The organism is Endozoicomonas numazuensis (genome assembly GCF_000722635.1).
Taxonomy (GTDB): domain Bacteria; phylum Pseudomonadota; class Gammaproteobacteria; order Pseudomonadales; family Endozoicomonadaceae; genus Endozoicomonas_A; species Endozoicomonas_A numazuensis.
This window is the reverse complement of sequence record NZ_JOKH01000003.1, coordinates 793,835-851,032: the sequence shown is the minus strand read 5'-3', so window position 1 is coordinate 851,032 and position 57,198 is coordinate 793,835. Positions and strand designations below refer to the sequence as shown.

The window sequence follows — 57,198 nt, the reverse complement described above, 5'->3', positions numbered from 1 at the left end:
GCAGTCACCCATATACACTTTCGCCAGTGGATTCTTGATATCCATTCTTGCTGCGTACTCGAAAGTTTTAATAGCCTGTCCGTAAGCTCTCAGCATCATCTGACAGGAACCCAGGCAAATAAAGTTTCGGGCGTTCCAGTGATCATAGAAACAAAGGTATTGAAAGATTCTTGCAGCTTCCTCAAAGTGACCATTCTGATACTGACTGTATCCATGGGCATAGATAGCTTCGAGGGCTTTCTCATTCATCTGGTTGGCTTCTGCCAGGGTTCCACCCGTGAGCAGGTATTCGGTCATGGTGGCCAGCTCCTGACTGTCAGGAGCCTGGAAGGGCTGGTTTGACATCGACGGCTTCCTTGCTGATCTTTCAGAATTCTGTTTCTAAAGGTATAGCACTCGTTTTTTGGGGGCTCCTGCCTGTTGGGACGAAAGTCGTAGGGAGAGGCTGAAGGGTTGAAATACCGAATAATCTCCAGATTTTTGACACTGAAGCCCCGATGCAGAACCTTCCTTCAGAAACAACTCAACCCTGAGAGGTGCCTAATGACTAGCTCCTGGTCCCTTTTTTGACTTTGCTGTTGTGGCTTTAGGGTCTTTGGATTTTCTGGCTTCTTTGACAGGCTTCTCCGGAAACAGCTCTGTATCTTCGTCGTCGCAACAATGGAAGTAATGAGTCAGAGACGCAAACCATTGGTTTTCCTTGGCGTAAGAAGGATGCATAAGATTCAGGTGGGGCTCGCCCGGCTCTGTCCAGAGGTTCAGACTCTCGGGTTTGATCAGATCTGGCCTGCAGTAGATACTGTGTCCCATTGAGAGGTTTGCCCGAATCGGAATCTTCAGAGCATCAGCCAGAATAGTCAGGTCATGGTGTAAATAATCAGGGTTTTTCAGAAAAGTCTCCTGTCTGACTCTTGTCAGAAGAGCGTTTAAACCCAGTTGCTCGGGCACAGACTTACCCGCTGGAGTTTTCCCTGTGTCATGGAGTACTTCAAGATAGTCACGAAGCCTTGTCTGGAGCTTCAGACCCAGTGCAGCTGGATTCGGCTCTTTTACTGTTTCAACAGCAGGAACGTTCTCTTCTCTGACTGGGGCAGCTTGGGGTTCAGGTGTCACTGACCCTTTTCCTTTACGTCCCTGTGGCTTCCCTTTTTTACCTTTTTTAGATTTGCGGCTGGCCGTTTTCCATTCCTGTTGGGAGTCTTCTTTTACAGTACTTGCTGCTGGAGGCTTTCTCTCCTGAACGGTTTCCGGATCGATGAGTTCCATCAGATTGCGTTCTATGATCGAAACTCCCAGAGCTGTATTCATGTTGTGCGGAATGAACAGTCTCAGAGGCAGTTCGACTTCTAGAGGCTCTTCGATTTCCACTGTTTCCAGTTTCTCCAGACCCACTTCCGTTGATCCATCTGTAGGCGTAACGGTATGGACTGGAGATGTTTCCCTTGAGGAGGTAATCAGATCGGGTAATGAGCCATGTGTTATATCAGTACTGTGGCTGGACATCTCTGTCATAGAGGAAAAACAGAACTCGAGCTTAAGCGCATTTTTGGGAATGGCAACATCGGAATCCCGTTGAGGTGGGTATCCAGGAGAAACGACCCATCGATCACCACCTGCCTGCACAACCAGTGTTCTGCCAATAGTGAATGCCAGGGTAGTCAGGGGGTGTGGTGTTGCGCCATGTTCCGGGTGAATTTCAAACCTGGAAGGTCGGGGACTTTCGGGGTCTGGCTTGGGCAGGTTTCCAACTTTTTCTTGAAGTTCGAGTCTCATGGCATCTGGCAACGCAAATACGATGGCTCCGGGGGGGTAAGGTATGCTCACTTCTTGAGTCGTAGCAGCTCCAGTTTCGGCTCTTAAAAAATCTGAACTTGAGCGAGAGCTAGAATGTGCATTGCCCGGTTGCGAGAGGGAGGATTGAGGCCTGAGTTCTGGAAGAATAGGACTCAGAGTCTGCATTCTTTCGTCAGGCTCTGAGACTTTTGTTCTTGCAACAGGGGGTACCTGTCGGAATTGTGCCACCTGTTTACGATCCAGAGAGTTTTCCAGCATTTCCATAGAAGTGTCGAGCTTTTTTCCTAGTTCTTCCAGGTCCTTGACTCGAACGACTAGCTGACTGCGTTGTTGAGAGCCTCCACTTCCTGAGAGTTTATGACGATGAATCATTTGACCGCGCAGTGCATAGATATTCGGAATATCCTTGCAACACTGGATGACCATTTTTCCTTGTGCAATCAAGTATTCCATCTCATTGTGCAGGTCCACCAGAGCATCAATAAATTCTGGCTGATCCTCGGAAAGGCCAAAGAAGATCTCCTGTGCATCTTTCACTGCTTTACTCATGACCAGGGTATTGATACTGATATTTTGCATATTCAGTTTAAAGAGCTTCAGGGCTTCCCTGAATTTGATATCTTTATCAAGTTCAGGGAGATCCTGACTTTCCAAGGCTTCTCTATAGGCATAAACAGGTTCAATCATCTTGTGAACTGATTCCAGCTGTCGTCGAAGTCTGGCGGTGACCATGTCGGCATAACCATAATGGGCTTGTGCCTTATCAAAACCACTGACTTGCGGATGCTGAATGACTTTCTTGAAAATGCCATTAAGAACACCAACGGCCTCTTTTCGACCAAAGGCTTTTGAGGCTTCGCTAAGAGTGCCCGCCAGATCATAGGGCTTTGGCGGAGGGGTTCCCGGCTTTTTTTCTGAGGCAATGGTTACGGCCATTTTAGCCTGCTTTTTCTTCCATTCAGCTTCCAGTTTTGCTTCTTCTCTTTCCCGACGCTTCTTCTCTCTGGTTTCTAATTTGCCGTTGATCCGTTTCTGATCCTCTTCTTCTTCTGTGATGAGGTCAGAAGCCATTTGTGCCACCCCTGCTTCCTGATTGCGAAGGTCTCTTACTACCGCTTGGCAGTGCTGATTGATCTGCTCATAAAAGAACATTAGGGAAGCCCGGCTATCTTCCGGTAGCATTTTGTTTTTATTGATGGATCTGATCAGGACTTCTAACTCAGAGACCAACGTTTCTGCTCCTTCTACTCTGGCCTTAAAGTGGGCTAATGGCTCAGGGCGATCATAAAGATAGGTCAGAGAGGCCAGCAGAGAATGGCAGAGTGAAAATATATCTTTTGGGGCAAAGAGCGGGTTGTCTGCTTCCATCTGCTTTCGGTAGAACTGCAGCAGGCGTTGTGCCTGTTTGGGGTTGTCCACTAGAATGGCTGCAGTGATCAGCTGCTTGACTCTCCAGCTTTCCAGCTCCAATACTTGCGGTTGTTCAGGGTCAAAGTCAGCCAACCATTGACTGAAATAGCAAGAGTGTGCAGACAGCATTGCACGCAGTGCTTCCTGATTATGGGTGAGCATATAATGAGCCACAGCCAGATCTGCCAGCATAGCCACCCCAAAGGCGACCTTATCATGGGTTTTGAGGCTTTCTTCCAGTTCTGAATAATGTTCAAGCCCCAGCTGATACTGAACCACTTCCTGGTACATTTTCATACACTCGATCGTTTGGGGTAGAAAGGTCTCTATCCTGTGACCGAAAGTTTCGCTCAGTTGAATGGAATCCAGGATACTCATCACTTTAAGGGCTTCACTGAAACGTATGCGACAAAAGCTGGCATAGAGGTGAATCAGTTTCCTCTCTCCCCAATAATCCTTATGGCGCTTGTCTGAGTTTCCGAGGCTCACCGCATCCCTGAGGAAGGCTTGATCATCTTCGCTGACCTGCTGTGATCTGGCGGCTCTTCTTGCAGTGGTTTCAAGCTTTTTATAAACACTGTAATCAGACGTGAGCACCTGATACATCTTGTTTGCTTTGGCAAAGTGTTCATCCAGCAACTGTTTCAGCTGTTCCATCTGGACAAATAGAAGCTGGGAGGCTCCGACATAACCGTGATCACGGGTGCATTGAATTTGTGGCAGTCCTTTATCAATGCCATTTTGCTTCATAAACGCTTTAATGGCTTCGCGTGATTTATCCACTTCATGACCCATTTTGGCCATTTCATCCCGGGTGTGTTTCTTTTTTCTGACAGCCCGCTTGGATAGCTGTTCATCTGTTCCAGCCACGGCAGAGGCTTTGGCTACCAGATTATCGCCACTGGTGTGGGTGATATCACGTTGATCGTGCTGACCCGTGGTTTCACTTTTTTGTTCAGGGCCCATTGACGAGTGAGTAGGGGAAATATTCCCTGATAGGGGAGAGGGCTTATCCCGGCCAGTTCTGTCCACTGTAACCTGCCATTTTGAGTGATCTTCTCTTTAGCTTAGAAAAGTATGTTGATTTGTCAGAAGTGGTTGGGAATATTCGTAATCAGTGGGAATAAGTTTGAAGGGAGCTGGTTCACCGGAACCAGCTGTCGGTGAGCAGCAGATCAGATATCCCAGAGCAGACCCAGGTTAAAGCCCTTGATACGCTCATCGTTGTAGATGCCCTTGGTGCCATCCATATCGATTTCGTAGGTTCGGTATCCGCCTTGCAGTTTCAGACCTGCAAACAAGTGAAAGCGAGCACCCACTTCGAAATCATTAAAGCGGGTATCACTGGAGCGACCCGCATACAGTTTGCTGTAAAAACTCAGGGCACTGGCCTGAAAGAGTTCTACATCAGCTGTGATCATGGGCACCGTGTCGCTGAATGAGGCATCCCGGTATTTACCACTGTCGAAACGTCGGGCACCCAGGCCAAGATCAAGGGCAATGTTGCCGTTGTCCAGTATTTCGTAGTAGCCGGTAGCGTCGTAACTGTCGAACTTCAGCTTGTCATGATTGAGCTTGCTATAGCCTACCGCCAGATTGGGCAGCAGGGGAACAGGGTGCTCTATCTGACCGTAAACGGTTTGAAAATCACCGTGGTTGGCGGTATTCCAATAGTTATAACCTAGCTTTGCACCAATAATATCTGCTTGGGCAACAGAGGCACTGACTGCCAATATGGCAGCCGTTAGAATCGTTTTTTTCATCTGTCGTTTTTTTGTGTAGGTAAAAATAACAAACTTATCGTTTGTGAGCTTCAGCTCCCATGCTTACTTTTACCTATTACGTGCACAATTAACAGGTTGTTAATTTTTTGTGACTTCAAAAACGTAGCGGTTGAGGCTAAAAAAATAATCATTCTGATCATTTTTTGTCACCAGATCCTGAAACCAGGCATTAATTTGCTCAATTGTTAAGGTGTCCGACAGGTGATTGCAGATGGATCTGGCCAAAAAATAGGAGTAATCCTGATCGCTAAAGGAAGTATTGATAATAGGGTAAATGTTGATGTGATTGACGCTCAGTTTAGCTCTGTGAAATTTAGTGGGTAGTTTGCGAGGTAAATACGAGTCTTCACAATGGGATTCCCAGAGCTCTATAGCTCTCAGCATGCTTTCCCTGTCAGAATGATTCCAGACCAGTGAATCCCAGTCGGTATCAATAATCAGAGCCCGACCACCGGGCTTGAGCACCCGATGTATTTCCAGAAGCGCCTGATCAACATTGCTGACGTATTCCAACACCTGAATGGAAACCGCCACGTCAAAGGAGGCGTTCTCAAAGGGCAGGGTTTCCGCGTCGGCTTGCTGAAAATGAGTATTGTTCTGATCCCGGCAGAGTTTTTCAGCCATCGTCAACATGGGTTTGCTCGGATCAACTCCTGTAATCAGCCCACCTGAACCGGTTTGTTTGGCCATCTCACTGACCAGCAGACCTGGACCGCAGCCAATATCCAGAACACTTTCACCTCTTTTCAAATCAAGGCGGTTCAGGGTGTATTGCCGCTGCTGAACGATATCAGGTTTGAGGTAGGAGTTTCGGGTTTGTTCAGAGCTGTCCTGATCAAAGGAAAACCGGGCATGCATAGTTGACTCCTGAAGCGGGAAGGTTCTGCCACTATAGCCAATGCATATCAGTATTTCTTGTGTCGCATGGGAAAGGGGTGGCGGAAAATCAGGGCTTCGTCTATATAAATTTGTCCAGTAAAGCATAACTCCAAAACAACAGGTTCAGTCGGGATAGCGGAACTTGCGTAAATATACCCATTGGATTTCAAGATGCTACCAGCGACAAGTGAGCGAAGCCCTGTGAGCCTACAAGTAGTAGGTGATCAGGGTGAGCGAACGCTGGCAACAACGTAGCATCTTGAAAGGCGATGGGTATACACCGAGTCAAAAGTCTCAAATGGCCAGCTTATGGAAAGACAGTTGCATTTGAATTATCAATTTTTGTAATGGGTGAAATCTGATGCGCTCAGTTCGAATGGCTTTGTACAGTGCGATAGGAGCTTTCCTTGTACTGTCGATGACTCATGCTGTAGCCAAAAATGCATGCTGGGTTACAACCTATGCCAACAGCTCATATAACGTGGATGCTCTCACTGAAGTCATGGAAGGCAGCGACGATGTGCCGCTGTGTGTGACTGATTCGCCAGTGGGTTCTGGTATTGAGGTTGGACATGTTGGATATCAGGGAGAGGTAGGCAATGAGGTTCTGGCTTGTTTGTATAAGGATTCCAGCGGAAGTAATACTTACAGTTATGAGTTTCAATGGTTGTCGACAAATCATATTCAGTTGCAGCAAGCTAAAACTTATAAACCCTCTTTGAAAGATCCTGCGGGTATTACCACCACAATATTCATTTCAAAACTGGTTTTTGAATTCTGTGACGAACAGACAGGAGAACCTGAGATTTCTGCTCAGGGTGGAATGTCTCAAGAAGCCTCTAGCTCCAATGGTGAAAAAACTTTAGGGGGAGCCACGGTTGCTATGCAGAGACCCAATCGCTGTATGGAAAGCAGGGTCGAAAAAGTTCGTGGAGAAAAGCGGCGTTACTTCTCTTTTGGTACCAAATCGTCTGATGGTAAACGCTGTGAGCTGGATGAGTCTCGTTACTACGAGGCTGTTGGCACCGATAGTAACCATACTCAACAGAGTACAATACAAGCTCAGGCAGTCCCCGCACCTCAAACCAAAGAGTGTCAATTTCCTGAGTATGTCAAAGGTCACACCTTTGTCTGTAAGTTTGATAAAGGAACTGACAATGGGCACTACTGGATTAAAGATGGCAAGGAGAAGAAACACAAAGCCGAGGATCTTGGAGAGTGTGCGCGCTACAACAATAAAGTAAGGTTCTGCATGGATACAAAACGCCATTGCATAATGGGTCGAAAAGTCAAACATGACAACAGTCACAACCGAAATTTCTGTTACATCTGCAATTCAGATACAAATGCCGAAGCGGCTAGCCTGGACTGGAATAATATTCCATGTATGGACGGTAAGTAATTTGAGTTTAAGACCTGAAGGCGCTTGTTTCTTCAGGTCTTATTTATTCTCTCCAAAAAGGTTTGCTGATTTCATCCATACGGTCAGCTTCTGTTACCCCAATATCCTTGAGCATTCTGCTATCCATTCTGGCCAGATACTCGTGAGTTCTTGAACGATGATGCCATTTATCCCATTGGTTAATCAGTTTCATAGGTAAACGGGCCATTTTACGAAGTGCATTCTGTTTCATTCTGCTGCCTCCTTTCCTGCTTGAGAACAGCTACAGAGTAGATTTGATTCGTATAGACGACAAACGAGATATTCTTTCGGGTATGATAAGAAAAACTTATAAATGGGATGGGCGAAATAGAACGTTTTCCCTCACTGAGAGGACTGCAGTATTTTGTAAGTCTGGCAACCCTGATAGATATGCGTCATATTCTTGAGCGGTGAGTTCAGACATATTGGCCTGATGCAGCAGTTTTACAAAAAACTCAGGCTGATATTTGGCCAGCCTTTTCACAAGTGCAGGAGTGAAAGGGTTAGTTGTCAAAGCATCAAATATCGTCTCTAGGAGGCTGACCGAGAATAGCGTCCGAGAATAGACAGCCCTACTGCGGCGACAGCAAATGGGTCTAAAAATTCTGCCGTCCTCACTGCGGGCGCTATTATCGGTCAGCCTCCTGGTTTCTCCGTCGTCATTTTTGTCGACCTGGACTTGTCTGGCAGTGATTCGCTTTGGAGATAAATACAAACAGTAGAATGCTGCCTTTGATGCAGGCCTTTGATGCAGGCCTTTGATGCAGGCTTTTGTGCGGCCTTATCCAAGCCTTTATAACACTTCATGACGAATCGATTGTTCACCCGCTGAAGGAAGTGGATGCAGCAGCGCAAGCTTGGGCAACTACTCCCGCTCAAGTGGTAGAGATATTGAATTACCTCATTAAGGGCTGAGGAATAGTCCGGAAAAAAAATTCGTTGATTCATCAAGCCCCGTTCGTGCTGAGCCTGTCGAAGCTTAGAGCCAGAGCTTTCCACAGGCTTGGGGTGAGCGGAGCTTATGTTTTAATCGGGAATGTATTTCGAGCTAAATCCTATGGGCTTTCTACTTCCTTGATCGAGAACGCCTGCAGTGAAAGAGTCAAGTCCTTCAGGTTCAGGCCAGGCATAATGATAGCCGGCTCCTCTCCGGGAAAAACGGCTTGTGAAGCGCTAATGGCAAAGGAGCTTGTGGGTAATTGTTTGACGCTGCTCCATCCTTCATGTCCGTCAAAAATATCTGGATACAGTGAAAACAAAAGGTTCTCTCCCTGACTGTCTGTCATCAGCAGAGTGATCAGGTATGCCTCTCCCATGTTTATTTGATTGAAGTGGTAGAGCCAGGATGCCTGAATAGTGGGCTCAGGTATCAAGGTGTTGTTAAATTGCATCTGGGGCTTCGTCTGCAGTGCAATCTTCATCTTCTGACTACTGATGTCAGCGTAAGCTGCATAGTTGAAACTGTTTTCCGGAATATTCAGTAATTGAGGTGTGGGCGCTGTGTGAATAGCAGTCGATACACTCAAGCCAGAGATATGCTGGTGGGTACCTATTTGAGCAGCGTCGCTTATTTCAACGATTTTACTTACTGGTTGCCCGTTGTCGAGTGAAAATATGCTGTATGACAGGTTGACCCTGTCACCGATGACAGAAACTGATGGAGTGCCAGCAATAATACCTCCGGAAGTATCAGCATCTACTTCACTGGATCGGCTTATAGACCATTCATAGAGTTTACCACTCTGCCTTAAAGTCGCCAGGGCAAGATAGAGATGACTGTCAGCAACCGATTTTTTTAAATCTTCAACCCTTTGAGGGGCAGAGTGACTGATGTCTGGCAGACTGCCTGTTTTATCTTTTCTTGTCAGGTAAGCCAGAATAAAACCATCTTTATAGGGTGTTGCGGTAACCCCCAGCAAGGTCTCCGGTATTTTATCGTGCTCCTTGAAGGCCGGAGCTATTGTGGTAAATTCACTTGTGAGTGCTTCTGGTTTTCTGACAGGAGATTCACTGTAGGCCATTTCAATTTGCTGATTCTGGTTTAACCATATCAGACATAGATGGTCGTTTATTTCAGTGTTTTTAGGGCAGAAAGACAGGGCAACGGAAGGAGTCAGAGTTTTTGCCAGAGTGACGGATGAGCTCTGTTGTTGATCCGGTCCAATGGTTACTTTCTGGAGGGGACCCAGAACGGCTTTTGGATGAATAGCTTCAGAGCGCGTGGTTGTCGAAAGAACCAACAAGATAAGAAAGAGAGTCGCTGGAATACTGAGCAAGGGTGAGGTAAACCATTTCATGAGCTGACCTGCTTGGAGAAATAACAGAAAACATGAAGAATAAAGTTTAGGAGAGCTTTCAGAGTCTGCAGTCTAACTACTAAAAAAAAGTAAATTTAAGTTTTTATTCTACTCGCGCTATTTCTGCCCAGCAAAAAATTGCCCGGTTATTTCCGGGCAATTAACACACATAGAAAGAACAAGAATACAGAGGAGAGTTATTGCTTCTCCTTCTTTTCCATTCGTTTCTGAATTCTTTCAAACCGGTCCAGTGGCATGCCATTTTTCGCCAGAGCCCATTCTTTCACCAATGAGTCATCCTTGGTCACGATAGAAACGGTATAGCCTTGATCATTGGCTTTGACTTCGCCCACTTTGACGTTAGAGTTGCCTTTCATAAGCAAGCGGGCAGAAGCCAGAGTCCGGATCTCATCGGCAGTGAATTCACGTGCCATATACTCTTTCAGATTCTTCTTTCCGAACCTGCCTTTGAAGCCCTGTTCCCTTTTCTTGCCACAGTCACGGTGTTCATACTTGTATTCATTGTTCTTAGGGTCTTCGTTATCCCCCTCCCCCCACCAGGCAAGGGCTGAAGTGGCTGTGAATACAGTAACAAAGGCGGCGACTACGGGTAATTTGCGATTCATCAGGTGTCTCTCCAATAAGGTTTCTACGATTCTTATTAAAGCCTGAGGATGTCTCAGAAATATATCGTGACACGTTTAATTTGTCGCAAATTGTATCAGTTGGGTCGTTTGACAAGATTTGATACATATTTCTTTTACCAAGTACATATAATCGAGATCAATACAGTTCTGGCGTCAGCATTATGGAGCAGAAAAAACACATACTGGTGGTCGATGACCACAGTGAAATTCGCGACCTTTTAGGCAAGTATCTTGGGCAACACGGTTATGAGGTTAGCCTGGCGGATGGCGGGCGAAAAATGCACAAGGTACTGGAGAATCAGTCCGTGGATCTGGTGGTTCTGGATGTGATGATGCCAGAGGAAGATGGCCTTAGCCTGTGTCGTTCACTGAAAGAGCAAGGGGGCCCACCCGTTATTATGCTGACAGCCCTGGGAGAAGAAGCAGATACCATTGTGGGCTTGGAAATGGGCGCGGATGATTATGTCTCCAAGCCGTTCAGCCCAAGAGAATTACTGGCCAGAATCAAAGCAGTACTCAGGCGTCTGGAGCATTTGCCAAGTCCGCTCAGAAAGCAAACTGAAGTTAGCAAGAAAGCTTTTTCAGGTTGGATGCTGGATCTTCACCAGCAACAATTGGAGCGGGAAGATGGCTTATTGGTGCCATTGAGTACGGCAGAGTTCAGGCTACTGGAAGTTTTTCTGGGGCATCCTCGTAAGGTGCTGAGCAGAGACCAGTTGTTAGATATGACCAAGGGAAGAGAAGCTTTGCCTTTTGATCGCAGTATTGATAACCAGGTCAGCCGTTTGCGGAAAAAAATCGAGCCAGACCCCAAAAATCCCTCTCTGGTCAAAACGGTTTGGGGTGGAGGCTACAGTTTTACAGCTGAGGTGTCAGAGCCTTGATTCGGTGGGTAAAACGATTATGGCCTTCCAGTTTGACCGGGCAGATGGTTTCTCTGGTCCTGGTAGCCCTGACGTTATCTGTTGTGATAAGCACATTTATTTTAAATGCCGCCTACAACCGTGCTGTCGATGATATTAATCAGGGGGCTCTGCTCAGAAGAGTGGTAACGCTGGTGGAGTTGTTGGAGTCGAGCCCTGAAAGTCTGCACCAGTCCATTCTCAGAGCATCGGGTAATCGCAATGAGAAAGTGCTTCTCAGCAGTCTTAGTATGGTGCACGAGGAATCAAAACGCGGGGTCAGAAAAGGCGCTGTAAACTATTTATTGAAAGAGTTGGGTTCTGATTATGAGGGGCGTATCCGGGTAGATCTGGAACGCAATCAGAATGACTGGTTCGACTATGATCGGGGCAAGCAGAGGGAGAGGTCAGAAACATTCAGAAATGAGCGGGATGATCGCTGGAAGAAGTCAGAGAAGTACCGTGAGTGGCGCAAGCACAAGGGAAAAAAACTGGTATTTCTGGAAGTGTCCATCAAATTGAATAATGGCCAGTGGCTGAACTTGTTGACTCGATCACCACCTATTCCAAGAGTGTTACTCAAACAAACCCTGTTGTTTATGAGTATTTCTGTTTTATGTGTTCTGCTGGCGGTTATCTTCATGGTCAGAAGGGTGACAAGGCCCATGAAGCAGCTGGCGGCAGCTTCCCATCGACTCGGAGTGGGAGAAAGCATTGATCCGATAGATGAAGAAGGGCCTGAAGACATTCGTGAAACGATCAGGGCTTTTAATTTGATGAATGAAAGGATGCAGCGATTTGTGTCCGATCGTACCCGTATGCTGGCTGCTCTGTCCCACGACCTTCGCACTCCGATCACGACGATGCGTTTAAGAGTAGAGATGATGGATGAGTCGGAAGATCGCAGGCAGATGCTGGCAACGTTGGATGAGATGCAGCAAATGTCGGAAGCAACACTGGCATTTATGCGACAAGCTTCTGATAAGGAGAAAACCAGAAAAGTCGATCTTAACGCCCTGTTGGATAGCCTTTGTGAGGATATGGTGGCTATGGGGCATGAAGTCGGCTTTATTGAAGGTCCGGAAGTGATCATTTCCTGTCGTTTGGTGAGCTTGAAAAGGGCTTTGAGAAATCTGATCGAAAACGGTGTGAAGTATGGAGCTTCGGTTACTGTTTCTTTGGCTCAACAGGAAGGGGCTGCTCAAATAATGATTCAGGATTACGGGCCAGGAATACCAGAAGAAACGATGGAAAAAGTATTTGAGCCTTTTGTCAGACTGGAGGAGTCACGAAATCGTGATACAGGAGGGATGGGGCTCGGGTTGTCGATAGCCCGAAACATTATTCACAGCCACGGTGGTGAAATCAGACTGGAGAATAATGAGAAGGGATTGTTGGTCACGGTTCTGTGTCCCCTGAAGTAGATGATATGGGCTCTTGTTAAACAGAGCCCATATCCGCTTTTCTGGTCAGGAACCTGATGCAGCTAAGCATTAATAAGCATACATACTTCGTTCATCCTGAGCTTGTCGAAGGATGCTGGGAGCGCACTTCAACAAGCTAGATGTGAACGTTATAAGGAATAGTGCTTGGTTGCCTAAAGTCTTCTGACTTTAAACTTACGGCCCTTTATTCGACCTTGCTCAAGACGTTCAAGCGCTTTTCGAGCACTTTCTCTTTTTATGGCCACATAAGCTACAAAATCAAAAATATTGATTTTACCGACCTGATCTCCGGAGATACCGGCATCACCCGTAAGGGCACCCAGAACATCACCCGCTCGAACTTTGTTTTTCTTACCACCATCAATGGCCAGGGTTACCATTGGCGCTTTGGAAGGTGGCTGTGTTGCTGGTTTCAAAGCTCTGTGGTCACCAAAAGTGAGTTCTGTACGCAGGATGTCAGCAATTTCATCAAGCTTGTACTGTTCACGAGAGGTATGCAGATTCAGAGCCAGCCCTTCTTTTCCGGCGCGGCCTGTACGGCCGACTCTATGAACATGGACTTCCGGATCGCGACTCAGGTCATAGTTTATGACAGCAGCCAGATCATCAATATCCAGACCTCGGGCGGCAACATCGGTGGCAATCAGAATATCGGCACTCTGATTTGAAAAGCGCACCAGCATCTGATCCCGTTCACGCTGTTCCATATCGCCATGAAGCACCAGGGGCTTATAACCCTGTTCATACAGTTCAGTGCCTACTTCCTTACAGGTCTGCTTGGTATTACAGAAAATGACAGCAGAAGCAGGTTGATAGTGATTCAGCAGCTTGCAGAGCGTGTCTGGTTTATCAGTGTTCTCAGCCTGGTAGAAAAACTGCTGGATATGCTGGTGAGAATGTACTGACTCAACCGTTACTTCTTCAGGCTCCGACTGGAACTTCTGGCTCAGAGCTCTGATCTGTTTTGGGTAGGTGGCTGAATAAAGAAGCGTCTGCCTGTCTGATGGCGTGTGACCCAGAATATGTTCAATAGGATCAATGAAACCCATGTCCAGCATACGATCCGCTTCGTCCAGCACAACGGTCTTAACTTGATCGATAGTGAGCGTTTGCTTACGCAGGTGGTCTTGAATCCTGCCTGGTGTGCCCACCACGATGTGGGCACCATGAGCCAGGGATCCTATTTGGGGGCCTATTGGCTGACCACCGCACAGGGTAACAACCTTGATGTTTTGCTGGTAACGGGCCAGTTTTCGGATTTCATTCGCTACCTGAGTCGCCAATTCGCGGGTTGGGCAAAGCACCAGACCCTGGCAGCCAAAAAAGCGTTGTTCAATACCCAGAAGCATACTAATAGCAAAGGCTGCGGTTTTACCGCTGCCGGTTTTGGCCTTGGCGATCAAATCTTTGCCGGCCATGGCCAGAGGTAAACTCTTTTGCTGGATAGGCGTCATTTCCCGGTAGCCAATCTGCTCCAGGTTTTTAAGCAACGCTTCGGGCAGCGGCAGTTCGGAAAAAGGGTGTGTACTCAAGGTATTCTCGTTGATATGGAAATTCGGGGCTCGGAGTATAACAGAGCTGATGAAAAAGCGTGGATGTGGAGTATACCCATGAGAGGAGTCTCTTCTTATAAAAAGAGAGCCATCAGAATGAAAATCTTAATCACCGGTTTGAACTGGTTGATGATCCAGTCAAACAATTCACCCACATTTCTCCGGTCTATGACGAAGTGCTGTCCTGAAACAGTCAGTGTGACATCACCCGCTGAGTCAGGTTGAAGACTTATAACTGTGGCCGGCTGGTTTGGAACAATCAGTTGAGCCATAAAAGGGGTTTGCGTGGTACTGAACTCCTCAATGTTTTGCAGGGCTGTATCTTCTGTTGGAATAGATTGTAAGCCATAGGTGGTCATTAAGATATCAAGACTAGCCTGGTCATGGGTGTCCTGAAGTTCCTGAACAGCTCCATAGTTTATGTCAGGTGGGATTACTGGTGAAGAGTGCTGCAGCCGTTGAATGTAATCAATAATCGCTGTCGCCAGAGAGGCTGGTGCAGTGACACTGGCTGTAGCTGTTACGCCCTGTGTCTGGGGAAAAAGGGCGGTCGGCAAGTCATTGGTCACTTCTGTGTGAGTAAACAGAGTTAACAATGTTACTTCTTCATTGGTAAGAAAGGTATTGAGAAGAGTGATGATGCTATCAATAGGAATGGATGCGCTTTGCATGCCTATTTCGGTAATGATCAGAGCCTGAGCGTTGTCTGCCGGATGTATATGGATAACGGTGATCGTCCCATTCTTTTGTATCATCCGGATAATGACTTTTTTTCCTGAGAGCAGGAGTGCTTTCAGGTCTGACAGAGAGTGGGCTGCCAGTTCAATGTTAAAGGTAGGTAATATGGAGATCAGGGCAGACAGTTCCGCCTCGCCTCTCAATAGTAACATTCCTTCTCCACCGGGCAGTGTTGAGCTTCCACCGCTTGATGTTTGGTAACCTTCTTGCTGAAGCAGTTTAATAAGGTTGTGGGCAACAGAAGAACCCTCTGACGCCTGTACAGGGGCGAACATAAACTGAGGCTCAGTCAGCGTATCGTAATTTGCCATGGGGGGCTGATACACCATGAGATTGTCAGGTTCCACTAGAGGAGGGTCATTCTCAACAGGGGGATGAGTTACGGTAGTTGTATCTAATGTTTCAACTCCCAGATTACTATGAGAGTCGTCGTGAGAAGGAACAATGGCTTTGTTAATGACCGTCAGATCAAAGCTATATTTGGCGCCTGCTGGAAGAGTTAAACCAGAGCTCGTCCCTACCATGGTTGAAGAGGCTACATAACCACCCGATGCCTGTCCCGGATCTCGAAATAATAGGGAGCGACCCATCTGGTCTGCTAATTTATCGGCGTCGTCTTTATCTTTATCCTTGTCATCCGTAGTTGGCCCAGTATCCATTGGTACCATCACACCAGCATGTTGGTGTATTAGTTGAGACTCCTTCTCATCTTCCATCTCATTTATCGTGTCCTGCATGCACTGCAAACAGAAATGACCACCGCTGCCATCGGGCTCCATGGCTATGTGGTGCTTTGTGCACATATGTTTTTCACAGGGAGGTTTGTCTGCCGCTGTTGCTTGAGAAACAGATACGGACATAGTTGCAATCAGCGCCCATAAGAGGCTGATACAAAAAGCTGTCTTGATAGAAAATAACTTCACAGAGAAACAGGAGTCCATTGCTGCACTTTTTCATGGTTTTATTTCATTGTAAGGATAAGAGGGTAGAAGATAGATCGTCATATTGCTCAGAAAACAACTGGTTAGAATGACCGTTTACCCATCATGAAATGGGCTGTATTTTCGCTTTTTAAAAGCGGACATGTGAATAATTCAGGGAAGTGACCGACTTATAAACAGAATACTTCTCAGGAACAGACCATGAGTAAATCATCCACCTCGCCAGAGCTGGAAGCAGGGGCTAACCCTTATATCTGGCTGCTTGGGCTGACCGCAGGTGTCAGTCTGTTTGTGTTGACGCTTCTACTGCCAGCTCCTGAGAGCATGCCCGTTGCCGCTTGGCAATGTGCAGGTCTGGCTCTGATGATGGCGGTATTCTGGTCTCTGGAAATTCTTCCTATTCCCATTACGGCATTAATGCCTCTGCTTGTAGCTCCACTGGTGGGGCTGGTTTCTCTGGATAAAGCCGCTTCAGCCTATGCTCATCCGGTCATCTATCTGTTCATGGGCGGGTTCATGTTGGGGCTGGCTATGGAGCGGTGGAACCTTCATCGCCGAATTGCGCTGTTAACCATGCTGGCTTCCGGAACCGGAGAACGCCGGCAGGTGATTGGGTTCATGCTGGCTACTGCTTTTATCAGTATGTGGGTATCGAATACCGCAACGGCCATTATGATGTTGCCTATTGGCATGTCTGTGATCGCCATGATGAAAGAAGAGCGAGGTTCTCATGGAAACTTTCCTTCAGCTTTACTTCTGGCCATAGCTTATGGTGCCTCTATTGGCGGTTTTGGCACTTTGATCGGTACTCCACCCAATGCGCTGCTGGCGGCATTTCTCAGTGAGCAGTATGGCATTGAGATCGGGTTTGCCCAATGGATGATGATTGGCCTGCCCGCGACTGTGCTGATGCTACTGGTGACAGGCTGGTGGCTCAGTCTGGGTGGCTATAAGCTCCGTCCGGGAGAAAGTGAATCCGTTCGCCAATCATTAAAAGAACAGCTGACTTCTATGGGCTCGCTGAGTCGAGCTGAGAAGTGGGTGGCAGTGATCTTTACCTCGACGGCTTTATGCTGGGTGTTCAGACCCTGGCTATCGAGCTTTATGCCAGGCATTCAACTAACCGATACAGCCATAGCCCTGACAGGTGGGCTGCTGATGTTTATTATCCCTGTTCGGTGGGGAGAGAAACTCGACTTTCTTCTCAACTGGAAAGATATTCGCAGACTGCCGTGGGATGTTTTGCTGCTTTTTGGTGGTGGTCTGAGCCTGGCTGCCATTATTCGTAAAACCGGACTGGCTGAATGGATTGCGGGTAACTTTCAGGTATTGGATGGGCTGCCCACCATTGCGGCTATCGCACTGGTTGTTGCCGTCATAATTTTCCTGACTGAAATTACCAGTAATACGGCTACAACCGCTGCATTTCTGCCTCCTCTGGGTGCACTGGCCGTTTCGCTGGGGCTGGACCCTGAAGTGTTGGCTATTCCCGCCGCGATAGCAGCCAGCTGTGCTTTTATGTTGCCAGTGGCGACACCGCCCAATGCGATTGTTTTTGGTTCAGGACTGTTGTCTATCCGCCAAATGGTTCGAAGTGGTCTTATTCTGAACCTGGCGGGCATAGTGATTATTACTGTGCTGTGCTCCCTGCTGGTGGACAAGGTATTTTGACATTTGTCTGGCGGCTTCAGGTTCCAGACGTCATTAGATACAGCACGAACGCACCCCAGCTGAGTCCCAGCAAAAGCCAGGGGAGCCAGTGCTGTTTGTAGTGAATCACCTCCTCGGTGACAGCCTCAGCCTCTTGAACAGGTGACTCCGTTTGCTTCCTGACCTTCTTCAGGTTCTTGTCGAGCTCTCTGGCTTTGGCTTTCTGTTGCTTCTTGTAGTGCTCAATGCCTTTCTGGATGCCCTGGGCAATAAGCCGTGTCTGTTCTTTGCTTTGTCCGGGGCGTTGAGTCGCTTTGGCTGTGGCCATCGCTTCTTCACGGGTTTTGGAGGAATCAGTCTTCTTCTGTGGCCTGGCCATATTGCGTTGCAGTCTCTGAAGCATGGAGAAGAGATCGGGATAATAAAGCAAGATCATAGCGAAATCAGCTTAGCCCTCTAAGATTAATCTTCAATCAAAATAATATTTCATACAGTTATGAAGACGGTACTTCAGATATTACTGCTGGCTATGCTTTGTAATGGCGCTGTTCTGGCAGGTGGGAAGGATAGGGGAAAAAGAAGGAACCCACGAATGAAACCCAGGAGGAGAATGACGGGCAGGATGATCAGAATGAGAATAGTGATGATGATTCAGTGATTCCAATGGATGGCCTGCTTTCCCAGGATACGGTGGGTTGCCCTTACGGTTGTGGTGGAGCCTGCAATCATTTTCTACCGGCTCCCCGAAACAGACGTTTCTATCCTGTTGGAGAGAGCCCGGCAGACGGGTATATATTGCCTGATAAAGACGCTTGTAAAAGCTATAAATGTTGTAATCCATCAAAGGTGGGTTTGGATGCTATGGATCAGCTGTTTTCTGGCGAGGCGGAATTGTTTGGTTATGTTTCTCTGGTTAACCAGAGGGCGTTGGATAAAGTCATGCATTGCTTGAATCGTGCCGTTGAGTGGTGTCAGCAAGTTGAGCCAAGGCCGTCCTTTGATACAAATCAGGTCATTGAGATTCAAGGCGGTTATCAAGTACTGGATCAATTTGTTGCCAGTGCTATTTCAATACAGGCCCATACAGCTGACCTTGCCGTCATGATTAACTGGATTTTTAACCCATTCTCACATCAATATCTTTCAATGCCTTACTGGTACAGAGTCAGGTCGTTAAATTACTACGGCGATTCAATAATGACTATTCTCCAAAATTGGAGTGCAGACTATCGTTACCGTTTAAATACCTATGGATACAGCGAGTTCGAGCTGACTGAGGCATTACCTCAGCTTCAAACGAATCGATGGCTGATATCCAATCACGATGGCTCCTTCGTTATGGCGGTCGTAAATGTGGGAGAAAGCCTTTTCGCCATCATGGTTCACTGTGTACTTTGTACGAGGTAAACGAGCGCTGGATGGCTTGATGTACTCATTGGGTGAACAAGTTTATCCGCAACCAATATCAGGGAAGGCATGGTATTTCTTTGATTTGGGGACTGTAGAATACTATATACCTCCAACGCCATCTTCGGAGGAAGATGGCTAAGGAAGGCTCGAAAAGTACACATTGTTGAGCTGTTTCAGTTAAGCAGTATCCAACTTTTTAAATGGATGACAGGTGTCTTGTTTTAGGCGCATTCTTCAGTTCGCTCAATTTGAAAGCCCCTGGCCTGATAGTTCGCCAGAGCACCGGGGTGGTCCAGTGAACAGGTATTGACCTGAACTTTTGACGCGCCCCAGCTCCAGGCTTCTTCTATAGCATTGCTCAAAAATCCACCTCCTAGCCCCTGACCAATAAACGGTTTGGCCAGGCCAAAGTAGGCCAGTTCAATGACACCGTCTGATTTTTTCTGTAGTTCAAAATATCCTGCAGGACTTCCTGATTTATACAGTACCCAGGTTCTCAGATTTTCTGATTCAGAATAATCTTGCCATTGTTGTTCTGACCAGCTCAGCTTATCGGTCCATTCCCAGTGACGGCCTACAAACTCGTAAAGAAAGCGGTTGTACTCGAATAACTTCTCAGAGCACTCACGAACTTCAAATCCCTTGTCAGGTAATGGCTTTTTGATCAGCTCAGAAGGTGATGTCATCACCAGGTACCAGATGGTGGTTATTTGTGTTTTCTTCTCAGTCATTGGAACACTAACTTCTACTGCTCAGCAGGCAATGGGTAATTGCAGATTGATGGTAAAGCTCTTTATCAGGAAAACAACCCTATTTTTTCGGGATGATTTATGAAGGTAGTGTGAATCAGTCCTGATGTGTTTATGAATATTAATTAAACAGAAGGTTGATTGGAGTTTTCAATAAAGGCATGGAAAAAGTCGATAGGAAAAACATGATTTGAATCAATAGATGTTTTTTTTCGATATTGGCTATTCCCTACCTTAATCATAATATTCAAGAAAAATGGGTTGATGATTCAATAATGACCGACAGGTTTCGGGGATTTAATTCGCCTGTCCTTAAATTGAAATATGCAATCAGAGCACACATTAGTTTGTAGTTGTTAACGCCTTAAAAGAGATTTCTAATGAAAAAGACGCTTCTGGCCACTGCAGTATTAATGGCTTCTACGTCTGCTATGGCAGCCTGGACTTCTTCCGATGGTAATTTGACCATTGGTGGTGATGCTGAAATTAACTTTGATGTTATCAATAACGATGAAGGTATTGGCAGAGACGATAAAACCAACACTCAATTAGGTGACGATTCTCGTTTCTTATTGGATGTCGCCTGGATGAATACCAAAGATAATGGTGCTTTTGTTACGGGCAGAGCCCAGCCTTTAATTCGTACTGATGGTAAAGTGGAAGTGGACGATGTTTACTTTGGCTTTGGTATGAAAGATGCCTGGATGTTCCAGATTGGTCGCTATGAAGCAATGGATCTGTTCCCGTTAGGTAAGGATGTAGCCGTATTTTATGCTGCAGGTTCTGATGGTATTGGTGACGGCATTTACTATTACATGGCAAAAGAAGGCCGTGGTCGCAGTGATGATGCAGGTCAGGTTCGATGGGTGGGTGAGTTTGGTAACTGGACGGCAGAGGTCTCTACTGTCTATGGTGATACCAGCGGCATTCTGAGCGGGTCAATCGATTACCTGGATAATGGTAACAAAATCATTGAGTCGGATAATAACAGCTTTATGGTTCGACCCGCTGTTAATTACCTGAGTGATGATGGTTTTGTCAGCATCAGTTTTGGTGGTGAGTACGAAGCGAATAAAGATTCTGTCAGTGTTACTAATAAGACAACAGGTGAGGTGTATGATCTTTCTCATCGTTACGGTTTATCAGCAACGACCACTCTGAATTTCGGCGATCTGCAATGGCATACCAGTGCTGCTTATCAGGATGCTAAAGAAGCCTGGAAGGCCCAAACCTTTAACACCAATTTTGAGTATCTGAATGCTTTTGGTCTGGGCACGTCTTTTGCCAGAAATGATTTTAAGGCCAAAGCGCATGATGCCCGGTCTTATATTGTTTATACCACTTACACTATGCCGGTGCTTGGTTTCGACAACGCAGAAGTTTCTTTTGCTCTTTCCTACTCTGAAACCAAAAATGCTTTTGGTATGAAAGGTAACGACGAAGAAACCGTTGCCTTCCGTACACGATTTAATTACTACTTTTAACGCGAAAAAACAGCAGGGCGAGAAGCTCGATACTGTCTGAAATTTCCAGATTTACTCAATTGAACCCCTCCTCGGGCTGGTTACTGAAAACCTGTCCGAGGGCTTTTACCAGCATACGGTTATGTTCTGGATAGACAACAATGTCACTTTGGCTGTTCTGACTCATAACCAGAAAGCGACATACAGTTTCACTGTGGTTAAGCAAGGCGTGACCTATGCCTTCACCAGGCAGAAAACAGACATAGTCTCCTGCGATCAAATGCGATTGCTCATCGCCTTCCAGCAACGTAACTTCACCTTCGACCAGAAATATATGCTCTTCGTCTTCTGTATGAAACAACAGGGGTGAGGACTGCTTTCCGGGCGAAAGTTCAATCATGCGCATACCCAGACTTCTTGAGCCTGCTGCTTTGCCAAGATTTTTTGAACGATTGCCGTACTGCTCACCGTGCTGCCACTCATCCCATTCTATTTCTTCTATATTGGCTATCATGCTCGTCGGATCACGTAGAGTTTCATATCAAAGCTGCATTTGAGGGTGTTCAGACTGGCCAGCTTTTCTTTTTGGGAAGGTTTAACATGCCAGTAATGAGGTGTCATTGCCAGCAGGTCCATAATATCTTCGTTGGATTTGAGTTGCATCTCACCCTGAACAGACCGGGTTTCATTCAGTGAAAAGTTTTCAGGGAGCTGCTCCAGCAGTTTATCAACAGGATAAGGTCTGACTGTTTCGTAGATGACCTGGCGAAGTCCCAATAAATGCTGTTCTCCGGGAGCCAGAACCAACACGTGACCGCTTGGCTTTAACAGCCGGTTAAATTCAGGCCAGTCGCAGCGTGAAAATACACTGATGATGACATCCAGCTCCTGATCCTTTACGGGCACATCATTAACACTGGCGACCAACCACTGGATAGTTTTACTTCTCTTACAGCAGGCCAGGATTGCAGGTTTGGAGATATCCATGCCGGCCACTGCCGCTTCAGGAAAAGCCTGTTGCAACCTTTCTGTGTAGTACCCCTCTCCACATCCGGCATCCAGAATAGATAATGGATGTTTTAAAGATTCTGAGAGTTTGTTCAGGGTATCGGCCAGAGAATCAGCCACTGGCTGGTAGTAGGCTTTGTCCAGAAATCGGGTTCTGGCTTGAACCATCGTTTTATCATCACCGGGGTTTTTGCTGCGCTTCTTATGCCCAGGCAACAGGTTAAAGTACCCCTGTTTGGCCCGGTCAAACTGATGGTTCTGGCTGCAGCTCAGTCCACTACCAGAAGCGTGTAGTGACTGTGGCAGAGGCTCATGGCAGACAGGGCAGCGAAGAGTAATGCTCATGGTTTCCGGTGCGGGTTTGAATCGAGCCGGGAAGTTTACTGCAATCGCCCCGTTTTACCACGAAAAATTTACCCTTTGGAAAACTACAAAAAAAGTTGCCAGCGTTTAAGACTTTGAGAGGGTCGCTATTTTAGCAGTGGGTGGCTTTCAGGCAGTTGTCGGGAAATCCAGAGTGCCAGTTTACGCTTCATATTGGGCTCGGTCTCATCGCCTTTGACCAGAGGTTGGATCAGCTTGTCATGAACCAGCAGTTTGTATAGATATTCAATTTTTTGTTTGGAAGAATCGGTCGGTTCAAATTGACCCACTTTGCGTTTTTGAGCATAAATAGCCCCGACTCTCAGTGCTTCTTTGAGCAGTTCGCTTTCATTTTTCAGTTTTTTCATTGGCTACCCGACAGTCTTCTCCAGTTTTATTAGAACAGTAAATCATAGTCTATGAAAAAGGGATATTTTTCATTGTTATATAGAGATTAATGAGCGTTTTCTGGACGTCTGTGTGGTTGCGGTCATCAGGAAAAGGTGGAGGGTTGGAGTCTATGGAGCTATTACTATTTGAATGTCCACCCTGCCATGGTATGTCATTCCATTGTTTGGTTTGAACAAGCTCCATCTGGTAAGGGGTGGGGGTATTAAGAGTGCCAGCGATGGAAAGTAGGTCGCCGTCCAGTGTCGCTACGATGGTAAACAGACCATGGAAGGTCTGATGAGAAGGCAGTAGAGGGTGGAAACTTGCCTGCAGAGTCACTGTACTGTTGTCATTAGTTTGAAGGCCGTTGATTCGAAACAATAATGGCACAAGATGGCCGCCAGGGATGGAAATGATGGGTGTCAGCTCAAGAAAAATAATCTGTCCAAGAAATTGAGCCAGTCCCTCTTCTGTGTGAGTTTCATTTTGTTCGAGAAATCCCAAATAATCCATCAGGTTATGGAGCCTGATTGCGTGACCCTCAAATATAAAGGTGTTCAGAAGAATCGGAGTGTCTCTGATGATTTGATGATGTAAGGAGTTGGAATCATGAGTACAGACCCGTCGTGTATCAAAAACCATTTGAAAAAAGCTGGTGACGTTTCCATCTTGGTAGGTAATGACTCTTTCAGTCAGTGAACTTGTGCTGCTGGAACATTGCTCTTGAAGAGGGGTAGAAAGGTCTTGGTCCGAATATTCTGGTTCATTGGTAACGATCAGTTCAACGGGAGGGTCGTTGTTTAATCTGAATTGGAAAGTCACCTTCTGGCCTGATGCCAAAAGGTTTGCAGAGGCAATGATGGTCGCGAAACAGGAAAAATAATAGTAACGGATCCATTTTCTATTCACTATATCAACCGTCTGGAAACTTCAAAACGTTGTGTATTATAGCAACGCCACTGGCTATTTCTTTTAAAGTACTGTTGGCAAAACCCAGTACCAGGCCCTGCAGTTTTTCCTTACCGTAGAAGTAACTGCTCAATGGGCTGCAGAGAATGTTTTTGGTTTTCAGGTTGCGAACCACTGTGCCTTCACAAATGCCTGGTTTGAACTCCAGAGCCAGATGCATTCCAGCTCCCTGGGCGTGGACCGTGCACCATGGGCTGAGTTTCTCGCAGGCTTCCAGTAGCGTTTTGAGTTTTTCTTCGTAGTTGAGACGCATGCGTCTGAGATGTCGATTGAAATGCCCTTCCTGCATAAAAGCAGCGGTTACCGCTTGAGTATGCAAAGGTGTAACCCCCGTCTGTTCCTGTTTGGCTTTGGTGAAAATCTCCACCAGAGTCGGGGGTAAAACCAGATAACCCAGACGCAGGGACGGGAATAGTACTTTACTAAATGATCCCATATAGATAACTTGCTGTTGTCGTGCAAGACCCTGTAAAGATGCAACCGGGCGACTCTGATAGTGGTACTCGCTGTCATAATCGTCTTCGATAATCCAGCATTGCTGCTCAAAAGCCCAGTCCAGTAGTTCCATTCTTCTGTCCAGAGGCATCATTGCTCCCAGTGGGTATTGGTGTGCCGGAGTCACATAGATCAGCTTTGGTGGGTGCTGACTTTTCTTCAGTGTCTCGAGAATCAGACCTTGGTTATCCACAGGGCAGGTCATGATATTTGCACCGGCAGAACTCAATGCTCTTCTGGCGCCTTTATACCCAGGTTCTTCTATAGCGGCTGTTTGCCCCGGGTTCATCAGAATACGAGCACAGAGATCCAAAGCTTGTTGGGCGCCAGACGTAATAATAATCTGCTGGGCGTCGCATTGTACTGACCTTGAGGCGCTGACATAGTCAGAAATGGCTTCCCGAAGAGGTTGATAGCCTTCGGCAGGACCATTGCCCATCAACGACGTTAGACCGCTGGCAGGCAATTGTTGAGAAAGACGGTTCCAGATTTTGTGTGGAAAAGCTTTGAGGTCGGGTACGCCGACACAAAATGTCTGATTACCTTCTTCATTTCTCATCTCCATCCGGTCAAGGTGCGTTGCGTAGTCAGAAAGCTGGACACTGGCAGCTGAAGTATTTGAAAAGTGAGCAGTGGGAGAAGGCAGCCAGTTCTCGGGCAGTTCAACAGCCACAAAAGTTCCTGAGCCGGTTCTGGACTCCAGATAACCTTCTGCCAGCAGTTGGTCAAAAGCTGCAATAACGGTATTTCGACTGACTTTCAGCTGGATAGCCAGTGCTCTGCTGGAAGGCAGTTTTGTACCGGGTTTCAGATAGCCATTAAGAACCTTGTTCCGAAGAGCTTCGTAGATCTGTTTGAACAAAGCTTGTTTGGGGTTGTTACTGAGCTTTAGATCCTGAAATTCTGTGACCGGAAGCGCTTTTGCCAAAAATTGGTACCTCTTATTTTTAGAAATTGGCTCTGCTGATTAAGCCACTCCTCTTATAGCATGAAAACTCAACTCATCGAACAGGAGGTTGTGATGGAAAAGCTCGTACCCACCCAGAAAACCCGAGTCAGGAGAGGGCCAGCCAAGGCCGTCTTCGACCGGGAGATGCTGTATCAGATTTTTGATGAGGCCCGCATGGCTCATGTAGGGTTCTCTGTGGATGAGCAGTCATACGTTATTCCCATGCTGGCCTGGAGAGTGGGTGATCAGCTTTATATTCATGGCAGTCGTGGCAGTCGAATGATAAAGGCGTTGACTGAAGGTGCGCAGAGCTGTGTAACAGCCACCCTTATTGATGGCATGGTATTGTCCAAGTCTGCCTTTCATCACAGTACAAACTATCGATCTGCTGTCGTATTTGGGCCGTTCAGAGCTGTCGAAGATCCTGCTGAAATCAATGAATCGCTACAACTGTTTCTAGAGGGCATAGCACCGGGGCGCTGGCAGGAAGTACGTCCACCTTCAGAAAAAGAGTTGAAGGCAACTTCAATCCTGGCCATTAAGCTGGAAGAGGCTTCGGTTAAAGTGCGAACCGGTCCTGCCAATGAAGATCCTGAAGATCTGGATCTTCCGGTTTGGACCGGTCAGCTGCAGCTGAAACAGGTCATAACGGGTATGGTCGCTGATGACAATACATCGGCAGACATTGATACGCCGGATTACTCTCAGGCTTGGTAGATTAGAATCGCAGGTTCCATTTGCCAAAGAGAAAGCTCAGGCACCAGAGAGGGCCTACCAGCAAAAACTGGATATCTTCAAAAAAGGAAGGCTTTTTGCCTTCCACCTTATGTCCTACAAACTGCAGTATCCAGGACACCACAAAAATAGCAATACTGACCATCAATAATGACTCGCCCATAGCGTCGGCAACGAAAGCCATAGCTGCATATACCCCGATAATAGCCAGGGAAAGCGGCAGCGAAAGCATAAGGTAGAAGATCATGGTAATAGCCATGATGACAAAAACAGCGGTTGTACTGAACGACCAGATGATACCAATGATGCTGAACATGATGGCCGGGACACAGACCCAGTGAATCATTTTGTTGGTAGGGTTCTGATGGCTTTCGGCATAAGCTTCCAGCCATTCATTTAAGGATCGCATTCTCATAAGGTGCCTCATTCTCCCGAAACATGCTGAAGCAGCATTTTTATTATTATTGTCATGAGTGAATGCTATTTTCCATCGCCTGACCGCATAACAATGTTGCATTCAGGTTGAGATACATCTTCAGATTTTCAGAGGGTATAGCAAGTATCAGGTGCCATTCTCAACCTTTTTCATTGATACCCTGACTCATTGAGTGGTTCTTACTGATTTTAAACAGCCATGAGCGGGAAATGAGTCACGGTTTTTCAGAATTAGTCAGTTCTTCAGAGTGCCGGTTTCCTTGCTGGCAAGCAGAGTCTCCTGCTGATCTCTGTTCATAGCCGAGATGAGAGGCTGTGTTGCTATTTTAAATCGCTTGAGTGCATCACCCTGCAAACTTTCACCGGTGGGCAGTCTGGCTGTCATGACATCGACGGCCTTTCCATCGACAAATAATTCAAAATGCAGATGGGGGCCGGTGGATAAGCCGGTGTTACCGGTTCTGCCAATCGTGTCGCCTTTACGAACCTGTTGCCCTTCTTTCACATCCAGTTGGCTCAGGTGCAGGTATCGAGTGACAAAGCGTCTGCCGTTTCGCATTTCGATAAAGGTACCTGCAGCCGGATGGTTTTTCTGAGCTTTTACAATAACTCCGTCAGCGGGAGCATAAACCGCTGTTCCTACGGGGACTGCCCAGTCGGTTCCCCGATGGGGACGAACCTGACCTGTAATGGGGTGCTTTCTGGCCGGATTAAACCCTGAACTGACCCGGCTCTCTTTACCCAGGGGGTATCGGGAGAAAGAACTGCTCAGCATTTTCCCTTGTGGGGTGTAATACTGGCTGTCGCTGTATCGAACTGCAGTATGAACTTCATCTTTCTGGTAGAGGCGTGCTGCCAGAATATTACCGTCAAAGCCCTGACTGTTTTTCAGAGAGTCATCGATCAGCAGTTCAAAGCGGTCGCCCGCACGCAGATCTTTATTGAAATCAATTTGCCACTGGAAAATGGTCGCAAATTGCAGGATGGCAGAAACTGAAACACCTGCTTTTCTTGCGCTTTGATAAAGACTTCCCTGTATCTCTCCGGTAAACGTTTTGAACTCGGGCAGATGATCGCCTGAATTGATGCTCAAGTTAAAAAGACTGTCTTCATTTTTTTGGAGCAGAACTATCTCGCCTGACTTCATGGTTAGGCTGAGTCTTGCCAGTCGATTATTTCTGTAAAGCTGGTATCGAATGTTGACGACCGATTCGAGGCTTGCCAGGTAAGCTTCGGCCTTATCCACTTTTAACAGTTCAATCAGATCCAACTCAGACAGAGACTGGTTCTGAAAGAAGGTCCAGATATTATCGTTACCGGAAGGCGTATATTCCCTCCAAATTTCCTGGCCTGCTTTTTGTTCGATAAAACTTTGTAAAGGGTCCTGTTCAGGCGCTTCAAGATCGGATTCAAAGAGTGGTGCATGAAACTCAAAAGCACCGGGCTCATTCTGTTCACTGGTATTAGCAACAGACAGTCCTGAGAAAGGCACCGAGGCTATGAGCACTAAAGGCAGAATGCCTCTGATCTTAAAGTTGAATGGTTGGCTGGACGAACGTTGATGTCTGTCAAATAGCCTTGAACAGGCTCTTAAAAACTGGTTGGCAGGCATTCACTCTGGACCCCGGCTGAAAAACTTCTGGCAGTATCGCAGTCCTCTGAAAAGTGAACTATGGAGAGTTGTCCTTAGCTTGTATGTCACTTGAAAAACTCTCGGTGCTGCCTATCAGGATATCTACCGAGGCTGTAGCGAGTTGGAGAATGAAATGAAAAAATAACAGACAGTGACCTTCTGAATCGAGGTCGGCGGTTCTTTTGCTGGAGGCTATTACTTAGAACAAAATTTGTGCATCAGTATTTTTTTATACCAGTAAGGAATAATCCTTCTTTTCTAATATTCGTACGTCTGTATCATGTGCTCGCTTAAATGGACGAGTGCATTCTTTTTGAAGTGTGATTAAAAAAATTTAATCAGCATTCGTTTTATTTCAACATTGCTCCCATATAAATGAGTCACATGCTGAACAGCGTTAAGCAGTACTTTGAATTCGAAAAATTCAATACCAATTTCAGAACAGAAATCTTTGCCGGCCTCACCGTTTTTCTGGCTATGTCGTACATTCTCAGTGTAAACCCGGCCATTCTGGGGCAAACGGGAATGGATAAGGGGGCTGTATTCACAGCGACTGCACTTTCTTCGGCTTTTGCCTGCTTTATTATGGGCGTTTTTGCTCGTTACCCTGTTGTTCTGGCTCCCGCTATGGGCATGAATGCCTTGTTTACTTATGGCACCGTCATTGCTCTGGATATTCCCTGGGAAACCGCTATTGCCGGTATTTTTGTGTCCGGCATTATTTTCTTCCTGCTGTCTGTCAGCGGTATACGGGAGAAGGTGATCAGGGCCGTTCCGGCGGATATGAAGTATGCAGTTACTGCTGCTCTGGGCTTTTTTATCTGTTTTATCGGATTGAGAAATGCCGGCATCATTACTGACAATAAGGCGACACTGGTTCAATTAGGCGATCTGACAGAACCTTCTGTGATGCTGGCGCTGGCAGGACTGGTTCTAACTGTTTTTCTGATTGCCAGAGGCATGAAACTGGCGGTCTTCTTTGGTGTGTTGTTGACCACACTGGTGGGGGTCGCTGTAGGTTTGAATCCTATGCCCGAAGGTGTTGTAGCGGCGCCACCCAGCCTGACTCCTACTTTTGGTGCAGCCATTACTCACTTACCCAACGTGTTCACCATGAAAATGATGGTGGTGATCATTACTTTCCTGTTTATCGACTTTTTTGATGCGGTGGGCACGATCATAGCCGTGTGTAATGGCATTGGTGTTGTGGATAAAAAAGGCAATATCCCTAATGTCCGCTCAGCACTGTTTGCAGACGCCTCCGGCACTATTGTGGGTTCTGTGCTGGGTACCAGCAGTATCACTTCGTACTCTGAATCCGCAGTAGCGGTCGGTAGTGGTGGTCGAACCGGTTTTACGTCACTGGTAACCGCAGGCTGCATGCTGATAGCGCTGTTTTTCTTCCCGTTGATTGCTGTATTCACCACCGTCAGCACTTCTCCTGCGCTGATAGCGGTGGGGGTATTTATGGCCAGCAGCATGGCGAAGATTGACTGGACGAAAATGGAATACAAGATTCCAGCGTTCTTCACCATCATCATTACGATTCTGTCGTACAGCCTGGTAGACGGCATTGCTTTTGGTTTTACACTTTATCCGATTTCCATGATTGCCCAGGGACGTGGCCGTGAAGTATCACCCACCATGTATGTGCTCTGTGGCATCTTTATGATGTATTACTTCTTCCTGTAAGCTTTTGGCAGCCAGTCTTCAAAACGGAGGCTGGCTCTCGAATTTCATGCTTTCCCCCGTGGTCGGGTGCTTGAAGATCAACAAGCTGGCATGAAGGTGCAGACGCTCAGAAGCAGCTCTGGCTTCGTTATGGGCATAAAACTCACAGCCTAGAATCGGGTGTCCTATCTCTGCCATGTGAACTCTCAGTTGATGGGACCTACCCGTCACAGGCTCCAGCCAGACCTTGCCGTGGGAACTGTCGCCAGCCATGAGTTGATAACGGGTCAGGGCTTTTTTACCCTGTTCATAATCTACCATCTGTCTAGGGCGATTGGGCCAGTCGCAAATTAATGGCAGGGAAATTTCACCGGACGCCTGCTCAGGCATACCCCAAACTTCTGCAATGTATCCTTTCTCAACCTCCCGATCCTGAAACTGTCGGCTCAGCTCTCTGTGACTGTCTGCATTCAAGCCAAACACCATCAGTCCGGAAGTCGACATGTCCAGTCTGTGTACAACGCGGGTTTCGGGCTCAATTGCGAGCAACCGTGCATGGGCGCTGTCTTTGTCATTAGGTGGGCGACCGGGAACACTGAGCAATCCGGCAGGTTTTTCAACAACGACTAAGTCAGAATCCCGGTAGAGTTCTGTTAAGGGATCCTGACAGGGAGGGACAATAAAGGTCATGCATAAAGGTCAATAATGAATATGCCGGCATTATGCAGGGATGCTGGGGTTATGAAAAGTCGCCTCCCCATGCTGAATTCTTTCACAAAGTCTGATTGACTAATTAGTTTAGATTCTCTTGAATAGTCTCTAAAAGTAGAGTGCTTTGGGGTGAGGTTGATGAAGAGCTGTATTTACAGGAATAGAAGTACAGGAAGTTAAAGTGGATCTAAATATCAATAATTTAAACAGTCAAGTTCGCTCCGCTATCTTGTTTGATGCAGAAAACATCTCGTATCGATTCGTTGAAAAAGCGATCAAACTGGCTAAACCATATGGTAAGCCAATACTACGAGCCTATGCTGACTTTTCCCGGCAGCACCTTAAAGGGTGGGAGCAGCCTACCCTTAAGCATGGCATCAGAACTATTCATCAGTTCAGCTACGACAGTAAAAACAGTAGTAGCGATTTTCTGATGATGCACGACGCTTTTAAGCTGATCCATAGTGGCAAAATAGATACATTTGTCATTGTTACCAATGACAGTGATTTCATAACACCTATCCAGCTACTTCGCCAATCTGGAGCCTTTGTTCATGGGCTAGGAAATATGGATAAGTGCTCAGAGCTTCTGACATCCTCTTGCAATCAGTTCGACTATCTGGAAGAAGAAGCAAAAAAGATAAAAGCTATGTCATCTAAAGAAACAGAAAAAACACCTCATGTTTCAAAAAAAATCACTACACAGTTAGAATCTGCATACCATAGTTTGGAGAAAACCAAAAAAGGCTGGGTGATGGTTTCAGAGCTATGCTCAGCAGCAGGTATACCGAAAAACCAGTACAGTAAATTTTCAACCTTATTGACCAAAAGTGGTCGATTTGAACTTGGTAACAAAAATCGTCAAGTAAAACTGATCAGCTGACTTATAAAAGTGAACTCAACTGTTGCATTAAAGGTGGCAAATAGTTTTTGAAAAGCTCTATCGGATTTCAAGCTGAGCAAGGTGCTATAGCTTGTATCAAATCCTTTGCAGGAGCCGTTAAAAGGTTTTTATATTAACCAAGTGCAATTACAGTGTGCTCTGTCAGAGCTTGATGTAGGCTTATTTCATTCTCTTTTCATCATTCAACAGAGGTGAAGTGATGAGTGACGTATTCCACTTAGGTCTTAAAAAGATGATGCTCAGAGGGGCTACACTGGCCATTCTGCCGGGTGATCCCAAGCGAGTAGAGAAAATTGCCGCTCTGCTGGATGAGCCCCATCCTCTGGCCAGTACCCGGGAATTTACCAGTCATCTGGGTTTTCTGGATGGACACCCTGTGGTGGTGTGTTCAACCGGTATTGGCGGTCCTTCCACGTCGATAGCTGTTGAAGAACTCGCCCAACTGGGCATCAGAACCTTTCTAAGGGTTGGCACTACCGGTGCAATACAGCCTAATGTCCAGGTGGGTGATATTGTGGTGACAACTGGCGCCGTTCGCCTGGATGGTGCCAGTACTCATTTTGCTCCCATGGAGTTTCCTGCGGTGGCCGACTATTACTGTACCTCTGCACTGGTTGAAGCGGCAGAAGAGTCTGGCAAAAAGCCTCATGTGGGTGTGACAGCCTCTTCCGATACTTTTTACCCGGGGCAGGAGCGTTACGACACAGTGTCTGGCCGGGTGGCTCGCCGATTTAAAGATTCTATGGAAGAGTGGCAGGCGATGAATGTTCTGAACTATGAAATGGAAGCCGCTACGCTGATGACCATGTGTGCCACTCATGGCTGGCGTGCAGGCTGTGTAGCCGGAGTCATTGTTAACCGAAATGAAAAAGAGATTCCGGATGAGAGTAAAGTTAAAAACACCGAAGCCAATGTGATTTCTGTTGTGGTGGAAGCTGCGCGCAAATTGCTTTGATCTGATCGTATAAAAAAAGCCGGGGAGATCCCCGGCTTTTTTGTTCCTGCATTTGAGGGTCAGTGACTGGCGACTTTCTTGACGAAACGAGCCACAAAGCATTCTATAAATTCCGGGACTCTTCTGAAAATAAGGGCACAAACCAGAAGGTTGAGTACGCCCAGCGTCAGGAAAAACTGTTCAATGGACAGCTCCAGCACACCCAGGAATACCATGCCAAACACGGCACTGCCTACCATATACATTGAGTTCTGAACATTCAGTGCCGCAATAGCTTGTGCACGACGGTTTTCAGGTGTTCTTTGCTGAACCATCGCGTACAGAGGGACAATAAACAGCCCACCAAAAAAGCCAATTATTCCCAGGTCTAACAGGACCCTCAGGTTCTCACTGTTTTCTATAAAGGCATTTATGCTCAGCAATTCGACAGTTGTGGCGGGCGTGATCGCAAAATACAAATCTATTCCGAATAAACTCAGCCCCAAGGCTCCGATAGGCACAATGCCAGGCTCAACATGACCTTTGGAGAGTCGTCCACAGAACAGTGAACCTGCAGCTACACCAATGGTGAACATAGCCAGCATGATACTGACTACCTGAGGACTGCCTTTCAGAATCTCACTGGCCAGATTGGGAAGCTGTGTCAGGTAAGCAGCCCCCAGAGCCCAGAACCAGGAGATGGCGATAATGGATTTGTGAACGCTGTCGTTTGAGCGGGTGTCTCGGATCATGACCAGACTTTGCTGGAAAAGATTCCAGTTCATTTTCAGGTCAGGCGCTGCAGCTTTGGCATCCGGAATAAAGCGACAGGCCAGATACCCCAGAATGGCAAAAAGAATCACAGAGCAGGCTACCCAGATATGGGCGTCGGGTTGTTCAATCAGAATACCGGCACCCAGAGTACCTGCCAGTATGGCGACAAAAGTCCCCATTTCTACCAGAGCATTGCCGCCGATTAGCTCATCTTCATCAAGGTGCTGAGGAATAATGGCGTATTTGACCGGGCCGAAAAAAGCACTTTGTGTTCCCATCAGAAACAGCAGAGCGAGTAACACCAGGTAGTTCTGGGTAATAATAAAGCCGGAAGCCACTGCCATGATGACTATTTCCAGCAGTTTAACCCGGCGAATGATCATCGACTTTTCATATTTATCGCAGATCTGTCCGGCAGCACTGGAAAAAAGAAAGAAAGGAAGAATAAATAAACCGGCTGCCAGGTTGATAAACAGGTCTGAATTAAAAGGAAGGCTGTCAGCCGCAGCAAAAGCCACCATCAGCAACAGGGAGTTTTTATAAATGTTGTCGTTAAAAGCTCCCAGAAACTGGGTCAGGAAAAAAGGAAGAAAGCGTTTTTTACCCAGCAGTGCCAGCTGACTCTGTTGGCTCATGTTGAAGCCTCATTGTTTGTTATTTCCCCGAATTCGGCTCTACAACAGGGGAGGGTGATCGATGATCATTAGCATGCCGTGAGGTCTCAACGAGTGCAACGTCTAAAATGGACGGCACAGGCGGTGAGCTTTTAAAAATAAAGTCACCAACGCCTCTAAAAATGATTACTCCATGGGATGATGCAATGAACAGAACGTTGCGGGTGCAAAAAGCAATACCCAATAAGAAGAATCCATTTGATGATGTATGGAACTAATGCTGGGTTACAGCAATAGCTGGTGTTGCATTTTATAATACAGGGGTCATCGAATGTATTTCGCCATGAATATAACAAAACCTGCGGAACTGATCATGACCATGTACGGAATGAGCTCTGGCCACTCAGCTTTGTGTTGGTAAGTGGCTATTTGATAGTGCTCTGAGCTTTGTTGATTCAGACCCTGACATAGAATGGCTTGCTCGACCTTGAGAAGCACCCCGGGAATTAAGAGGCTGTTGACCTGGAATTGGCACCACACCTGAGTTTGATGGTTGAGTTCATAGAGCTGAGTATTATTAGGCTCTGATGAGGCTCGCATGGCGTTGACGGGGTAAGTGGGCGTTTGAGATTGCCATTCAAACCCTTTGAATCCTTCACCCATAGGTAACTGGAAGTGATCGTGTCCAGAGCCGTCTTCCAGAGTTATGCACTGACTGCCATCTTTGTTCAGCATACCTGCCAGCCACGAACCGTCTTCAACTCTGGTGCGACAAACCAGGCTGGAGAAATCATCGATCACATCTCTGGAACTATCCAGTGAGTTTTCAGGATCAAAAGATTGCCAGTACCAGGCAGTCTTTTCTTCTGCCTTGAGGTAAGGGACTATAAAAAAGAGGCTAAGGAATGCAATCTTTGCTACGGACATCATATCGATGAGTGTTCTGCTTAGACGACGTAACTAGGATAGAACAGTCCAGTAGAAGTCGTATGTCTTAAAAAGCTGGGTTGTCATCCCCTTAAAGGATAGAATGGCGCGATTATTCTCATCATTCAGAACAATTAAAAGATCAAAATGAAAGTTGTCAGCACGATCTTCAAACTCCTTTTCTGTCGTTTATGGTGGCTCAGTCTTTTTTTTCCTTTAGTGGCTTTGGCTCAGGACAATCCTGGGAGTAAAGGCTTTGTAGGCAGCCAGGCCTGTGCCTCCTGTCATACTGAGCAGTTCAAAGACTGGAAAGCCAGTCAGCACCATTCTGCCCTGCAGGAAGCCTCAGCCGGGAATGTGCTGGGTGACTTCAACAACAAGACATTCAAGCACGAAGGGGTGGTGAGCCGCTTTTTCAAGCAGGACAATGACCTGATGGTGGAAACCGATGGGCCAGACGGCATACTTAAGCCGTATAAAGTGCTTTACACCATTGGTGATTATCCACTGCAGCAATACCTTGTCGATTTTGGCAAGGGACACATTCAGCCGCTGAGTCTGGCCTGGGATTCCAGACCGGTTACTGAAGGTGGTCAGCGTTGGTTCCATCTTTATCCCAACGAGAAAATCAATTTTAAAGATCCTCTGCACTGGACCAAAATCACCCAAAACGCTAACCAGATGTGCGTTGAGTGTCATACGACTGATTACAACAGGAATTACAAACCAGAGGATCACAGTTACAGCAGTGACTGGGCAGAATCCGGTGTTGGCTGCGAGAGCTGTCATGGACCCGGTAATAAGCATCTGGAGTGGGTCAAGAATCCAGAGGATACGGTCAGCAATAAAGGTTTTGTGGTTGATCTGTCCGATCAGATCAAATGGACCTGGGATGAAGGCAGTGATATTGCTCGACCTCTGGAAGTGAAAGCCCAGCAGCAGATAGAGACCTGTGGTCAGTGTCATTCCCGCCGTGAACAGATCGCTTCAAAGCCCGCTGTTAATAAAGTGATGACGGATAACTACATGCCGGCACTGCTATCGAATGTTCTTTATGAAGCGGATGGTCAGATCAACGACGAAGTATTTGTATATGGTTCCTTTAAACAGAGCAAAATGTTTGAAGCAGGTGTTACCTGTTCCAACTGTCATAACCCGCACTCTGGCAAACTGAAAGCAGAAGGTAATCAGGTTTGTGCACAGTGTCATAACCCTCAAAAGTTTGATACGCCCAAGCACACCTTCCATGAGCCGGAAAGTCCAGGTGCCCAGTGCAGCAGCTGTCATATGCCGGAGAAAACCTACATGGTGGTTGATCCGCGTAAGGATCATAGCTTCCGGATTCCAAGGCCTGATCTCAGTGCCAAACTGGGGACATCCAATGCCTGTGTTCAGTGCCATACGGATAAAAGCAATGACTGGGCTGCCAGCACTATGGATAGCTGGCACGGTAAAGAGTGGCGTCAACGCCCGGAGTTTGCCACAGCCTTTCATGCAGCAAGAACGGGTGCTGTCAGTGCTGGCAGGCAATTACAAGCCATTGCAGAAAGCCAGGATTTTGCTCCTATCGTCAGGGCGACTGCTCTGAACGAAATGGGTAATTATCTGAATAGTGACTTGTTACCGACAGTAGAAAGAAACCTGAAAGATCGTGATCCATTAGTGCGAGCTGCCGCTGTGGCATCTCTACAGGTCGCTCCGGTTAATCTCAGAGTGCAGCTACTGGCACCGTTGATGGATGATCCTTCCAAAGCTGTCAGGCTGGAAGTCACCCGTTTGATGGCAGCAGTACCTGATCAGCAGCTCACCCCCGTTCAGCGAAACCAAAAACAAGTGTTGACCGGCGAATACATCACGACTCAACGATTAAGCAGTGACCGTGCGGGTGGCCGCTTGAATCTGGGACAGTTCTATCTGGATCTGGGAATGGCGTATAAGGCTGAAGCCGAGTTTTTGAAAGCCGTTGAGATAGAGCCTTACTTTACCCCTGCCTACACGAACCTGGCGGAATACTTTCGCCGCACCCGTCAGTCACAAAAAGAGGGTGAGTGGCTCAAAAAAGGTTTGGAAATAGACAGCTCATCGGCTGCTCTGAATCATAGTATGGGTCTCTATCTGGTCAGGCAAAAACGTGCTGCTGAATCCATCGGTTTCCTTCGAAAAGGGGTTGAGTTGGAACCCATGAATGAGCGCTATGTTTATGTGTACGGCGTAGCTCTGTTCAGTGTGGGTAAAAAAGCCGAGGCGGTAGAAGTTCTGGACAAGGCTTTACAGCAGTTCCCGGCTAACCGTCAGATTGAAGAAGCCTTGCGGGCTTATCGATCTCAATTACAACAATAGGATGGTATTCAGGATGCTCAGCAAATAGGTTGCTATAGAGCATCCTTCCAATAAGTTAAAGGCTGCTCAAGGACTGGTGAATACTTTCACCCAGAATGCGGGCCAGTCTTACGGGTACGGCGTTTCCGAGTTGTCGCATGGCTTAGCCCCAGGCACCTTCCAAGGCGTAGTCATCCGGAAATGTTTGGAGTCTTGCACTTTCACGAACCGTGAAATAACGAACGCTGCCGTCAGGGTAGCGAATCATATTTTCTCCCCCCGGAACACCGTGGGCTCCAGCCTTCCGGTACAGCTTTACCAATATAAATAGGGTTGTCTGCTGGTATTTTCCCTTGATACGGGGTGCCTTGAGCGTCTATCAGGTAGATAGCATAGACACCTGCACCATCAAAAGCGGGAAGATCCTGTCATTCTCACAGTGGAATTTGCTTGAAAGAAGAAATCAGTGGACGAATAACAGCGTCGGCTTGAAGCTTGTGGGGTTGTATAGTGAAGATCATTGCTACTTTACTCCTTTAAAGTTCAAGCAATCGTACCAGTACGAAGATGACGTATGAATCTGTTTTGTATGTTTTTTAATCTTTGTTATCTTGTTGTATGTCTTGTGTACCAAGGCGTGAAATAAAAAAACTCTTTTTGTGACGATTTTAAAGAAATGATGAGTTTGAACAAAAAGCCATTGCACTGTAATCTGCGCGGCTTTTTAACCATTCTTAATTAATGGCAGGGCAACATTTGATTACTACAGCCAATATCACCATGCAATTTGGGGACAAACCCCTGTTTGAAGATATTTCCGTTAAATTTGGCGACGGTAACCGTTACGGTCTGATCGGCGCTAATGGCTGTGGCAAATCTACCCTGATGAAGATCATCAGCGGTGAACTGGAGCCTTCTGCCGGTAATATCAACTACGATCCCAATGAGCGGGTTGCCAAGCTGAACCAGAACCAGTTTGCCTACGAAGACAACACGGTGATTGATACCGTGATCATGGGGCATGCTGAACTCTGGAAGGTTAAGGAAGAGCGCGACCGTATCTACGCCAAAGCCGACATGACCGAAGAAGAAGGCATGCGCGTGGCAGATCTGGAAGTCCTGTTTGGTGAAATGGACGGTTACTCTGCTGAAGCCCGTGCCGGTGAACTGCTACTGGGGCTGGATATTCCTCTGGAGCAGCACTATGGTCCTATGAGTGCTGTCGCTCCCGGCTGGAAACTGCGCGTTTTGCTGGCTCAGGTACTGTTTGCCGATCCAGACATCATGCTGCTGGACGAACCCACCAACAACCTGGACATTAATGCCATCCGTTGGCTCGAAGGTGTACTCAAGCAGCGCGACTGCACCATGATTATTATTTCTCACGACCGTCACTTCCTGAACAGTGTCTGCACCCACATGGCGGATCTGGATTACGGTGAGTTGCGCATGTTCCCGGGCAATTACGATGAGTACATGATGGCTGCCACTCAGGTTCGTGAGCGTATGCAGGCAGACAACGCCAAGAAGAAAGCTCAGATTGCTGAACTGCAAAGCTTTGTCAGCCGTTTTTCTGCCAATGCTTCCAAAGCCAAACAGGCCACTTCCAGGGCCAAGTTGATCGACAAGATCCAGCTTGAAGAGATCAAACCCTCCAGCCGTCAGAACCCGTTTATTCGCTTTGAACAGGAAAAGAAACTGTTCCGAAATGCGCTGATCATGGAAAAAATGACTCAGGGCTACGAAGACAACATGCTATTTTCCGACGTTAACCTCATGGTTGAAGTCGGTGAGCGCATTGCCATCATCGGTCAGAACGGTATTGGCAAGTCCACCCTGTTGCACACTCTGGCCGGCAAGATGGCTCCAAAGAATGGCACTATCCAGTGGTCTGAAAACGTTGATATCGGTTACTACGCCCAGAACCACAGCGACGAGTTCGATAATGACTTAAACCTGTACGACTGGATGAGTCAATGGATGAACGAAGGCGACGACGAGCAGGTAATCAGGGGTGTTCTGGGTCGTATGCTGTTTTCCCAGAGCGATATCAAAAAATCAGTACGTGTTATTTCCGGTGGTGAGCAGGGGCGTATGTTGTTCGGTAAGCTGATTCAGCAAAAGCCTAACGTACTGCTGATGGATGAGCCGACCAACCACATGGATATGGAATCCATAGAATCCCTGAACCTGGCATTGGAAAACTATCCGGGTACTCTGATGTTTGTCAGCCATGACCGTCAGTTTGTATCGTCTCTGGCGACCCGAATTATTGAAATTACTGAAAACGGAATCGTCGACTTCCACGGAACATACGACGATTACCTGCGCAAGCAGGGTGTTGTAGAAGAGTAATAAGTTAGATGATAAGCAGGACTGAGTGTGCTCTGTCCTGCTTTCAGACTCTCTGCCGGGTTATTCGATACCCAGCAATTCCACATCAAATATCAGTGCAGAGTTTCCGGGGATTTTACCGGCACCACCGCTGCCGTAGGCCAGATTCGCAGGAATAAACAGTCGGTACTTGTCACCCACTGACATCAGTTGCAGACCCTCAGTCCAGCCGGGAATGACCTGGTTCAGCCCAAAAGAAATCGGTTGCCCGCGATCCACTGAACTGTCAAACACCTGACCATTAATCAACGTGCCATGGTAATGCACTTTGACCTTGCTGGTGGCTGAAGGTTGTTCTGAATCTTCACCTTTTTCCAGAACTTTATACTGCAACCCTGACTCGGTAGTCATTACGCCTTCTTCATTCTGGTTGTTATCCAGAAAAGCCTGTCCCTGCACAAGGGCTTCTGCAGCTTGCTGTTTTTTCTGATCAAAACGGCGTTTGCCCCAAAACAGCATGGCAGCAATAAAAACAATGAGGATAGCAGAGGTCACAGAGGTCACCCGGTCAATGGATAAGTCGACGAAAAATACCTTATCCTGACTGGGTTTACTATGAAAATGCAGCTCTTCAATCCTTAAAAGGCTTCAAGCTCTGGATGTCTCAGTACTCGAATGAGCTGTACTCTCCTGCTATGGGTGTTTTTTCTGATCGTGTTCTGCTTGCTGATCGGTTTCAGCGGGTTCCGGCTCAGGATTAACCAGCTTTTCCTCTCTTGGCCACAATCCAGTCTGTTTACGGGTACCCATAAAAAGAACAGCTACCATACCCACCAGTATCAGTCCCATCTGAACCATAAAGATCAGCATGATTAGAGGCAGCATCAGTACAAACACGCCGGTCAGAATAACAATGCCCAGTATCGCTTTGAATGGGCTGATGGCAGCGCCATCACGCTGCTCAAAAAAGGTAGCCTTAACTTGATTGAAACCGTTTTTTAATTGATTGATCCATTTATCCATCGTTTACCTCGATATGGGAGGATGTCAGTCATGCTTCTAATGTAGAGGGTTATGGATAAACAGAGCGTGTTCGGTAGATTAAATTTTGTTCATGAAAAGCATTTATGCTGATAAGCGACGCAGTTCATACAAATTTGCTTGTTTGAAAGCAGAAGATGCTGGCAAAATGAGGACCGAATCAATCCGTTGTCGGTAAAAGCTCAGGAGAGCGTGAAGCGCTGGTTCAAAAGAATAAAAAATGAGCAGGAAGCAGTATTTGCATAGGGAAGTCGCATGTCGGGTAGGAGTATGCCAGACAGATCTCTGGCGGTAGCGTGCCTATTTGTAAATCTCTTTTATCAACCTTTCAACAAAAATGGGTAGAGCTCGATAGATTTAATGGCTTATGGAAGTCCAGCGCAACCCGACGCTGAACGGCAAGATAAGTCAAAAATTGCCTGACATGATCAGGCCCTAAATCCTGAGGATGCTTCATATGGTTATAGCGAATGAAGTACTTGATCCAATAACAATACGACTGTTCAGTGTTATAGCTATAGCGCTTCACTCTCAAGGTGTTACGTACTTCAGTCATAAAAGGAGAAGGCATGACAAATCCAGAAACTGTTATTTTGTACAGTATTATTGAAGAAAATGCTAAAAATACAAATAACTCACACGCAGCCTATTCAGGGCAGTAGCTAAAATGGCTTATAGCCTATTGAAAATTAATGACTTTTCGACACACTGAAAAGTTGGGATATATCTCAAGTGAGTGAATTACCCCTGATTTGGGGGGATATGCTGCGTGCGCGCGTAATATCCAATATTACTCGTTTGAGTTTTAATAGCTGTTAGGCTCAAAGCTCCTCCTATGAAGATAGTAACGGTGCGCTTTATGAAATTTAAATCTCTAGAGTGATAAGTACATTTTTTATTCTGTAACAGATAATACATGAGTTACGTCAAAGCTTATTCATCAAAAAAGAAAAATATCATAGATTTTCTATGGATGTTCTCATTAGCAATAATCACTAACTTTGGTTCTATCTCCACATGGTACCGTGATACGAATAACCCTACGCAAGAATATGTTTATATAATTTTGTCAGTCATATTTGGTTTGATTTCATTGATTTTTATCTATGCTGCATTTCTAGCTTTTGTGAAAGTTTTCAAAAGCCAGTCAAACTGGTTTATAATAGTTAATTCTAAAAAAATAAAATTAAAAACACCTGAGTCTGAATATAAACTATCCTTCTCGTATAAAACATCTGATATTATAAGGATCGAGCGAGATGAGGTAAATAACGGTGGGGATGGTTTAGATGTTTACTGGTATATATACATAAAGAATAATTCTAAAGTTGAGAAAATAAAACTTAATGTCAAACCTTTTGTTATTGAAAATGTTGTCCATCAAATAAAGAAATTAAACTTAGACAATATTGAATTCATAAGCAAAGACTTTAAAGGGAATATCACCACTTGGAATTTAACATTACTTGATAGAATAAAAATGAAACTGAGTTTCATAATAGGCATTGCAATCTTAGGCAGCTTTATTCTTCCAGCGTTTCAATATTACTATTTAATACTATACAATTAGAGCCTAACAAGTGCAGGCAAAAGGGACGCCTCACTGCGTTCGCCGCCCCTGCTGCAAGCGTTATATTCACCAGAGAGATTTATGCAATTTGATAAGTTTGTATTTCTTCCAAAATTAGAAGACACATATCCTTTATATGTGAGAAATATAGTTAATGAAATGTCCAATACAGTAAAATTTCCTAGTTTTGATGGAAGTAAAGGTCTTTGGATAATGTCTGATTATGGTGGAGAGCATAAAGGTGCAGGATTTAATACATATAGCTTTCTAATTTGCTGCCATGATAAAACGCCAGTTTACAGAGATGAGTGTAAAAAAATCAGAGAAAAACACTCACTCAATACCCCTTTTAAAGAGTTTAATTATAAAGATTTAGATTCTCAACGAGTAAAAGCATCTCTTGATGACTTTCTTAAAATTGCTGACTCTTATTTGCATGGTGTATTAGTTACAGTTTCTGTAGATAAAAATATACCTTCTTTGTTTGGTAATACAAAGAGAGAAGGTCAAAGATTTATACAGAAGCAATTAAAGGATAGCGGTCTTGGAGAATGGAAAGGTGAAATAGCAGAAAAATTAATGCGAATATGTCACCCTATTGCTTTATATCTATCCCTGCTTCGAAGTAAAACAGAAAAATTCATGTGGCTTAGTGACAATGATGCAATTAATGCAGACGGTAAAAAAAGATCCTTTGAAGACACAAGGAATATTTTTACTCGGGTGCTTGCAATGTATACAAAAGATCCCTTTGAAATCTACGGCTTTGCTAAATCGTTCAAAGATGATCCATATACAAATGATATCTTGAGTCTTACTGATTTTGCAGCAGGTGCTATCCAAGATATATTGAGCTCTAAAGTTAAAAACATTGATAAATCAATAAGCAAAGAGCAAGAAAAAATATTTAGCTGGTTAGGAAATGATAGTAATTTCCTTATGAAACATCACTTCATCTTCACCAAAAGTAAAACTGACTTGTGGGATGTGGGGAAGGTGAATATAACAAATGCTTCCAGTTCGTTCCGGGGCTAAAGCCCCTCCACCCGACGCCGCCGTCGGCGGCGCGGCTGAAGCAGGCGTTATGCCTTAATCCAAACTTCGAAAATAACACTCGGATATGTAACCTAAAGCCATACCGCCTAAAGTAATAAGCCCCCCATATACTACAGGCACTTTATAACCGTGTTCATCTAAGAACTGTCTTCCATCTTCCGTTTTACTAACGTATATGGATCGCATGATATAAACTGTCCCCCCAATAAAACCGAAGGTATATACCAAAAAATGATCATCGCTTTGATGTTGCTGGCTTTCCTCTATCTTATTTTCAAGTCCATGAGCAATTAATATAAAAGTTATTAAAATTAAAAATACTATAACCTTCATCTGACATGTGCTCGTTTTTAAGTTGAAAGCTTCGAGTATAGGCATAACAAATGGTTCCAAAGGACTCTTACTGCGTTCGAGCCTTTGAACCAAGGGTTATGCGCCGTATGAGATTTTGTGGTTTGCTCCAGGGATCAGAGTGAATGATGTTTCGGGTTTGAAAGTTTAAACCAAGCTGGCGTGATGGTTCAGTGCTAAATTTCTATCTCAGCATCGTGCAATGCCAGCACAGAGTTTTGAACTTAGCTGTCGGCGAGGTCTGGTGTGAGTGATGGGGCGCTGAAGCTGTAAATGGTTTCTCATAAACGTCAAATTTCGAGTTTTCAGGGTTGGTGGTCATTTTTTTGTAGTACGCGCCACCCCTCCTCAANGAAACTGAGTTTCATAATAGGCATTGCAATCTTAGGCAGCTTTATTCTTCCAGCGTTTCAATATTACTATTTAATACTATACAATTAGAGCCTAACAAGTGCAGGCAAAAGGGACGCCTCACTGCGTTCGCCGCCCCTGCTGCAAGCGTTATATTCACCAGAGAGATTTATGCAATTTGATAAGTTTGTATTTCTTCCAAAATTAGAAGACACATATCCTTTATATGTGAGAAATATAGTTAATGAAATGTCCAATACAGTAAAATTTCCTAGTTTTGATGGAAGTAAAGGTCTTTGGATAATGTCTGATTATGGTGGAGAGCATAAAGGTGCAGGATTTAATACATATAGCTTTCTAATTTGCTGCCATGATAAAACGCCAGTTTACAGAGATGAGTGTAAAAAAATCAGAGAAAAACACTCACTCAATACCCCTTTTAAAGAGTTTAATTATAAAGATTTAGATTCTCAACGAGTAAAAGCATCTCTTGATGACTTTCTTAAAATTGCTGACTCTTATTTGCATGGTGTATTAGTTACAGTTTCTGTAGATAAAAATATACCTTCTTTGTTTGGTAATACAAAGAGAGAAGGTCAAAGATTTATACAGAAGCAATTAAAGGATAGCGGTCTTGGAGAATGGAAAGGTGAAATAGCAGAAAAATTAATGCGAATATGTCACCCTATTGCTTTATATCTATCCCTGCTTCGAAGTAAAACAGAAAAATTCATGTGGCTTAGTGACAATGATGCAATTAATGCAGACGGTAAAAAAAGATCCTTTGAAGACACAAGGAATATTTTTACTCGGGTGCTTGCAATGTATACAAAAGATCCCTTTGAAATCTACGGCTTTGCTAAATCGTTCAAAGATGATCCATATACAAATGATATCTTGAGTCTTACTGATTTTGCAGCAGGTGCTATCCAAGATATATTGAGCTCTAAAGTTAAAAACATTGATAAATCAATAAGCAAAGAGCAAGAAAAAATATTTAGCTGGTTAGGAAATGATAGTAATTTCCTTATGAAACATCACTTCATCTTCACCAAAAGTAAAACTGACTTGTGGGATGTGGGGAAGGTGAATATAACAAATGCTTCCAGTTCGTTCCGGGGCTAAAGCCCCTCCACCCGACGCCGCCGTCGGCGGCGCGGCTGAAGCAGGCGTTATGCCTTAATCCAAACTTCGAAAATAACACTCGGATATGTAACCTAAAGCCATACCGCCTAAAGTAATAAGCCCCCCATATACTACAGGCACTTTATAACCGTGTTCATCTAAGAACTGTCTTCCATCTTCCGTTTTACTAACGTATATGGATCGCATGATATAAACTGTCCCCCCAATAAAACCGAAGGTATATACCAAAAAATGATCATCGCTTTGATGTTGCTGGCTTTCCTCTATCTTATTTTCAAGTCCATGAGCAATTAATATAAAAGTTATTAAAATTAAAAATACTATAACCTTCATCTGACATGTGCTCGTTTTTAAGTTGAAAGCTTCGAGTATAGGCATAACAAATGGTTCCAAAGGACTCTTACTGCGTTCGAGCCTTTGAACCAAGGGTTATGCGCCGTATGAGATTTTGTGGTTTGCTCCAGGGATCAGAGTGAATGATGTTTCGGGTTTGAAAGTTTAAACCAAGCTGGCGTGATGGTTCAGTGCTAAATTTCTATCTCAGCATCGTGCAATGCCAGCACAGAGTTTTGAACTTAGCTGTCGGCGAGGTCTGGTGTGAGTGATGGGGCGCTGAAGCTGTAAATGGTTTCTCATAAACGTCAAATTTCGAGTTTTCAGGGTTGGTGGTCATTTTTTTGTAGTACGCGCCACCCCTCCTCAAGTAGTTTTGTGCGTTTTGCGAGCATTGTTCAGTGCAAAGCTGGCAATCAGCTTGGGTAATTGCTCAGTGCAACGCCAGACCAGATATTTTGGTTTGGTGCTATTGGTGGTTTAGAGCCAAAAGCAGAAAGGTTCTGCGCCGTCTCAGAGTTCGTGCCAGTAACAAAAAGCGGAGCAAACAGTAGGCGCATAACAAATGCTTCAAGTTCGGTCGCTTCGCTCCCCCGACGCCGCCTGCGGCGGCGCGGCTTAAGCAGGCGTTATGCGCTGCCAAAACCTAAACTTCCTCAAATCTGAAAGTCCTTAAAAGCTGATATCTGTCAAATATTTTTGGGGAAAATACAGGGATGATAGAAAGCTCTGAACAAATGAATAAAGGATAAATAATGTTCGAGTTGGTTGATTTAGAGGAAGTAAGAGATGAAATGATCTCTGAAATTCAAAGTGACATTGATCAGGGTAAACTTTACATTTCTGAGCGTTTAAACGGATCAGGAGCTGAAATTTATCCTGAGTTACTTTTAGATGCAGCAAAAGAAGGTGATATCGAGTCTTTCACATCTGCTTTGGGTATGAACTTTTTCAATTCTACATATCTCAGAAAAAAGCCTCGGGGTGGTTTTTCTTCTGTTAAAATGCCCCACAATGCAAATGCAACACTATGTGAAGGCGAATTTAATAGGTTTTATATCAGGGCAGTTTGTCAAAAAGCGATATCTCAAGATCAACAATTCATTACAGTGTATCGAGCCAGAAGTTCCAGCAATCCACGTATTGAATCTATACGATTAGAAAACCAACAATTCCAAGCACTTCCGTTGCTTCAGGACTTACAAGAAAGCATCGGAGTTGATTCTGCTCTTGGTTTGCCTCCTGGTCCCAATTCTGGCATGAGCATCAAGCTGTAAGCGCATAACAAATGGTTCCAGTTCGTGGCTTCGCCACCCGACGCCGCCTGCGGCGGCGCGGCTGAACCAGGCGTTATACGGCTAAACAAAATTGTGTATATAAAAGCTGGTATAGTAATGCTTCGCATCAATCTTCAATTATGGAGTATTAATGAAGATAGTAAGTATTTTCAACAATAAGGGTGGTGTTGGTAAAACAACCTATATGTACCACATAGCGCACTTGCTCGAAAAACAAGGAAAATCTGTTCTTATTGTCGACTTAGACAGTCAGTGTAATTTATCAGCATACTCGTTATCAGATGCTGATTTAGAACGCAGTTGGAGATCAAGAGGCAACAGCATATGGAATGCTATTGAGCAAGTTTATGAAGGTTTGGGTGATGTAAGGAGAAGAAGTCCTTCACTAATCAGAGAAGAATATCCAAACCTGCATATTGTTCCGGGTGATGTTCTACTGAGCAATTATGAAGATTCGCTTGGTGACACATGGAGCAGTGCAAAAGGTGGTAATGCTCCTGCGTTAAGAGTTCAATCTGCAATTTATCGATACATAAAATGGGCTGCTGAAAGAGTCGAAGCGGATGTAGTCATGCTTGATTTAGGACCTAACCTTGGAGCATTGAATAGAGCTGTGCTCGGCGCAAGTGATTATTTCATAGTTCCAATGTCTCCAGATTTGTTCTCAATTAGAGGCACAAAAAATCTCGGGGCAAAGCTGGCTACTTGGCGTCATGAATGGGATCAATGTAATTCAGCATCAACAAGCGATATTGACCTGCCAAGAGGGAAGCCAACATTCCTTGGTTATGTAATGCAACAGCATAACGCAAGAAGAAATTCCGAAGGAATGACAAGAGGCTGGTCTATTTTTGGTAGCAGAATTGAGTCTGCTGTTAAGGAAAACATCATTGATGTTCTTGAACCTTTAGGGCAGGTTCACAGCTGGGGCGATAACAACTGGAATATAGGGAAAATACCAAACCTTCATAGTTTGGTTCCATATTCGCTCGAAGCTAAAAAGCCTGTTTTTGACTGCACATCAAGAGATGGCTTGAACGGTGCTCATATCACAACAGCGAGAAATTCTTCTCAGCACTTCGATCCTATTGTCCAGAAAATGCTACAGGTGCTATAGCCGTATAACAAATGGTTCCAAGGGACGCCGCCTGCGGCGGCGCCCCTGAACCAGGCGTTAAGTGGCAGGGTGCATAGATTGGTTAGTAATATGAAAGTGTCGTACAAGTAGAAAGAAGAAGGTGTGTACCATCTGGCGATCAAGATCAGGTGTATTATCCTTCTTGCAATGCCAGCGCAAGCAGTATGCTGTTTCTCAATTTTGGGCGGAGCTGGCAAGAGGTTTCAGGTTTTCTTTCCTTGTGCCACGACAGCACAGAGTTCGGAGTCCTTCAGTTCTGAGCAATAGACAACCATTTACAAGTGCTTTGCTTTTTTTTCTCCTCAGTGACTCTGAATCAGTGCTCAGCAAAAAACAGAAAATAGATTAATCTGCTGGCGGTGAGGTCAGGTGCCAAAAATATCAATGGAGTCTCGCCAGCCCAACCATCGTAGCGGCCAGGGCCACTTAACAAGTGCAGGCAAAAGGGACGCCTCACTGTGTTCGCCGCCCCTGCTGCAAGCGTTANAGCGACTGCCAGGCCAGAATTTTGAACAACATTGCCAGTCCGGTTGTAGTACTGGAATTGACGGCAGTGACGGCCTCGGAGGCTATCGCTTTCGAAAAGCCATCGCCGCCATTGGCCGAGGTGAAGACCCGGTATCTCAGGGTATTGAACGAACTGTTCAGGGAATGGTCAAAATTTCCTATGAACATTTCCCTGAAGAGACTCAGAAAGTACTCAATGGGTTGACAGCTTCCGGGGAAGCAGTAGATGCTGTCGTTGATTTTGCTGATAAAGCTACGGGAAGAGCAGTTAGCAAAAAGTGGATTAGTCTGGATCAAGCGACAAGGGATGAACTGGCGGGATATGGCAAGATATTTTCGGTCGCTGTGCCTGCCGCAAAAGTGCGGAAGTTAACTGATTTTAGTAAAAAGCAATTCACTCCATCCCAAGAACGAGCTATTCGAGGTCTTGAAGAACAGATAGCTAAGCATGAGAAAAAACTGAAAGATTTTAAAGCAAATCCTGATAAATATGACAACAAAGAGTTCTTGAAAAATGCTGAACCTGAATTGAGAGAGAAAATAATAAAATCAAGAGTTAGAAGTCTTGAAAAACAGATAGAAACATTCAATAGAGATGTTGAAGCTATCAAAAAGGGCGATAAAGACGTTCTGGAGCGTTCAAGAAATGGAAATTAAAAAGCAGGCTCTTTTCGAAGTTATAGAGTTATTACAGAAAAATATAGATGAAAATTTACCTGAAGTGATCAATGTTGAGATTGAAGATTTTTACTGGGAAATTTCAGAAGAAGATTTATATAATCCCGTTTCTACACCAGAAGAGCTTACCTTAGGACAATTATCGGAAGACTGGAGTGAGCTCTCAAGACTAATGGATGACAGCAATTTTCCAATTTCTTATGATTTGAGGAGATTATCAGCAATATTGCTGATTTTAAGGAAATATAGCATTGGAGTCTGGTAGCATGTACAGCTAACAAATGGTTCCAAGGGACGCCGCCTACGGTGGCGCCCCTGAACCAGGCGTTAAGTGGCAGGGTGCATAGATTGGTTAGTAATATGAAAGTGTCGTACAAGTAGAAAGAAGAAGGTGTGTACCATCTGGCGATCAAGATCAGGTGTATTATCCTTCTTGCAATGCCAGCGCAAGCAGTATGCTGTTTCTCAATTTTGGGCGGAGCTGGCAAGAGGTTTCAGGTTTTCTTTCCTTGTGCCACGACAGCACAGAGTTCGGAGTCCTTCAGTTCTGAGCAATAGACAACCATTTACAAGTGCTTTGCTTTTTTTTCTCCTCAGTGACTCTGAATCAGTGCTCAGCAAAAAACAGAAAATAGATTAATCTGCTGGCGGTGAGGTCAGGTGCCAAAAATATCAATGGAGTCTCGCCAGCCCAACCATCGTAGCGGCCAGGGCCACTTAACAAGTGCAGGCAAAAGGGACGCCTCACTGTGTTCGCCGCCCCTGCTGCAGGCGTTATGCCCCAATACAAATCATCAGCATAATCAATGAGATAGCCAGATTTGACAAAATACGGCAATGCCGTATACTTGTAATCTATGATTTTTATTGAAACAAGCAAATTTACCAAGCTGCTTTCTGATTATTTATCGGATGATGAGTACAGGATGTTGCAATGGCACCTACAGGAAAAGCCTGAATCTGGTGATATTGTTCGTGGTAGTGGCGGTGTCCGAAAGGTGCGTTGGGCTCCTGAAGGAAAAGGTAAAAGCGGTGGTGTTCGAGTAATTTACTACTGGAAGAAGAGTGACTACGAAATCTGGATGCTCACAATTTACAGTAAATCAGAGCAAGCCACTATTCCAAGTCACATTCTAAAGAAAATTGCGGAGGCTATCGAAAATGAGTGAACGAGATATCGGTCAGGAAATTCTGGATGGTATTGAAGAAATAAAGGCTTTTAAGTCCGGTGAAGGCAAACTTAAAACCTCTATCCTTTCAGAGCCATCACCAGCTAAAGAAATCAGAAAAAAATTACAGCTTTCTCAGTCAGCGTTTGCAGGCTTCATGGGAGTCAGCATAAGAACCATACAAGATTGGGAGCAAGGCCGCCGAACCCCGCAAGGTCCTGCAAAAGCACTGCTAAGAATCGCAGAACAATGCCCGGAAGTTTTTCAAGAGCTGCGATAATCCAAGCAGGGGCATAACAAATGGTTCCAGTTCGTTCCGGGGCTTCGCCCCTCCACCCGACGCCGCCGTCGGCGGCGGCGCGGCTGAACCAGGCGTTATGTTGCTAACAACGGAGTTCAAAATACAAACCTTAAATCTCTTTCTCTTATTAAACCTGAAAGGTTTTAGAACTAGAAGACAGACGGTACATATCCTTATTCAACATCTTGTTTTTTAATGTAAAAATAACAGATTTAAGGTGATGTAATGAACAGTTATATTGAAGAAGAAAATGTTTCTACATTCTCCATAGCAGCGTATGTTCATAGCAAAAAAGGAACTATAAGAGTTGAAAATGAAGAATTAGCTTTTATCCGTTTGCGAAACAAGCAATTCATGCTGCAAGTATCTAATAAAGAACTGTTCATTAATATTAATCATCGCGTATTTGTATGTAGTCGCAATGGTAAACACTTTGATAAATCCGATATCCTCAATATAAACAATTCAAGTTCACATTTAGGCTGTTTATCTAACTGTGTAGTAAAGGACACTGATCAAGAAAACCTTAAATTAGTGTATTTTACTACAAACTTACGATTCGATGAGTTGATTATATTAAGGCATTTCGAAGTTTCATTGCTTAACCTCTGCTCAAAAGCAGAAAAAGTTATCAAAAGTCTTGAAGATTCAGATTTTATTGCTTTTACCGATGAAGATTTAGCGTCCATGAATGAGCAAGATGAATCTGTGGAGCAGAACACCGCAACATAACAAATGGTTCCAGTTCGTGGCTTCGCCACCCGACGCCGCCTGCGGCGGCGCGGCTGAACCAGGCGTTATACGGCTCAAATACATCCAGTCAGTCTTCAACAAAAACAATTATATTTATGAATCATTTCCATCTTGCACAAATAAACATCGCTCAAGCCAGAGACTCAATGGAATCCGAGACAATGAAAGGGTTTGTCGATCGTCTTGATGAGATAAATGCTTTAGCTGATAAATCCCCAGGATTCGTGTGGAGGTTGCAAACAGAAGAAGGTGATGCAACGTCTATCCAAGCCTTTGAAGACCCTAACCTCATTGTGAATATGAGTGTTTGGGAAAGTATTGAGACACTGAAACACTATGTCTATAAAACAGCTCACGTTGAGCTAATCCGTGACCGTGACGCATGGTTCAGCAAAATTAAGACAGTTCACCAAACACTATGGTGGGTTCCTGCTGGGCACATACCAACCGTTTCCGAAGGCAAGGAAAAATTGGCAATATTGCAAAGCAATGGCCCAAGCCAACAAGCATTCACATTTGCCAAACCATTTCCACAACCAAACACTGAGCATACCGCCGTATAACAAGAGCTTCGTGTTCGTCGCTTCGCTCCTGGGACGCCTCCGGCGCCCCACAAGCTGGCGTTAGCTGCAAGGAGAAAAACAAAGCATCAGAGTAAACATCAAGTTACATTAATATGTATTTTATAATCTATAGATTTAAAAATAGGAGCTGGTATGTTTAGTTGGCTCGCAAAACTGTTATTAACAAGCACTGCAATAGCACCTGTCGGTTTCACTTACGCTTGGGTTGCCTGGTTTGCTGATGAAAAGACTTTTGCTGCATTAGCTGTAAGCGTATCTTTATTTCTTGTTCTGCTTTGCATTTGGCTATTAAGGTATGCAAAAAACTCACTTGAAAGAATAGATTTTAGTGTCTCTACCGTAGAAGCTGCTGACCGAGAAAATATGGGGTTTTTAATTTTATATTTACTCCCATTGTTCACTGCTAGTTTTGACACTCTAAATTGGGAGGTCTGGCTTCCCACACTTGTTATCTTCGCAATAATTACTAGTACAGGGTATAGCTATCATTTTAACCCTCTCTTAGGTGTAATGCGTTGGCATTTTTATAAAGTAAGGCTGGATTAATACAATAAGTGCAATCGACTGATATTTCAGATGTGAGCCAGCTGCTGGTACATTCTGTAGCTCTCACACTCAGAAATGGAAGTCAGGAATGAATACACAAACCAAACTATACAAGCAACTGACTCAGGGGCAACGATACCAGATCGAAGCTCTTCTTGGGACAGGTCTTACGCAGAAAGAGATTGCAGAGAGAATTGGCACCAGTGCAGGCACCTTATCTCGGGAGCTTCAACGCAATACTGATGGCAACGGTTATTGTGCCGAGACAGCTCACAGTATGGCTATTCATCGTAGAGTGTCAGCCAGAAAATACAGTAAAGTCGATGAACGACAAATGCCGATTATAGAAAATGGTCTGCTGCTTGGCTGGTCACCTGAGAACATCAGCTGCAGGATGAAAATCGAGATCCCTGAAATCACCTTGAGCCATACCACTATTTACGCTCGTATCGCTGATAACAAGGCCAGCGGAGGCACACTGTACAAGAAGCTGCCTCGTTTTGGAAAGAGACGCTGCAAGGGCGGTAAACGCAAGGCGGGACGTTCCCTGATACCCAATCGCGTTGATATTACTGAACGTCCTGAGGTTGTAGATCTTCGGTCTCGCCTGGGAGACTGGGAAGGTGACACGGTATTTGGACAGGACGCTCACCTGGTGACATTGGTTGACCGAAAAAGCCGCTTCACACTGATTGATAAAGTGGACAACAAGCAAGCAGAAACGGTTGCAGATAGCATGATTAAATTGCTGGGACGGGTATCATCTGTTTGCACCATCACACTGGATAACGGGGGTGAGTTTGCCGCTCATGAAAAGGTAGCTAAAGCAGTGAGTGCTGATGTATTTTTTGCCAAGCCTTATGCCAGTTACCAGAGAGGAACGAACGAGAATACTAATGGCATCATCCGTCGAACCTGGCCTAAGAAAATGGCTCTCGGGGGGCTGACAGCAGCAGAGATTCGAGAAGCTGAATTGTTAATCAATACCATGCCGAGAAAAGTATTAGGTGGGCGAACTCCGCTCGAAGTCTACACCGGGGAGTCGCTTGCACTTATTGCTTGAATCCAGCAGTACACCTGAGGGTGTTACATATGTATTAATCACAAAAAAAGAGCTGAGGCGTGCAAGCCAGCCTTTGGTAGTATCACAATTAACTGAATATATCGTTTTAGACACTGAGGATTAAAGTGGTGACAGGACAGCAAAATTATTTTGCGTTAGTGAAGGACGGAAATGGAAATCCTGAAGTAAAAAGGATTCGAGTTAACCAAACCTTACAAAATGAAATAGCGAGAGTATTCGCTAGCCAAAAGACTTCATTTGAAAGTGGCATTGACACAGAAATTGACTTCAATGGTGATTGGAAACCTGATCAAAATGAAGTGTTAGTAATTGATGGATTAGCAGAGTCAGCATTGATGGTAAATGCTATTAATGCAAATGCATCTTCTTTCTCTGACCTGAATATATCCAATTTCTCTAGCGAGCCAATTAAAGCTATTTTTACTGGCACTATCAATAACGGAAATACGTCAGTACTGGTTCAAAAATTTTCATCTAGGCAAGCTCTTTCCTTAAATGAACTTCCAATTATCAAAATGCAAACAGGAAACACATTTGTAAAATCAACGGATGAAATATTCACCCTTGATAATAAGCTTGTTGCAACAATTGAGAATAATACAACAAAGTTCAAAAGCTTTCACAATGCTAGAATGGTTTTCGACCTCTCAGCCCAGTATGTTGAAGCAACCGATGAAGACCTTGAGGATATTACACAACATGCATCTATAGAAGTTGCAGATGCCGATGTATTTATCCAAGAGGCTGATACTCAGGTTAGGAAAATGGTGCATACAATCTCAAGTACAGGAGTATTAGAGAATTACACGGTTACTGAAATTTCTAATGCTGCCAGCAATTTTCCGAGCGTGACTCTCAATGTCAGCAATGGAAAGATTGTCATACCAACAGAGAAACGAGAACTAAAAGAAGTGCTTCACTTTTTGCTCGAAGATATCTACAAAGGACCCCTAACTGGCAGTGACTACCTTACAAATTCAAAGAGAAGCTTGTAGCAAGCAGCAGCTAACAAATCAATCCAGCCGACCGCCTTCGGCGGCGGCTGATTGAGGCGTTATGCGCCGTAATAAATTTTGTCGTTTACCTCAGGATTCAGAGTGAATGATGTCTTGGGTTTGAAAGTTTAAACCAAGCTGGCGTGATGGTTCAATGCTAAATCTCTATCTCAGCATCGTGCAATGCCAGCACTGAGTTTTGAACTTGGCTGTCGGCAAGGTCTGGTGTGAGTGACGGGGCGCTGAAGCTGTAAATGGTTTCTCATAAACGTCAAATTTCGAGTTTTCAGCGTTGGTGGTCATTTTTTTGTAGTACGCGCCACCCCTCCTCAAACAGTTTTGTGCGTTTTGCGAGCATTGCTCAGTGCAAAGCTGGCAATCAGCTTGGGTAATTGTTTTGTGCAACACCAGCCCAGATATTTTGGTTTGGTGCTATTGGTGGTTTAGAGCCAAAAGCAGATAGGTTCTGTGCCGTCTCAAAGTTCGTGCCAGTAACAAAAAGCGGAGCAAACAGCAGGCGCATAACAAATGCTTCAAGTTCGGTCGCTTCGCTCCCCCGACGCCGCCTGCGGCGGCGCGGCTTAAGCAGGCGTTAGCCCTCAACCAAGCTTAAGAGTCAGATGAAATTTATATTGTTACTTTTTCTTGTATTAATCTCGGGATTTTCATTAGCAGAAAGTCGCGATGAGTGTTCTGATGGTTCCACTTTAGAAATGGTCAACTGCGTAAAAAACAAGCAATTAAAAATTAATAGTGAAATTGATAATATCGTTGAGTATGTTGAGAGGAGATTTAAATATCCAAAGCCAATATCAGAAATCTTATTGGCGCAAAGGCTATGGGAAGTATACACAGAAGCTCAATGTAGATCTCAAGTATCTTTGCGCGGGCTTTCTGGAGGTATGCAGTATCAAAGATGCTTATATCAAAAAGCGTTGGCCAGAAAAGCCGAGCTTGTCAAGCAAACATGTTACGAATTTCAGCAAAATAGCTGTCCAGCAATCCAATAGCCAAAACATGTGCCTTCTGCCTGGGCTAACAAGTGCAGGCAAAAGGGATGGCTCACTGCGTTCGCCACCCCTGCTGCAAGCGTTATGCGACATTGAGTCGTATATGTAAGCTGTTATGCGCTAAAGATCAGCAATTCCCGATCAACGTAAAACCCCTTGATTTTAGAGGGTTGTAGGCAAGTTTTGTATTGTGTGATTCGCAAACTTATTTGCCCAATATTTGTTCATTACCCCTCCAAGTTCATGGAGATCGCTCTCTGCAAGGGTTGTAGAGACCTCTCAAAGCAGGCTGATAAACATACAATCAAGTTCAGCGGGAATTGCTGGCTAAAGATAGTCCTCAAGTCTAAACAAAATTACATCGTCGGGAATATTGTTGACATCATAATATGATTCAAACAGAGTATTAATAACTGTTTGCAGAGCAATAATTGTATTTTCATAACCTAGATGTAAAAATAAATCATAAACAGCAATAAAATTATCTTCATCTAGAAATATTCTATCAAGAATTAACAGCTTAAGAGGGTTATTAGTTATTTCTTCTATTCGAAACACATAATTGGCAATCAAGGCCAGTTCAGAACTTAAACCAGCAACAGCTCTTATAAATAAATTTCTTGCAATTATAGTTGCTCTGTTAATATCTCTAGTTTGATAGTTTTGGCTATATGATGATTCAGATAAAAGAATAAGAATTGTTAATGCGAATATTTTCATAAGCAAAGTGAAGAACGGTTTCGGCAGCCAATGTTATGGGTGGTTTTGTGCTGTTCTTTTAGCCACTATCTGGTATGCTACAAATAGAAAATCAAGCTGTATTTTCTCAATTCGCATCAATATAGTCTAAACCAAGGCGCATAACAAATGCTAGTCTTCTCCAATATGAAATGAGCCTAAAGGAGCCTCTTATTTCCAATATGAAATGAGCCTCACGCCTTTAGGTCTTTCGTCCATGATTAGTGGATGAAAATCATTATGAATACGAGGCTCATTAAGACCCTTCAGCAGGTTCGAGAATTACTCGAACAGGCACCAGTAATAGAACCAGGCTGGGAGTCGAAAGACGAGTGTTATCAATGGATTGAAGAGATTTTAAGGCACTTCCGATATCGAACTCTTCTCCGTCCAGATAAAGGGCTTATCAAGCGCTACCTGACAGTCGCTACAGGCTACTCAAGGACTCAAATCACCCGCCTTATCAACACTTACCTTGCTGAAGGCCATTTAAGGCGAAAACAGCGCACGATCAATGGTTTCAGTAGCCAGTACACCAAAGCCGACATAAGACTTCTGGCTGCTACAGATCGCCTCCACAACGGCCTTAATGGTGCGGCTATCAAGAGGCTCTGTGAACGGGCTTATGAACAGGGTGATCAGAAGTATAAACGACTGAAGGGTATCTCTGTCTCGCACATATACAACCTGAGAAAGTCAAAGACATACCGAAACATCCGAACGCCTAAAGACGTCACCAGGCCGACAAATAGGGCAATTGGCGTGCGACAAAAGCCCAGACCAGAAGGACAACCGGGGTTCATACGCATCGATACGGTTCATCAGGGTGATCAAGACAGAGTAAAAAGGTGTGTACCATATCAACGCTGTCGATGAGGTCACACAATATCAAGTGGTTTGCTCTGTTGAGAAGATCAGCGAGACATTTCTGATTCCTGTTCTGGAAGAGCTGTTGGCCGCATTCCTCTTTAAATTAAGGGGTTTTCACTCAGATAACGGATCTGAATACATCAATGGTCGTGTATCTGAATTACTTGAAAAACTTCGTATAAATTTCACAAAATCAAGAGTAAGAAGAACAAACGACAATGCTCTTGTAGAAAGCAAAAACGGAGCAATCATAAGAAAGATGCTTGGTTACGCTCATATTCCTCAAGAGTATGCGACAGAAATCAATGAGTTTAACAGAAACCATCTCACCCCTTACCTGAATTTTCATCGTCCATGTTTTTTTGCGGAAACAGAAATAGATGCAAAGGGAAAAGAAAGAAAAAAGTATCGCTATGAAAACATGATGAC

General features: G+C 45.1%; 56 protein-coding genes and 2 pseudogenes (1 of these 58 running past the window's edge). 30 read left to right on the top strand and 28 right to left on the bottom strand.

The annotated features are described in order from the left end of the window. The 4 genes from GZ78_RS16460 to GZ78_RS16445 all read right to left on the bottom strand — a co-directional run. Window positions 1-345 carry the 5' portion of a SycD/LcrH family type III secretion system chaperone gene (locus GZ78_RS16460; RefSeq protein ID WP_034838073.1) on the bottom strand. It extends 150 nt beyond the left edge of the window, so only the first 345 of its 495 coding nucleotides appear in the window; the start codon lies at window positions 343-345; its stop codon lies beyond the left edge, outside the window. A gap of 195 nt (window positions 346-540) precedes the next feature. Continuing rightward, window positions 541-4,236: a hypothetical protein gene (locus GZ78_RS16455; RefSeq protein WP_152558785.1), complete on the bottom strand. Its 3,696-nt coding sequence runs from the start codon at window positions 4,234-4,236 to the stop codon at window positions 541-543. 143 nt (window positions 4,237-4,379) lie between these two features. Then, entirely contained in the window at window positions 4,380-4,967 is a 588-nt protein-coding gene (locus GZ78_RS16450; protein WP_034838067.1) for a TIGR04219 family outer membrane beta-barrel protein, read from the bottom strand. Window positions 4,968-5,066: 99 nt separating this feature from the next. Continuing rightward, window positions 5,067-5,846 carry a methyltransferase domain-containing protein gene (locus GZ78_RS16445; protein WP_034838064.1) on the bottom strand — a complete coding sequence of 260 codons (780 nt, stop codon included), beginning with the start codon at window positions 5,844-5,846 and terminating at the stop codon, window positions 5,067-5,069. A gap of 382 nt (window positions 5,847-6,228) precedes the next feature. Between GZ78_RS16445 and GZ78_RS16440 the strand changes: the two genes are divergently transcribed. Beyond that, a complete protein-coding gene (locus tag GZ78_RS16440; protein WP_152558784.1) occupies window positions 6,229-7,269 on the top strand; it encodes a hypothetical protein in 1,041 nt (346 codons plus the stop codon). 43 nt (window positions 7,270-7,312) lie between these two features. On the opposite strand, the gene GZ78_RS16435 is transcribed toward GZ78_RS16440, so the two are convergent. Beyond that, window positions 7,313-7,501, bottom strand: coding sequence for a DUF1127 domain-containing protein (locus GZ78_RS16435; protein WP_034838059.1), 189 nt, complete (start codon window positions 7,499-7,501; stop codon window positions 7,313-7,315). 543 nt (window positions 7,502-8,044) lie between these two features. On the opposite strand from GZ78_RS16435, the pseudogene GZ78_RS31015 reads away from it, so the two are divergent. Next, window positions 8,045-8,205 (top strand): annotated as a pseudogene (locus tag GZ78_RS31015) (YtoQ family protein); the annotation flags it as partial. Between the two features lie 140 nt (window positions 8,206-8,345). On the opposite strand, the gene GZ78_RS16430 reads toward GZ78_RS31015, so the two are convergent. Next, the gene (locus GZ78_RS16430; RefSeq protein ID WP_034838057.1) at window positions 8,346-9,587 is read right to left on the bottom strand and encodes a hypothetical protein; all 1,242 of its coding nucleotides are present in this window, start codon (window positions 9,585-9,587) and stop codon (window positions 8,346-8,348) included. Between the two features lie 197 nt (window positions 9,588-9,784). After that, on the bottom strand, window positions 9,785-10,213 hold the full coding sequence (locus GZ78_RS16425; RefSeq protein WP_034838054.1) for a hypothetical protein: 429 nt from the start codon (window positions 10,211-10,213) through the stop codon (window positions 9,785-9,787). Between the two features lie 182 nt (window positions 10,214-10,395). Here GZ78_RS16425 and GZ78_RS16420 point away from each other — a divergent pair, with 182 nt between their 5' ends. Together GZ78_RS16420 and GZ78_RS16415 are read left to right on the top strand one after the other, a co-directional pair. Next, window positions 10,396-11,118 carry a response regulator gene (locus GZ78_RS16420; RefSeq protein WP_034838051.1) on the top strand — a complete coding sequence of 241 codons (723 nt, stop codon included), beginning with the start codon at window positions 10,396-10,398 and terminating at the stop codon, window positions 11,116-11,118. After that, the gene (locus GZ78_RS16415; protein WP_152558783.1) at window positions 11,115-12,560 is read left to right on the top strand and encodes an ATP-binding protein; all 1,446 of its coding nucleotides are present in this window, start codon (window positions 11,115-11,117) and stop codon (window positions 12,558-12,560) included. The genes GZ78_RS16420 and GZ78_RS16415 overlap by 4 nt, the downstream gene beginning before the upstream one ends. Window positions 12,561-12,733: 173 nt before the next feature. Here GZ78_RS16415 and dbpA read toward each other — a convergent pair whose 3' ends face one another. Both dbpA and GZ78_RS16405 read right to left on the bottom strand, forming a co-directional pair. After that, window positions 12,734-14,113, bottom strand: a complete 1,380-nt coding sequence (gene dbpA / locus GZ78_RS16410; RefSeq protein ID WP_034838048.1) for an ATP-dependent RNA helicase DbpA — start codon at window positions 14,111-14,113, stop codon at window positions 12,734-12,736. A 95-nt stretch (window positions 14,114-14,208) separates the two neighbouring features. Continuing rightward, on the bottom strand, window positions 14,209-15,732 hold the full coding sequence (locus GZ78_RS16405) for a hypothetical protein (RefSeq protein ID WP_152558782.1): 1,524 nt from the start codon (window positions 15,730-15,732) through the stop codon (window positions 14,209-14,211). Window positions 15,733-16,014: 282 nt separating this feature from the next. Between GZ78_RS16405 and GZ78_RS16400 the strand changes: the two genes are divergently transcribed. Then, window positions 16,015-17,484, top strand: coding sequence for an SLC13 family permease (locus tag GZ78_RS16400; protein WP_051786251.1), 1,470 nt, complete (start codon window positions 16,015-16,017; stop codon window positions 17,482-17,484). A gap of 16 nt (window positions 17,485-17,500) precedes the next feature. Here the strand turns inward: GZ78_RS16400 and GZ78_RS16395 are convergent, their stop codons facing one another. After that, on the bottom strand, window positions 17,501-17,899 hold the full coding sequence (locus GZ78_RS16395; RefSeq protein ID WP_236631590.1) for a DUF2956 domain-containing protein: 399 nt from the start codon (window positions 17,897-17,899) through the stop codon (window positions 17,501-17,503). Between the two features lie 227 nt (window positions 17,900-18,126). Between GZ78_RS16395 and GZ78_RS16390 the strand changes: the two genes are divergently transcribed. Next, window positions 18,127-18,870, top strand: a complete 744-nt coding sequence (locus GZ78_RS16390; protein WP_034838037.1) for a hypothetical protein — start codon at window positions 18,127-18,129, stop codon at window positions 18,868-18,870. Between the two features lie 224 nt (window positions 18,871-19,094). Here the strand turns inward: GZ78_RS16390 and GZ78_RS16385 are convergent, their stop codons facing one another. Beyond that, the gene (locus GZ78_RS16385) at window positions 19,095-19,604 is read right to left on the bottom strand and encodes a GNAT family N-acetyltransferase (protein ID WP_034838034.1); all 510 of its coding nucleotides are present in this window, start codon (window positions 19,602-19,604) and stop codon (window positions 19,095-19,097) included. Window positions 19,605-20,002: 398 nt separating this feature from the next. Between GZ78_RS16385 and GZ78_RS16380 the strand changes: the two genes are divergently transcribed. Next, window positions 20,003-21,106, top strand: coding sequence for a carbohydrate porin (locus GZ78_RS16380; protein WP_034838031.1), 1,104 nt, complete (start codon window positions 20,003-20,005; stop codon window positions 21,104-21,106). A gap of 55 nt (window positions 21,107-21,161) precedes the next feature. Here the strand turns inward: GZ78_RS16380 and GZ78_RS16375 are convergent, their stop codons facing one another. The 5 genes from GZ78_RS16375 to pdxR form a co-directional block, all read right to left on the bottom strand. Then, window positions 21,162-21,599, bottom strand: coding sequence for a cupin domain-containing protein (locus GZ78_RS16375; protein WP_034838027.1), 438 nt, complete (start codon window positions 21,597-21,599; stop codon window positions 21,162-21,164). After that, complete coding sequence (locus tag GZ78_RS16370) at window positions 21,596-22,438, bottom strand: putative RNA methyltransferase (RefSeq protein ID WP_034838024.1); 843 nt, start codon at window positions 22,436-22,438, stop codon at window positions 21,596-21,598. Before GZ78_RS16370 ends, GZ78_RS16375 begins: the two co-directional genes overlap by 4 nt. Window positions 22,439-22,563: 125 nt before the next feature. Next, window positions 22,564-22,824 carry a DUF5062 family protein gene (locus GZ78_RS16365; protein WP_034838021.1) on the bottom strand — a complete coding sequence of 87 codons (261 nt, stop codon included), beginning with the start codon at window positions 22,822-22,824 and terminating at the stop codon, window positions 22,564-22,566. Between the two features lie 49 nt (window positions 22,825-22,873). After that, window positions 22,874-23,668, bottom strand: a complete 795-nt coding sequence (locus GZ78_RS16360; RefSeq protein ID WP_236631589.1) for a hypothetical protein — start codon at window positions 23,666-23,668, stop codon at window positions 22,874-22,876. A 91-nt stretch (window positions 23,669-23,759) separates the two neighbouring features. Further along, window positions 23,760-25,238 (bottom strand): MocR-like pyridoxine biosynthesis transcription factor PdxR, encoded by a 1,479-nt coding sequence (pdxR, locus tag GZ78_RS16355; RefSeq protein WP_034838016.1) that lies wholly within the window; start codon window positions 25,236-25,238, stop codon window positions 23,760-23,762. Between the two features lie 93 nt (window positions 25,239-25,331). Here pdxR and GZ78_RS16350 point away from each other — a divergent pair, with 93 nt between their 5' ends. Further along, window positions 25,332-25,976: a pyridoxamine 5'-phosphate oxidase family protein gene (locus GZ78_RS16350; protein WP_034838545.1), complete on the top strand. Its 645-nt coding sequence runs from the start codon at window positions 25,332-25,334 to the stop codon at window positions 25,974-25,976. A 1-nt stretch (window position 25,977) separates the two neighbouring features. Here GZ78_RS16350 and GZ78_RS16345 read toward each other — a convergent pair whose 3' ends face one another. Continuing rightward, complete coding sequence (locus GZ78_RS16345) at window positions 25,978-26,403, bottom strand: Mpo1 family 2-hydroxy fatty acid dioxygenase (protein WP_034838014.1); 426 nt, start codon at window positions 26,401-26,403, stop codon at window positions 25,978-25,980. Between the two features lie 261 nt (window positions 26,404-26,664). After that, window positions 26,665-28,041, bottom strand: coding sequence for a peptidoglycan DD-metalloendopeptidase family protein (locus GZ78_RS27620; protein ID WP_051786250.1), 1,377 nt, complete (start codon window positions 28,039-28,041; stop codon window positions 26,665-26,667). A 405-nt stretch (window positions 28,042-28,446) separates the two neighbouring features. Here GZ78_RS27620 and GZ78_RS16335 point away from each other — a divergent pair, with 405 nt between their 5' ends. Further along, window positions 28,447-29,754 (top strand): NCS2 family permease, encoded by a 1,308-nt coding sequence (locus tag GZ78_RS16335; protein ID WP_034838540.1) that lies wholly within the window; start codon window positions 28,447-28,449, stop codon window positions 29,752-29,754. Window positions 29,755-29,772: 18 nt separating this feature from the next. Here GZ78_RS16335 and GZ78_RS16330 read toward each other — a convergent pair whose 3' ends face one another. Then, window positions 29,773-30,423 carry a pseudouridine synthase gene (locus tag GZ78_RS16330; RefSeq protein WP_034838011.1) on the bottom strand — a complete coding sequence of 217 codons (651 nt, stop codon included), beginning with the start codon at window positions 30,421-30,423 and terminating at the stop codon, window positions 29,773-29,775. Window positions 30,424-30,625: 202 nt separating this feature from the next. On the opposite strand from GZ78_RS16330, the gene GZ78_RS16325 reads away from it, so the two are divergent. Further along, window positions 30,626-31,327, top strand: coding sequence for an NYN domain-containing protein (locus tag GZ78_RS16325; RefSeq protein ID WP_034838008.1), 702 nt, complete (start codon window positions 30,626-30,628; stop codon window positions 31,325-31,327). A gap of 220 nt (window positions 31,328-31,547) precedes the next feature. Continuing rightward, window positions 31,548-32,303, top strand: coding sequence for a uridine phosphorylase (udp, locus tag GZ78_RS16320; RefSeq protein WP_034838005.1), 756 nt, complete (start codon window positions 31,548-31,550; stop codon window positions 32,301-32,303). Window positions 32,304-32,362: 59 nt separating this feature from the next. On the opposite strand, the gene GZ78_RS16315 is transcribed toward udp, so the two are convergent. Together GZ78_RS16315 and GZ78_RS16310 are read right to left on the bottom strand one after the other, a co-directional pair. Beyond that, window positions 32,363-33,691: an MFS transporter gene (locus GZ78_RS16315; RefSeq protein ID WP_034838002.1), complete on the bottom strand. Its 1,329-nt coding sequence runs from the start codon at window positions 33,689-33,691 to the stop codon at window positions 32,363-32,365. A gap of 303 nt (window positions 33,692-33,994) precedes the next feature. After that, the gene (locus GZ78_RS16310; protein WP_034837999.1) at window positions 33,995-34,600 is read right to left on the bottom strand and encodes a hypothetical protein; all 606 of its coding nucleotides are present in this window, start codon (window positions 34,598-34,600) and stop codon (window positions 33,995-33,997) included. A 144-nt stretch (window positions 34,601-34,744) separates the two neighbouring features. Between GZ78_RS16310 and GZ78_RS16305 the strand changes: the two genes are divergently transcribed. Next, window positions 34,745-36,937, top strand: a complete 2,193-nt coding sequence (locus GZ78_RS16305) for a cytochrome c3 family protein (protein WP_051786249.1) — start codon at window positions 34,745-34,747, stop codon at window positions 36,935-36,937. 142 nt (window positions 36,938-37,079) lie between these two features. On the opposite strand, the gene GZ78_RS29005 is transcribed toward GZ78_RS16305, so the two are convergent. After that, window positions 37,080-37,238: a DNA cytosine methyltransferase gene (locus GZ78_RS29005; protein ID WP_330217616.1), complete on the bottom strand. Its 159-nt coding sequence runs from the start codon at window positions 37,236-37,238 to the stop codon at window positions 37,080-37,082. A gap of 434 nt (window positions 37,239-37,672) precedes the next feature. Between GZ78_RS29005 and GZ78_RS16300 the strand changes: the two genes are divergently transcribed. After that, window positions 37,673-39,271 carry an ABC-F family ATPase gene (locus GZ78_RS16300; RefSeq protein WP_034838535.1) on the top strand — a complete coding sequence of 533 codons (1,599 nt, stop codon included), beginning with the start codon at window positions 37,673-37,675 and terminating at the stop codon, window positions 39,269-39,271. Between the two features lie 60 nt (window positions 39,272-39,331). On the opposite strand, the gene GZ78_RS16295 is transcribed toward GZ78_RS16300, so the two are convergent. The 3 genes from GZ78_RS16295 to GZ78_RS28400 all read right to left on the bottom strand — a co-directional run bounded on the left by GZ78_RS16295 (window position 39,332) and on the right by GZ78_RS28400 (window position 40,862). Continuing rightward, a complete protein-coding gene (locus tag GZ78_RS16295; protein ID WP_236631588.1) occupies window positions 39,332-39,805 on the bottom strand; it encodes an FKBP-type peptidyl-prolyl cis-trans isomerase in 474 nt (157 codons plus the stop codon). A 138-nt stretch (window positions 39,806-39,943) separates the two neighbouring features. Further along, window positions 39,944-40,273 (bottom strand): hypothetical protein, encoded by a 330-nt coding sequence (locus GZ78_RS16290; RefSeq protein WP_034837995.1) that lies wholly within the window; start codon window positions 40,271-40,273, stop codon window positions 39,944-39,946. A gap of 346 nt (window positions 40,274-40,619) precedes the next feature. Continuing rightward, a complete protein-coding gene (locus GZ78_RS28400) occupies window positions 40,620-40,862 on the bottom strand; it encodes a site-specific integrase (RefSeq protein WP_081869891.1) in 243 nt (80 codons plus the stop codon). Window positions 40,863-41,207: 345 nt separating this feature from the next. Here GZ78_RS28400 and GZ78_RS16285 point away from each other — a divergent pair, with 345 nt between their 5' ends. Then, window positions 41,208-41,861 (top strand): hypothetical protein, encoded by a 654-nt coding sequence (locus tag GZ78_RS16285; protein WP_034836846.1) that lies wholly within the window; start codon window positions 41,208-41,210, stop codon window positions 41,859-41,861. A gap of 81 nt (window positions 41,862-41,942) precedes the next feature. Further along, the gene (locus tag GZ78_RS16280) at window positions 41,943-42,896 is read left to right on the top strand and encodes a hypothetical protein (RefSeq protein WP_034837992.1); all 954 of its coding nucleotides are present in this window, start codon (window positions 41,943-41,945) and stop codon (window positions 42,894-42,896) included. Window positions 42,897-42,950: 54 nt separating this feature from the next. Here the strand turns inward: GZ78_RS16280 and GZ78_RS16275 are convergent, their stop codons facing one another. Then, window positions 42,951-43,295: a hypothetical protein gene (locus GZ78_RS16275; protein ID WP_034837989.1), complete on the bottom strand. Its 345-nt coding sequence runs from the start codon at window positions 43,293-43,295 to the stop codon at window positions 42,951-42,953. A 495-nt stretch (window positions 43,296-43,790) separates the two neighbouring features. On the opposite strand from GZ78_RS16275, the gene GZ78_RS16270 reads away from it, so the two are divergent. Further along, entirely contained in the window at window positions 43,791-44,744 is a 954-nt protein-coding gene (locus tag GZ78_RS16270; RefSeq protein ID WP_034837992.1) for a hypothetical protein, read from the top strand. A gap of 54 nt (window positions 44,745-44,798) precedes the next feature. Here GZ78_RS16270 and GZ78_RS16265 read toward each other — a convergent pair whose 3' ends face one another. Then, complete coding sequence (locus GZ78_RS16265; RefSeq protein ID WP_034837989.1) at window positions 44,799-45,143, bottom strand: hypothetical protein; 345 nt, start codon at window positions 45,141-45,143, stop codon at window positions 44,799-44,801. 710 nt (window positions 45,144-45,853) lie between these two features. On the opposite strand from GZ78_RS16265, the gene GZ78_RS16260 reads away from it, so the two are divergent. From GZ78_RS16260 to GZ78_RS16205, 12 genes are all read left to right on the top strand, one after another. Beyond that, window positions 45,854-46,375: a hypothetical protein gene (locus GZ78_RS16260; protein ID WP_034837987.1), complete on the top strand. Its 522-nt coding sequence runs from the start codon at window positions 45,854-45,856 to the stop codon at window positions 46,373-46,375. Between the two features lie 151 nt (window positions 46,376-46,526). Continuing rightward, a complete protein-coding gene (locus tag GZ78_RS16255; RefSeq protein WP_034837985.1) occupies window positions 46,527-47,513 on the top strand; it encodes a ParA family protein in 987 nt (328 codons plus the stop codon). A gap of 672 nt (window positions 47,514-48,185) precedes the next feature. Beyond that, window positions 48,186-48,698, top strand: a complete 513-nt coding sequence (locus GZ78_RS16250; RefSeq protein WP_152558780.1) for a hypothetical protein — start codon at window positions 48,186-48,188, stop codon at window positions 48,696-48,698. Continuing rightward, entirely contained in the window at window positions 48,688-48,984 is a 297-nt protein-coding gene (locus GZ78_RS27615; RefSeq protein ID WP_051786248.1) for a hypothetical protein, read from the top strand. Before GZ78_RS16250 ends, GZ78_RS27615 begins: the two co-directional genes overlap by 11 nt. Window positions 48,985-49,576: 592 nt before the next feature. Continuing rightward, window positions 49,577-49,888: a type II toxin-antitoxin system RelE/ParE family toxin gene (locus GZ78_RS16240; RefSeq protein ID WP_034837982.1), complete on the top strand. Its 312-nt coding sequence runs from the start codon at window positions 49,577-49,579 to the stop codon at window positions 49,886-49,888. Then, complete coding sequence (locus GZ78_RS16235) at window positions 49,881-50,168, top strand: helix-turn-helix domain-containing protein (protein ID WP_034837981.1); 288 nt, start codon at window positions 49,881-49,883, stop codon at window positions 50,166-50,168. Before GZ78_RS16240 ends, GZ78_RS16235 begins: the two co-directional genes overlap by 8 nt. Window positions 50,169-50,414: 246 nt before the next feature. After that, on the top strand, window positions 50,415-50,921 hold the full coding sequence (locus tag GZ78_RS16230) for a hypothetical protein (protein ID WP_034837979.1): 507 nt from the start codon (window positions 50,415-50,417) through the stop codon (window positions 50,919-50,921). 116 nt (window positions 50,922-51,037) lie between these two features. Further along, window positions 51,038-51,505: a DUF3291 domain-containing protein gene (locus tag GZ78_RS16225; RefSeq protein WP_034837978.1), complete on the top strand. Its 468-nt coding sequence runs from the start codon at window positions 51,038-51,040 to the stop codon at window positions 51,503-51,505. 153 nt (window positions 51,506-51,658) lie between these two features. Continuing rightward, window positions 51,659-52,072 carry a hypothetical protein gene (locus tag GZ78_RS30010; RefSeq protein WP_201772725.1) on the top strand — a complete coding sequence of 138 codons (414 nt, stop codon included), beginning with the start codon at window positions 51,659-51,661 and terminating at the stop codon, window positions 52,070-52,072. An 88-nt stretch (window positions 52,073-52,160) separates the two neighbouring features. Further along, window positions 52,161-53,135: an IS30 family transposase gene (locus GZ78_RS16215; RefSeq protein WP_034831994.1), complete on the top strand. Its 975-nt coding sequence runs from the start codon at window positions 52,161-52,163 to the stop codon at window positions 53,133-53,135. 128 nt (window positions 53,136-53,263) lie between these two features. Further along, a complete protein-coding gene (locus tag GZ78_RS16210) occupies window positions 53,264-54,151 on the top strand; it encodes a Kiwa anti-phage protein KwaB-like domain-containing protein (protein ID WP_034838525.1) in 888 nt (295 codons plus the stop codon). Window positions 54,152-54,771: 620 nt separating this feature from the next. After that, complete coding sequence (locus GZ78_RS16205; RefSeq protein ID WP_034837976.1) at window positions 54,772-55,161, top strand: lysozyme inhibitor LprI family protein; 390 nt, start codon at window positions 54,772-54,774, stop codon at window positions 55,159-55,161. Window positions 55,162-55,488: 327 nt separating this feature from the next. Here the strand turns inward: GZ78_RS16205 and GZ78_RS16200 are convergent, their stop codons facing one another. Then, complete coding sequence (locus tag GZ78_RS16200) at window positions 55,489-55,881, bottom strand: hypothetical protein (protein ID WP_034837975.1); 393 nt, start codon at window positions 55,879-55,881, stop codon at window positions 55,489-55,491. Between the two features lie 258 nt (window positions 55,882-56,139). Here GZ78_RS16200 and GZ78_RS16195 point away from each other — a divergent pair, with 258 nt between their 5' ends. Then, window positions 56,140-56,775 carry a hypothetical protein gene (locus GZ78_RS16195; RefSeq protein WP_152558779.1) on the top strand — a complete coding sequence of 212 codons (636 nt, stop codon included), beginning with the start codon at window positions 56,140-56,142 and terminating at the stop codon, window positions 56,773-56,775. Next, window positions 56,750-57,198 (top strand): annotated as a pseudogene (locus GZ78_RS16190) (DDE-type integrase/transposase/recombinase); the annotation flags it as partial. The gene GZ78_RS16195 and the pseudogene GZ78_RS16190, both read left to right, overlap by 26 nt.

Excerpts from the sequence above, each read along its gene's own strand:
- GZ78_RS16450 (WP_034838067.1), bottom strand. The coding sequence starts at position 4,967 with ATGAAAAAAACGATTCTAACGGCTGCCATATTGGCAGTCAGTGCCTCT.
- GZ78_RS16445 (WP_034838064.1), bottom strand. The coding sequence starts at position 5,846 with ATGCATGCCCGGTTTTCCTTTGATCAGGACAGCTCTGAACAAACCCGA.
- GZ78_RS16440 (WP_152558784.1), top strand. The coding sequence starts at position 6,229 with ATGCGCTCAGTTCGAATGGCTTTGTACAGTGCGATAGGAGCTTTCCTT.
- GZ78_RS16435 (WP_034838059.1), bottom strand. The coding sequence starts at position 7,501 with ATGAAACAGAATGCACTTCGTAAAATGGCCCGTTTACCTATGAAACTG.
- GZ78_RS16430 (WP_034838057.1), bottom strand. The coding sequence starts at position 9,587 with ATGAAATGGTTTACCTCACCCTTGCTCAGTATTCCAGCGACTCTCTTT.
- GZ78_RS16425 (WP_034838054.1), bottom strand. The coding sequence starts at position 10,213 with ATGAATCGCAAATTACCCGTAGTCGCCGCCTTTGTTACTGTATTCACA.
- GZ78_RS16420 (WP_034838051.1), top strand. The coding sequence starts at position 10,396 with ATGGAGCAGAAAAAACACATACTGGTGGTCGATGACCACAGTGAAATT.
- GZ78_RS16405 (WP_152558782.1), bottom strand. The coding sequence starts at position 15,732 with ATGTCCGTATCTGTTTCTCAAGCAACAGCGGCAGACAAACCTCCCTGT.
- GZ78_RS16400 (WP_051786251.1), top strand. The coding sequence starts at position 16,015 with ATGAGTAAATCATCCACCTCGCCAGAGCTGGAAGCAGGGGCTAACCCT.
- GZ78_RS16395 (WP_236631590.1), bottom strand. The coding sequence starts at position 17,899 with ATGATCTTGCTTTATTATCCCGATCTCTTCTCCATGCTTCAGAGACTG.
- GZ78_RS16390 (WP_034838037.1), top strand. The coding sequence starts at position 18,127 with ATGGATGGCCTGCTTTCCCAGGATACGGTGGGTTGCCCTTACGGTTGT.
- GZ78_RS16385 (WP_034838034.1), bottom strand. The coding sequence starts at position 19,604 with ATGACTGAGAAGAAAACACAAATAACCACCATCTGGTACCTGGTGATG.
- GZ78_RS16380 (WP_034838031.1), top strand. The coding sequence starts at position 20,003 with ATGAAAAAGACGCTTCTGGCCACTGCAGTATTAATGGCTTCTACGTCT.
- GZ78_RS16375 (WP_034838027.1), bottom strand. The coding sequence starts at position 21,599 with ATGATAGCCAATATAGAAGAAATAGAATGGGATGAGTGGCAGCACGGT.
- GZ78_RS16370 (WP_034838024.1), bottom strand. The coding sequence starts at position 22,438 with ATGAGCATTACTCTTCGCTGCCCTGTCTGCCATGAGCCTCTGCCACAG.
- GZ78_RS16365 (WP_034838021.1), bottom strand. The coding sequence starts at position 22,824 with ATGAAAAAACTGAAAAATGAAAGCGAACTGCTCAAAGAAGCACTGAGA.
- GZ78_RS16350 (WP_034838545.1), top strand. The coding sequence starts at position 25,332 with ATGGAAAAGCTCGTACCCACCCAGAAAACCCGAGTCAGGAGAGGGCCA.
- GZ78_RS16345 (WP_034838014.1), bottom strand. The coding sequence starts at position 26,403 with ATGCGATCCTTAAATGAATGGCTGGAAGCTTATGCCGAAAGCCATCAG.
- GZ78_RS27620 (WP_051786250.1), bottom strand. The coding sequence starts at position 28,041 with ATGCCTGCCAACCAGTTTTTAAGAGCCTGTTCAAGGCTATTTGACAGA.
- GZ78_RS16335 (WP_034838540.1), top strand. The coding sequence starts at position 28,447 with ATGCTGAACAGCGTTAAGCAGTACTTTGAATTCGAAAAATTCAATACC.
- GZ78_RS16330 (WP_034838011.1), bottom strand. The coding sequence starts at position 30,423 with ATGACCTTTATTGTCCCTCCCTGTCAGGATCCCTTAACAGAACTCTAC.
- udp (WP_034838005.1), top strand. The coding sequence starts at position 31,548 with ATGAGTGACGTATTCCACTTAGGTCTTAAAAAGATGATGCTCAGAGGG.
- GZ78_RS16315 (WP_034838002.1), bottom strand. The coding sequence starts at position 33,691 with ATGAGCCAACAGAGTCAGCTGGCACTGCTGGGTAAAAAACGCTTTCTT.
- GZ78_RS16310 (WP_034837999.1), bottom strand. The coding sequence starts at position 34,600 with ATGATGTCCGTAGCAAAGATTGCATTCCTTAGCCTCTTTTTTATAGTC.
- GZ78_RS16305 (WP_051786249.1), top strand. The coding sequence starts at position 34,745 with ATGAAAGTTGTCAGCACGATCTTCAAACTCCTTTTCTGTCGTTTATGG.
- GZ78_RS16290 (WP_034837995.1), bottom strand. The coding sequence starts at position 40,273 with ATGGATAAATGGATCAATCAATTAAAAAACGGTTTCAATCAAGTTAAG.
- GZ78_RS28400 (WP_081869891.1), bottom strand. The coding sequence starts at position 40,862 with ATGCCTTCTCCTTTTATGACTGAAGTACGTAACACCTTGAGAGTGAAG.
- GZ78_RS16285 (WP_034836846.1), top strand. The coding sequence starts at position 41,208 with ATGAGTTACGTCAAAGCTTATTCATCAAAAAAGAAAAATATCATAGAT.
- GZ78_RS16280 (WP_034837992.1), top strand. The coding sequence starts at position 41,943 with ATGCAATTTGATAAGTTTGTATTTCTTCCAAAATTAGAAGACACATAT.
- GZ78_RS16275 (WP_034837989.1), bottom strand. The coding sequence starts at position 43,295 with ATGCCTATACTCGAAGCTTTCAACTTAAAAACGAGCACATGTCAGATG.
- GZ78_RS16270 (WP_034837992.1), top strand. The coding sequence starts at position 43,791 with ATGCAATTTGATAAGTTTGTATTTCTTCCAAAATTAGAAGACACATAT.
- GZ78_RS16265 (WP_034837989.1), bottom strand. The coding sequence starts at position 45,143 with ATGCCTATACTCGAAGCTTTCAACTTAAAAACGAGCACATGTCAGATG.
- GZ78_RS16260 (WP_034837987.1), top strand. The coding sequence starts at position 45,854 with ATGTTCGAGTTGGTTGATTTAGAGGAAGTAAGAGATGAAATGATCTCT.
- GZ78_RS16255 (WP_034837985.1), top strand. The coding sequence starts at position 46,527 with ATGAAGATAGTAAGTATTTTCAACAATAAGGGTGGTGTTGGTAAAACA.
- GZ78_RS16250 (WP_152558780.1), top strand. The coding sequence starts at position 48,186 with ATGGTCAAAATTTCCTATGAACATTTCCCTGAAGAGACTCAGAAAGTA.
- GZ78_RS27615 (WP_051786248.1), top strand. The coding sequence starts at position 48,688 with ATGGAAATTAAAAAGCAGGCTCTTTTCGAAGTTATAGAGTTATTACAG.
- GZ78_RS16240 (WP_034837982.1), top strand. The coding sequence starts at position 49,577 with ATGATTTTTATTGAAACAAGCAAATTTACCAAGCTGCTTTCTGATTAT.
- GZ78_RS16235 (WP_034837981.1), top strand. The coding sequence starts at position 49,881 with ATGAGTGAACGAGATATCGGTCAGGAAATTCTGGATGGTATTGAAGAA.
- GZ78_RS16230 (WP_034837979.1), top strand. The coding sequence starts at position 50,415 with ATGAACAGTTATATTGAAGAAGAAAATGTTTCTACATTCTCCATAGCA.
- GZ78_RS16225 (WP_034837978.1), top strand. The coding sequence starts at position 51,038 with ATGAATCATTTCCATCTTGCACAAATAAACATCGCTCAAGCCAGAGAC.
- GZ78_RS30010 (WP_201772725.1), top strand. The coding sequence starts at position 51,659 with ATGTTTAGTTGGCTCGCAAAACTGTTATTAACAAGCACTGCAATAGCA.
- GZ78_RS16215 (WP_034831994.1), top strand. The coding sequence starts at position 52,161 with ATGAATACACAAACCAAACTATACAAGCAACTGACTCAGGGGCAACGA.
- GZ78_RS16205 (WP_034837976.1), top strand. The coding sequence starts at position 54,772 with ATGAAATTTATATTGTTACTTTTTCTTGTATTAATCTCGGGATTTTCA.
- GZ78_RS16200 (WP_034837975.1), bottom strand. The coding sequence starts at position 55,881 with ATGAAAATATTCGCATTAACAATTCTTATTCTTTTATCTGAATCATCA.
- GZ78_RS16195 (WP_152558779.1), top strand. The coding sequence starts at position 56,140 with ATGAATACGAGGCTCATTAAGACCCTTCAGCAGGTTCGAGAATTACTC.